The organism is Macrococcus brunensis, from assembly GCF_004359615.1.
Taxonomy (GTDB): Bacteria; Bacillota; Bacilli; order Staphylococcales; family Staphylococcaceae; genus Macrococcus; species Macrococcus brunensis.
In genome coordinates, this window is sequence record NZ_SCWA01000001.1 from 115343 (window position 1) to 173013 (window position 57671).

Below are 57671 nucleotides of genomic sequence, written 5' to 3' on the forward strand. Positions count from 1 at the left end.
CGAGTGACTGCACACGTTCTGGATAACGGTCAGCCAGAGACTGCGAAACGATAGTTCCAAGACTCATACCGATAACATGCGTTCTCTCAATCCCCAAGTGGTCACAGACTTCTATCACTTCAGCTGCTAAATGACCGAATGTATCTCCTTTTTTCCACTTATCCTCTTTGGATTTACCATGTCCACGTAAATCCACAAGCAAGATATTAAAATCTTTTCTGAAGTAGCGAATCTGCTTAAACCAGATTGTCGAACTGCCGCCTGCACCATGAATAAAGGTGATCCAGGGCGCCTCCTTATCTTTTATATATGTTTTGTAGTATAACATGGGCTCATCCTTCTTTACTAAGTTAACTATAATGTTATAAAATTTACCCCTTTATTACAATATATAACGTCAGTTATTAAAAAACATCCGACATAAGTCGGATGCTTAAATTATTCCATTGCCATTTCAGCCTGAAGCTCTTCTTCAGTAAGTTTCGGTTTAATAAAACCATAAATTAATGCAGAGACCACTGTACCAATCAGAAGAGCCAGTAAAAACATCGGCCAGTGTGCTTTATCTAACCAGATAACGAACATACCGCCATGCGGTGCTGGTACTCGGCAGCCGAATGCCATCGCAAGTGCACCAGCTGTCGCGCTACCTGCTATCATAGAAGGAATGACGCGGAGTGGATCTGCCGCTGCAAATGGAATCGCACCTTCCGTGATAAATGAAGCACCCATGACCGCATTAGAGACAGTAGAACCACGCTGAACTTTAGTGAATTTACGTCTGAAGATAATCATCGCAAGCGCAATCGCAAGTGGTGGCACCATACCCCCGATCATCGCTGCAGTAATCGGTGCATAGTTACCTGCATCAATCGCTGCAATCCCAAATGCGTAGGCTGCTTTATTGAATGGACCACCCATATCGATAGCCATCATACCACCGAGTACGAGTCCGAGCAGGATGATATTCGTACCGCTCATGTCATTCAGTGTTGTTGTCAGTAAGTCATTCAACCATTTTGCCGGTGGATTGACTAAATAGAACATAATTAAACCAGTCAGACCGACACCGAGTACAGGATAAAGTAAAGTTGGCTTAATGCCTTCAAGTGCTTGTGGCAGACCACTGAACAATGCTTTTAAGCCTCTGACTAAGTAACCTGCAAGGAATCCGGCAACAAGTCCACCTAAGAACCCAGAACCGCCATGTACAGCCATCAGACCACCCACCATACCTGGAGCGAGACCTGGACGGTCAGCGATACTGTATGCGATGAAACCAGCGAGTATTGGAATCATCAGTCCGAATGCACCATTGCCGCCACCAATTGTATTAAGTGCAGCTGCAAATGCATTATATTCTTCACTTTTCGGATCCGCAGAGTGTATACCCCAGAAGAAACTGAGCGCAATAAGTATTCCCCCGGCAATAACGAACGGCAGCATGTTGGATACACCGCTCATCAGATGTTTATAGAATCCTTTTTTCTCACCTGACTCTGTTGTACGTGCTTTAGAAGTTGCGACAAATTTAGGTCGTGAATCATCCTGTGCCATGTTGATCAGTTCTTCCGGACGTTTAATCCCGTCTGCCACTGGCACCATGACCACATTTTTACCATCGAAGCGTGCTGTATCGACATTGACATCTGCTGCAACGATGATACCTTTTGCGCGTCTGATTTCATCATCTGTCAGCTTGTTTTTAACACCGCCAGAGCCATTGGTCTCGACTTTAATAGGAATACCCATTTTCGCAGCTTTATTTTTCAGAGAATCCGCTGCCATATAAGTATGCGCAATACCTGTCGGACAAGCTGTGACCGCTAAAATAAGATTATCATCAGCAGCTGGAGCTGAAGCAGCCACTTCCTCCACTTCTGCTTCACTTTCATCATTCTGATCGATAATAGCAAGTACTTCTTCTTTAGAAGTAGCGTTCAGTAACTGGGCTCTTACTTCTTCATTCATCAGAATACCGGATAATTTAGCCAGTGCATCCAGATGGGTCTGAGCGCCGCCTGCTGGTGCTGCAATCATGAAGAAAAGATGTGCCGGTGTTCCGTCCAGTGATTCATAATCCACACCTGGTTTTGATTTTCCGAACGCAATAGCCGGTACTTTAACTGCATCAGTCTTCGCATGTGGAATGGCAATGCCTTCTCCAATTCCTGTTGTACTTTGTGCTTCACGTGCATGAATGGCTTCACGGTAGGCTTCTTTATCATTCAGTTTGCCTGCCTGCCATAGTGTTTCAACGAGTTCATCTATCACTGTATTTTTAGTCGAAGCATTTAAATCCATCGCAATAGTAGACTGTGTCAGTAGTTCTGTAATTCTCATAGGTTTACCCTCCTTATTTTTAGACAATCGTCAATTTAATATCTGATAATACGTTATCTATCTGTTCTTTCGTTGCCAGGTCTTCTGTAAATGCAGTCGCTGTCCCAGAAGCAACAGCCAGCTTAAAGCTCTCTTCTAGAGACAGTCCTCTGGCGATACCCGCTATCATACCTGCTACTGTAGAGTCTCCTGAACCTACTGTATTGACCACTTTGCCGCTAGGTACTTCCGCCTTGTAGACAAGTGATTCACTCACAAATAAAGCACCTTCCCCGCCAAGTGAAACCATGACATTTTTGGCACCTTGCTTAATGAGTTCTCTTGCGCAGTCTTTAATTTCATCGACTGTCTCAAGCTTTCTATCAAAAATCTGTTCAAGCTCTGCTTTATTCGGCTTAATGAACTCAGGATGACTATCAAGTACCGATAACAGCAAATCTTTCTCTGCATCTACAACAAGTTTTCCAGGACACATCTGCGCTATTTTACGATAGATATCTGCATTCATTGAAGAAGGAATACTGCCCGCGAGCACCAGTGTATCTTCAGGAGATAATCTCCTAATCTGCTCAAGCAGCTGCTCTGTCTGTTCATTTGTCACTGCTGGACCAGGCGCATTGATTTCTGTTTCAGATGCACCTTTTAGTTTAATGTTGATTCGTGTATCCTCTGCTACTTCAATAAAGTCCGTCATAATATCTGCTTCCTGCAGACTGTTTTTGATGAACTCTCCAGGAAACCCGCCTGTAAAGCCGAGTGCTGTCGATTCAACACCATGTGATTTCAGAACACGCGATACATTAATACCTTTGCCGCCTGCAAACTTATAAGTTTGTCCTGCTCTGTTGAGTTCACCTAGTTTAATCGTATCAGTGAACACAATATAATCGACTGACGGATTTAAAGTCACGGTATAGATCATGCTATCCCACCTTTATATATTTATTATATTGATTGTTATAAGAATGATGATTGGTGATAATACTTCCTTCACTGAGGGGTGTAATCGTCGCAAATGTCACTTGGTCGAATTTCGATTCGTCAGCCAGATAATAGCTCTTGACGCTCTGGTTGATAGCGAGACGTTTAATCGCCGCTTCTTCCGGATCAGGGGTTGTCAACCCTTTATCAGCATCTACACCATTCACACCGATAAAAGCAAGATTAAAATTAAAAGTTTTCAGCATCTCTTCAGCAGAACAGCCGACATTAGCCATCGTATTCTGCTTGACAAAACCGCCGATCATAATCGTTTTAATCCCTCGTTCAACAAGTGCCGTCACATGAATCACGCTATTGGTGATGACTGTCAGATTCTGCTGGGTTAAATAAGGAATCATGGCAAGTGTCGAGCTGCCGGCATCAAGATAGATGCAGGCACCGTCATTAATCAGTGCAGCTGCCTGTTTCGCTATCTCATCTTTCTCACGCACAAATCTTGTCGTCTTGATTTCAAGTTGTGTATCCTGCAGATCTGCTACTTGTTTAGCACCCCCGTGGACTCGTATTAATTGACCCTTTTCTTCCAGTGCAGATAAGTCTCGTCTAATAGTAGATTCACTGCTGCCTATTGTATCTGTCAGTTGCTGTAAAGTGACAATGTCATGTTGACTGAGCATGTCACAGATGATCTCATGACGTTTTTCAGTAAGCATTATCTGACCCCCTTATCTCCCCTTTAGTATAATGTTACCGTTTACAGAAATCAATCAAAAACTACCAAAAACATTCAAAAACTTTCATCAATAATCAAAAAAAAGACAATCACCTGATTGTCTTAACTGAATTGCAGCTGATCCAGCTGATCCAATATTTTATTTTTGTCCAGCTGCTCACCGATTACAACAAGCTTAAGCGGTAGGTTCATGTCTTCAGCTTCATACTGCGGGATGCCGTATGAATATTGAAACAGGACGACCTGACCGGGATTCTCTCTGAACTTGATATAGCCTTTGATTCTTAGTAAGCTGTCCGGTAACTCTCTGAGCCAGTTGACAAATTGACGGCTATCGACAGGAGCAGAAAATGTATACACCATCGACTGGATGCCATGATGCAGATGCTGATGAGACTCACGCTTTTTCCCTTCTAATTCAAATACTGAATCCGGTACAGCTGAATAAGAAGTGACATATATGTCACCAGTCGAATTGAGCTGCTGAATCTGCTGTCTGACTAAATCTATCTCGTCTTCTGTCATCAGATCCTTTTTATTAATCATCACACTGTGCGCATAGCGGACTTGCTCCTCCATTAATTGAACAGTCGTCACACTGTATTTGGCCCGAGCAAGAAAACGGGGCCCGTCGACTAATGTCAATATGGACTGTATTTGAATGTAACTTGTTAAAGACGGTGCAAGGCATGCATCGTAAATTTCAACAGGATGCGCGACACCTGTTGCTTCAATAATGATGATATCCGGCTGATGTCGATGTCTGATATCATGTAGCTGCACTTCGACATCACTTTTTAAATCACAGCAGATACAGCCGTTCAGAAGCTCATTCATCGGTGTATCATCACCTAATATAGTAGAATCTACATTAAACTGTCCGAGCTCATTCATCAGAATTGCAACTTTCTGACCTTGCCACTGTGTTAACATCTGTTTCAGCAATGTGGTTTTACCACTGCCTAAAAAACCGCTAATAATGTAAAGTTTAATCTTATTCATAAATTCCTCCAGCATACAGTTTTTAATTACATTTACATGTTATTCAAATATTATTGCCTTGAATTAAAAACGTTTTTATAATAAGGTTATTAAGTATCATACTACCAAGAAAATATTTAAGGCGGGGAACTCAATGTCAGATAATTTTAAGCTCGACAAACAGCTGTGTTTCAGTCTCTATAACGCACAGCGTAAGATGAATCGCTTCTATACTAATAAAGTATTTAAACAATATAATCTTACTTATCCGCAGTACCTCGTTCTCTCCATACTCTGGCAGATTTCACCTGTCAATGTCAAGACACTCGTAGAGGAGCTGGCACTTGATACAGGTACTATCTCTCCTCTTCTCAAACGTATGGAAGCAAATGAACTGATTGTTCGCGAGCGCTCTGAACTTGATCAGCGGGAAGTATTCATCCATCTCACAGACAAAAGTCGTGCAATTCAGAAACCGCTCCAGAATTGCACTGACGTTCTACTAGATGCGGATATCCTTTCAGACAAAGAAATCGACGAACTGAAAGCATTGCTGGATAAAATGGTCGATAATATGAATAACAAAATAACCTGAGCAGATGCTCAGGTTATTTTAATTTTTAAGCCAGCCCACAGATACAGTACCATATCCCGTATGCACACTTGCGACTGCAACCATATAATCCTCATGAATAATAAGTTCCGGATAGTCTTTTTGTAATTGTTCTACATATTTCTGTGCTTCTTCTTGATCACCTGAATTCAATACACAGATTTCTTTAAGTTGTTCTTTCTCAATGGCTTCTTCCACTATTTCAATCATACGCTCAAATACTTTTTTGCGCGTTCTGACTTTTTCGTAAGGAATGATTTTTCCTTCTTCCAGGCTTAAAATTAGCTGAATACTGAGAAGACCTGCTAAAAAACTCTGGGAGGCACTGAGTCGACCGCTTCTTCTGACCTGCTGCAGATTTTTGGGCTGCAGATAGAGGACAGTGTCATTTACTCGTTTTTTAATATGATTGACTGCCGTCTCAAAAGATTCTCCGTTTTCAGTCAGTGCCATACCTTCCAGCACCATTTTCTTATAAGGATAAGAACCGGTACGCGAATCTATAACAGCTGACTTTATCTCTACTTCACTGCTCGCGGTCAGAGAATTTTGATAAGAACCTGTCAGTTCACTCGTCGGGTGGACAGCGATAACAGCGTCATATCCATCTTCTTTTATTTTGTGATACGTATCCAGCATCGCCTGAAAATTCGGCTGAGAGGATTTAGCACCTTCACCGTACTGTTTCAGAAGTTGATAAAACTCCTCTGATGACAGATTGACTTGGTCGATGTAACTGCGGTCATTTAAGATCAGACCCATCGGCACTACATACAGAGCATGTTCTGCAATTTCTTCTTTCGTAAATCCAGCCGCTGTATCGACTAACCATGCTATTTTTGTCATGTTGTCCTCCTAATTGATTCTCTGACGTTCCAATAAAACATTCTGATAGAAAATGCCTCGTCTCTCCATTAATGACTCGAAATGTCCAGACTCCATCAATTTTCCATCTTCCAATACATAAATCATATCAAAGTCCTGTAAGATTTCAAGTTCATGACTGATGACGACCACTGTATTTTGCTTGAGAATCTGTTCTATCATCAGCTGTCTGTTTACAACATCGATACCGTTGAACGGTTCGTCGAGCAGCCATAGAGGTCTATCTCTGAGCAATAATCTGATAAAGTGCAGTCGCTGGCGTTCACCACCCGATAAATTACGCCCAAATTCACTGATTGCGCTGTCTGCTGAAAAAGGTAAATGGAATGCTTCTAAATACTGATTAATCGCTTCAGTATTCTCACTGAAGAGATTATCCTGCACAGTGCCCTGGAAGAAATGATTCTTCTGCTGCATCACATTCAGTTCATTCATATAGCTTTCACGGTCGATGTCCTGCGTCGAGAGTCCGTCTGCCAGCATATCACTTGAGTAAAGTCCTGATAAAAGACTCATCAAAGTAGACTTACCTGAGCCGCTGCTGCCGACAATCGCTATCTTTTCGCCTTCACGAATAGTCATAGTCAAGTCATTTAATACCGGACGAACTTGTCCGGGATAAATAAAATGAAGATTTTTGAGTTCAATCGGCAGGACGTGTGCCGGCCGGATTTGGTCTTCCGGTGCAGAAAATGTCAGCAGATGTTCACTCGCCCGCTTCGTTTCCTGGTAATAGAAAGGAAAATTAGTCATTGGAATAGCCATCTCAAAGAGGGTGATAGTCACCATGACGATACTTGCATACATCAGTACAGTGCGGTCCAGCATGACATAGAGTACGCCCCAGATGGCCAGCATACTGAACAAATTGAGCAACCAGTCGTAGATTGCTATCAGCTGCTTTTCACGCAGAAGATTTTTTTCAAATTCATGTTGAGCTGTTAGAAGTCTCTGTGCATAATGGCCCTGCTGATCGAAGACGGCTAAATCTTCGCGGCCTAGGTTAAAGTCTGCGAGAGTATCCATAAAATCAGTCTGACTGCTTCTTGTCCGGTTTGTCAGTCCGCTGAGCATCCGGCTGAAAACCAGAGGCAGCACCCCTAATATGATGAGCATGACACCCGCGATGACACCGACTGCCTGCCAGTCATAAAAAGCATAGATGACGCAGACATTGAGTGCAGTCAGTAACACGACCACCGGCGGATAGATAACTCTCAGTAATACGTTCTGCAGTTTCTCGATATCATTGACTGTCCGCTGCAGCAGTTCTGATAGACGCCATTTCTGATGTAAATTGACAAAGTCCAGCATCAGCTGGTCAAATGCACTTACTCTGACTTCTTTCAGCATACGGAAGGTAGCATCGTGGCTGATCAGACGTTCAAAATATCTTGCAACTGCCCGCACCACTCCGAGCAGTTTGATGGAAGCTACAAGAATCATCAGTGAATAGAGTGGAACACCATATGCACTTTTAGACAACATCAGACCGCTCAAGCTGAACATACCGATAGCCGTTAAACCACCAATCACGCCTATTAGAATAGCAAGTGACAGCGAGCGATAAGTTTGTTTATCAATCCATTTAAACATTTTGCATCACCGCCTGATAGAATTCCTGATGACTGAAATCTGCACGTGTGCCATGTGACACTTTGCCTCCTTCAATATAAATCAGGTAGTCAGCTGACTGAATGGTCGCCCGCTGATGCGCAATCGTATAAAGCACCGACTGTTTACTGAGCTCTTTTAACGTTGCTCTTACAATTTCTGCTGTCTGTGCATCCAGCATCGCGGTCGGTTCATCAAAAATAATCATCGCCGCCGGATTTAATAGCGCCCGCATGAGCATCAGTCTATGGGTTTCTCCGCCAGACAGCTGCTCGCCGCCACTTCCGAGGACTGTATCAAACCCGTGAGGCAGAGCCTCGATTCGTTCCAGCATATCGACCTGTTTCGCAGCAGAATAAAGTGCCTCTTCAGAAATCGCATTAAACATCGTGACATTATGACGAAGTGTATCATTCATCACAAAAGGCTGCTGGGACATATAAATCAGGTTATTTTCAAGATAAGCAGGCAGTTCAATCTGGCCGTGGCCATGATTCTCTATTCCTGACAGCATTTTAGCGAAGGTTGACTTGCCTGCTCCGCTTGGACCGAATATTACAGCATGACGAATCGGTAATTCGTCATGAATCTGCATACTGAAGTTTGAATAGTTGAGCTGAGTATCCATTCTAATAGAATCACGGTCTGTATATGCATACTGAATACGCTCTGTGTCCTGTTCTTCAAGAAGTTCTGCATAGCCTTCTGCCTGTTTGCCTGTATGGAAGGCAGCACCTAAATCTTTGAGTGCATTATAAAACTCCGGTGCCAGCATCAGCACTACAATAGCCGTGTAGAAAGAAATCGTCTTAAAAACAATCAGGCCGAGTCCTATTTCCAGGGCGATGATCCCGATGGAGAGCATAGTGATAAATTCAATCATCAGTGTAGACAGAAATGCAGTCTTCAGAATAATCATCGTCTTCTCTCTGAACCCTTCAGATTTTTCTGCGATATCTTGTTTAACACGCTCTTCATTATTAAACAGTTTAATCGTCACGATGCCGCGTATAGCATCAAGAAAATAACTGGAAAACTGATTGAGTGCAGTCATCTGATCCGTCGCTTTTTTTGCTGTGTTGATACCGATGATGATATAAAATAACGGTACAAAAGGTGCCGTAATCATCATGATAAAAGCGGCATTCCGATGAAAGAACAGCAGAAAAATAATGATGACTAAAGGAATGATGGCCGAGCGGTAAACTTGCGGCAGATAATCTGCATAGAAACTATCTATGCCTTCTATTCCTTCAGTCGACAGGTTCAGTGTATCAGCAGCAGATTGTTTATCATTGATAAGCGAGCGGCGCAGCTGATGCTTAATCTTAGAACTGAGAACGACACCGAGCCACTTGATGAAAAAATGCAGCACACTTCTTCCTATTAATATAGCGAGAATAATTCCTAACAATTGATACGGAATATTTTGATGCAGCACACCGTCAATCAGCTGTCCGATATTTAAACTCTGCATAATAATAATAGAAGCAAGTAAAATAGAAGCTATAAACAATAAACCATGTATATAAAAATAACGTTTAGATAAACTTGTTAAATATTTCACAATTTCACATCCTCAGTTATATTATAATGATAAATACGCAAAACAAAAATAATACGCTTATAGTCAAACACCTGTTAAAAATATTCTTATTATATGCCGATGTGGTATACTGTCAAAGAAAAAAGATAAGATATAAGGTGGTTAAGAAATGGAATTTTTTATACTGTTAAAAGCGATTATTTTAGGGATTGTTGAAGGTCTGACCGAATTTGCGCCTGTCTCTTCTACAGGTCATCAGATTTTAGTGGATGATATGTGGCTGAATTCAGCACAAGTACTTGGATCAAAAGAATCTGCCAATACTTTTAAAATTGTTATTCAGCTTGGTTCAATACTAGCTGCGGCATGGATTTTCAGACATCGTTTCGTTGATATGCTCAGTTTTAAAGCAGAACGTTCGGAGCGTCGTCTTAAACTTTCTCACATCATCATCGGTTTATTGCCAGCAGGTATTGCCGGCCTATTATTTGATGATTTCATCGATGAACATTTATTCTCTGTTCCCACTGTTCTTGTAGGCCTCGCGCTCGGTGCTATTCTGATGATTGTTGCTGATATTTATGCGAAAAAAGTTCAGCATCCTCAGACAGTAGACAGTATCACTTATCGTCAGGCCTTCATTATCGGTCTCGTTCAGATCCTTGCTCTCTGGCCAGGATTCTCACGTTCTGGTTCTACCATTTCTGCAGGTGTACTGACAAAGCTTGATCATAAAGCAGCTTCTGATTTCACTTTTATGATGGCTGTTCCTATTATGGCTGCTGCCAGCGCTAAAAGTTTAATCAGTAATTATCAGTATATACATGCTGATCAGACATGGTTCTATATTTTAGGTTTTATTTTTGCATTTATCTTTGGGATTTTATCTATTAAACTTTTCCTCGACCTGATCAACCGTGTCAAACTGATTCCATTCGCCATTTACAGACTGGTACTTGTTGCAATCATTGCTGTATTGTACTTCGGTTTCGGTATCGGTAAAGGGATTTAATTTTTATCTTTAAGGAGTACCTATGAATAAATTATCTTCGCTTGACTATTATCTTTATCATGCGCAGCGTCAAATGATTAAATATTATAATCGCATACTGCTGAAACCTTATGACCTCAGTTATCAGCAGTATCTCGTTCTCATGGTATTGAATGAATCAGATGGCATGCCTGTGCTTAAACTGGGTGAAAGACTGGCATTTCAGTCCGGCACAATCACGCCCATTATTAAAAAGATGGAGATAGCTGATTTAGTGAGCAGAAGCCGTTCAAGTGAGGATGAACGAATCGTACTTGTCCATTTAGCATCTAAAGGTAAAGATCTGATAGAGCAAATCAATCAGATACCTGAGGAAATGCTCGTTCATTCCGGTATCACTTACGCAGATTACAAACACTTAATGTATTTAACTAATAAAATCGCGAACAATATTGAAGAGTAAATAGACGGTTGTCCTTGTGACAGCCGTTTATTTTAAACTTATTAAGGGTAAAATGAAGTTATTAATATGACCTTATGAAGGAGAGAATGATGATGAATGATAAAATCAAAACAGCTGTAAACCTAGGAGCTCTTATACTTGTACCTTTAATCAATGAACGCCACCGCTTAAAGGAAAACCCTGATTATGTAGCCGTTAAAAATAAAACGGTTCATACTGCTATCGCTACAAAAGATGTCGCTGTCAAAGCGAAAGACAAAACTGTTGATACAACTCAGAAAGTCGTTCAGACAACTAAAAATGTCAAAGATAAGACAGTAGCTGCTTCTCAATTTGTTGCGTCGACTGCACAGAACATCCAGGAAAACCGTGCAGAGAACAAAAAAGTTAAACAAACTAAACAGATGAACAAACAGCTTGAAAAAGAAATCAGTCAACGTCAGAAAGATGAAGACAAACGACTGAAAGAGCGCCAGAAGCAGATGAAAGAAGATCTGGTGAAAGCTGATAAAGAAGCAAAAAAGAAACATAAAACTGAATTTAAAGAAGCAAAGAAAAAAGAAGCAGGTAAATCTTCTATCCTCAGCGCTTTCACATCTTCACGTCAAACATCAAAAGTAGAGATACCAGAAACAGTTTACGATTTTGGTCATGATGAGGATTACTCTAATGCACCACTGTTCGAGAAACACCGTGAACAGATGGCTGCTCATATCGAGCGACGCGGCAAATACTAAATGACGATTCTCGTAGATGCTGATGCCTGTCCGGTCATTGCTGAAATTATTGAGCTGGCCGATAACCATCAGCTTAACGTCATATTAGTACGAAATTTTAATCATTTTACAAGTAAACACTATCCTGATTTTGTGTCTGTACAGTATGTCGATGACGGTGCAGACAGTGCGGACTATAAAATAGTCGCTTTGACTCGTCCCGGTGATATCGTTATTACTCAGGATTACGGTCTAGCGAGTCTACTTCTTAATAAAAAGGCCATCATTCTTCATCATAACGGTAAACTCTATACGAAAGATAATATAGACCAGTTGCTCACGATACGTCATACATCACTGCAGATGCGGCGAGCAGGTATCCGTACGAAAGGCCCTAAAGCCTTGTCCCCAGCTGATAAAGCCTATTTTAAAGAACAACTAGAAAAAACCATCCTTAATCAATGATTCTGGATGGTTTTTGATAATACTTTTAAGTTAAGTAACCCTTGACGGACGATTCGTTTACGGTCAATAAAACCTGTTTTAATAAACGCATAATAGCCATTATCATTTTTTACATTGACCATCAAATAGAGTTCTAACTTATTCAGACTTGCACAGTATTTTTCTATCGCTTTTAACGCCTGTCTGAAATAGCCTTTCCCTTGATGACTACTTGAGATAGATAAACCACGTAAATAGATGGCATCTGAGCCTGCACCCATGGTCTTCAGGATGCTGCCCGTTTCCAGTGCAAATACGCCGATCACTTCATTATCTTTTAATATGACAAAAGGTTGATAATCCGCTTTTTTTCGATTGATGATATACTTTGGATGGCCAGAAAATCTCATTTGACTGAGTGATAATGTATAACGTTCTAACGGAATCTCCATCCCAGGGCTTACTTTCATAATTCTGATCATACCGTCACCTCTTGCCATAATGATAACATATTTAGAAAGGATTTTTTCTATGAAATCAGTAGCAGTCTTCTGCGGTTCCCGACTAGGGGCAGATATTTATACAGAACAGGCAAAAAAATTAGGCACTTATCTCGCCGATCACAACATCCGTTTAGTATATGGCGGTGGCAACGTGGGGCTGATGGGTGTTATTGCTGACAGCGTACTCGCGAGTGGTGGTGAAGTCATAGGTGTTATTCCAGGTTTTCTGAGAGATAAAGAAGTCGCACATAACGGGCTGACTGAACTTCATATAGTCGACAATATGCATGAACGCAAAAAAATGATGGCAGACTACTCAGACGGCTTTATTATGATGCCCGGCGGTGCAGGTACATTGGAAGAATTTTTTGAAATCTTCACCTGGGCCCAGCTGGAACTTCATCACAAGCCCATTGGTATTTTCAATATAGACGGCTATTACCATACCCTTTATCAGATGCTGGTTGAAATGCATGACAGAGGCTTTTTAGACGAGCGCTATTTGTCGCTCGCAGTCCTTGAAGAAGAACCTGATGCATTAATCAAAGCAATGACCCTCAATTAGAGGGTCTTTTTCATTGATAACCTGAATGCCGTAACGTTTAAGAAGTGCTGAAGTCACACCTAGTCCCGCTTGTTTCGTGCCGTCAAACTGACCATTATAAATCATATGACTACCACAGCTCGGGCTATTTTCCTTTAAAATCACCATAGTTACCTGATGTTTCTGACATATTTCAAGCGTCTGAAGCGCACCCTGTTTGAACTGTTCTGTCACATCCTGACCGGAAACAGTCAAGACGCGACCGTCACCTTGCCAGACCGCTTCACCGTCTCCTCCCACTATTTCTGCAGGTTCTCTTGGGACTAGCAGCCCACCCATCACTTCTGGACAGACGGGCATTGCTTTACCATCCTCTACCCATTGTCTGAGCCGTAAATCAAGCTGATTGCGGCCATCATAGCGAACCGACTGTCCTACTAAACAGCTACTGATCAGTATCATATTTGATCCTTATAAAGGACATGTTTTTCAAGGGGATGGCCAGACGGAATCATCGGGTGATTAAACGTTCTATATTCAGAGAAGCCGATTTTCTGCATGACACGAATACTCGGCAGATTTCTGACACTGGTCAAACTGAATATAGGCAGGTCTGTCATCTTTCTTCCATAAGAAAGTACAGCTTTGGCGCCTTCAGTTGCGTAGCCCTTCCCCCACGCCTCTTTCCTGAGACGCCAGCCAATCTCATAAAAGGGCATCTCTTCAAGTGAGAACCACTTATTCTTCTCCAGTAGATGCATACCAATAAAACCAATGAACGCTCCAGTTACTTTTTCTTCTACTGCAAATAAGCCGAGATTGTTTTTTTCAATATCGCGCTGCATCTGCTGAAAAACGATTTCTGAACGTTTATAGCTGAGTCTGTCAGGAAAATAACGTCTGACTTCTGCATCAGCATTCATCTGCTGAAACAACGGCAGATCCTTCTGTTGCCAGTTTCTTAAAACCAACCGGTCCGTCTCTATATATTTCATCTCCTCACCTCGTCTCTATTATAGCAAATAAAAAATGCCACCGAAGTGGCATTTTTTTATTTATAGACGATGACTTTTCCGACTGATTTATCTTTAGATTCTGCGACTACCTTCACTTTTAGTCCATATTGCGGCAGGATTTTTCCTGCATGCGGCTGGGCTGGATTAGAGTAATCATTCTGATCATTGAAAAGCACACTTGATTTCAGGCTGTCATCAACAAGCGTTGATCCATCATCAAGTTTTAATTTGAGTGGATCCTGTGCAGTCATGCTGAACGCAGCATCGCGGACCTGGTACTGAGTCGATGCATATGATGCCGTTGCACCGTTCCATTTCAGTGGATTCTGGTCTGCATCGACAATTCCGATATAGCCGTATCCCGGATGTTTTGCGACATGATTGTCAGAATAGCTTTCATCAACATAATAGACGTTTAAGCCTTGATTGAAGCTCATTAAGTTACCTGCACGTTTAATATGTGCCAGTCCTTCATCAATCTTATGATGACTTCTCCATTGAAGCAGATAATAGTTTTTGCTGTACTTCTTACCATCAGAGACAGTGAAACCATTCAGTTCAAACTTAGAAGTGTTTTCTGCTCCATCTGCGAGCACTACTCCTCCATCAGCGTTTACTTTGATGTCATCAATATAGAGACCAGTGCCGATAGAACCTGCATCTGTGACATATAGATAGCGCAGCTGAACTTTCTTGCCTGCATAAGCTGACAGGTCGAACTTAGCATCTACCCAGCCGTCACTTGTACCATCAATACCGTTACCGGCATTGGCACCTGCACCTTCAGGATCATCATTATTTGTGATGTTACCAGCCAGATTAGTCCAGTTCTTACCATCTGTAGAGGCCTGTACATATGCATAGTCATAACCTTTTTCGATATCATATGATGCCTTAAATGATAAATCTGCTGATTGTTTTCCTGTTAAATCGACAGTTGTCGTCATAGATGTCAGAAGATTATTGTCTGCCCCACTGAAATAGGTTTTAGTGCCTTCAGCTGGTTTGACAACCTGTGTTTCTTTATCAGGTAATGTGATTTTAACAGCATCATCATTTGTCCCTTTGCTTGAAGCCTCATCTAATGTGAACGCCTGAGGAGTGGAAGTGACGTCTTTAACATCAATTTCACTACCAGTCTGCCAGTTACCACCGTGGTAGTTTTGAAGCAGTTCTTTCATATAAGCATCAAAACCAGTTGGTTCAGTACCTGGAATTTTACCTGCCCAGCTACCGCTTGACATAATAGACCAGAATGAGACAGGTTCACCTTTACCAGAATAAATCGTATCATATTCATCCGGGAGTCCTAAGTCATGGCCGAACTCATGAGCGAATACCCCGGTCGCACCGTCTTCTGGTTCAATTGTGTAGTCGATGACAGCAAGCTCGCCTCCAAATTGGTCCAGTCCTGATTTTGTACCTGGAATCGTATACGGTTCACCCTGTTCGTTGAAGTCCAGACTCCAGCGATGAGACCAGATAGCATCCGGACCAAGACGGCCACCACCTGCATCTTCACCCGGTCCAGCATGGATAATCATAACGTGGTCAACGATTCCATCTTTTTCATTCAGCACACCGTCTCCATCAAGGTCATAACGATCCCAGTGGTCATAGTCTGACAGATCAAGTGTTGGATCTTGCGCCGCTTTTTGAAGGGCTTCTTTTACAAGTTCCTTCGGACGGGCATCACTGCCATCTGCGTCCGGATAGTTGCCTCCATAATAAGCTGCCGGATGGTCAGCAGTGTACCAGCCATGGACATCTCCTTCGATATCATAACTGCCACCAGACTGATTCTGATAGAACTGCTTCATACTCAGCAGATTCTCACCATTCGGTCCTTTGAATCCTTTTTCACCGAACACCATCTGCTGGTAATGATCTACTGGGTAATCTTCATAGAACATATCACTTTCTTCTTTTGTGATTGTTGAGTTCTTGTAATCCGGGAAGTCGATAGCGAGAAGCAGCACTTTATCTGTTCGTTTTTCGCCGTTATACTCTTCTAATTGCACAGGCTTCAGAATATTTGCATGTCCTTTTTTCTGCCCTTTTCCTTTAATGAAACGATTGTCTTTTGCTTTGTTAGATTGATCCGTCACTTTCTTGAACTTTTTAACGAACTTGCCTTCGTTTTTAACTTTTTCAGTCGCTGCTTCCCCTTTGTTTTTCACATAAGCTTTGACTGCTTTTTCTGCTTCAGCACGCGATGCATTTTCTTTCAAGACACCTTCCTGCTTCAGCATCTCGATTAAACGGTCTTCATTTGCAATGACACTGTCAAAGCCCGTCCCCTTATAATAATCACTTGCAAATGCAGTACCAGATGAAATAATTCCCAGTGTTAAGACAGATGAAATCACTTTCTTTTTCAAATGATGGCCCCCTTTTGTTTGATTAAATACATTATGTCGGAATTCGAAGGAGTTGTAAATAATTATTTTAAATTTTCTGATATATTATTTTAAAAATTAAAATGCACATCTCTTATTGAAATGTGCATTTTAATTATTTATATATTTTTATTTTTGCTACTGTACCTTCTTTGTTCTGATCGACTACTCGCATTTTAATACCATATTGCGGCAGTACCCGACCCGCTTCAGGCAGCATAAGGTCATCCAGTTTCGCCTGTGTGTAATTACGGTCAGAAAAAATAGGGACTGGATCTGTGTTCTTTTTCTTAAAGAAATAATTTGAAAGCTTATTATAGTTACCATAACGCTTCGTGTTAAACGGGGCATCAAATATTTGAATATCAGTCGTCGGTGCATTGTCTGTTTTTGATATCAATGTTTTAGGAGATGCATCTACTACACCGACTAAACTTTTACCCGGATGGCTCGATAACGATGAGTTATTACGGTAATACTCATTGACGTACCACACCAGCATACCTTTACCATAATAGTTTCGGCCAAAGGGGTCGTAAATTTCACTAAGCCCTTGATCAATTCCTGTATGAGTTCGCCATTCTACCAGATAATATTGCTGGTAATTTCTATAGCGCCCGGATTTAAGTTTTTTCTTGATAGGAGGCAGCTCAATTCTGAGAATATCATTATTACGCCCCTTTCTGCTGGCCTGGTCGAGAAGGTACGTCTTACCTTTTGTCGTGATGTCAGTTGATTTGATGACAGAACCTCGGAGCCAGTTGCCGCCGTACATCATCTGCAGATCAGATTTGGCCAGTGGACTTAAGCCGACTGGTTTAGAACCGACGCGTTTACCAGCGTCCGCACCGTAGCTCATCAGTGACCAGTAACGTACAGGTTCGCCGGCGTGGCTATTAGCAGACCGGGATGTATCATATTCATCGATTAATCCGAGCATATGTCCGAACTCATGGGTAAATGTACCGACAGAGCTGTCTTCTGCCATCACCCCGTATTCGCCTATAGCGAGTCGATGACCCGGGAACTTGGAAGTCCGGCTATAGGTGTTTGGAATCATGTGAGGTTTTGAGCCTACTTCACTGACGTGTTCCCAGATTGAATTCTGACCGAGTGCACCGCCTCCTTCACTTTCTCCGATACCACTGAAGACGACTATAAACTTATCGATGATGCCGTCAGGTTCATTCACTTTCCCGTCCTGATCCCGGTCATAATAATCATAGCGATCGTATTTAGATAAATTGACGGATTTATCTTTAGCGACCCGGGCCGCTGCTTCCATGATCAGTTCATGTACGTGTGCATCATCATTCGAGTCCTCATTGACCCCGTAATAACTTAATGGTTTCTTCGCACGATACCAGCCAGTAACCTGGCCACCTAAAGTAAAGCTGCCTCCTGAAGAAATCTCATAATAGTTTTTTACTGAACGATAAGATTTGCCGTCAGGTCCTTTAAAACGATCTGCAAAAAATACATCTCTATAGTGCTCTTTAGTGTATTTCGGATAGTAGTTCCTGGAGACACTTGTGCCAGGCGTATAATGGCCCATTTCCGGTTTCAGCGTCGACTGTTTACTATCACTGAAATCCATCATGACAATGAGCACATTTTCTTTCATAACAGGTCCGCTATATTCTCTTGCTTTAAAAGCGGGCATACCAAAAGTAGGCAGGAAACTTCGTTTATGGACTATTTCAGAGTTCGTTTTCACTTTTTCAGCACCATCCACTATTATGGTCTGACTAGCGAGGATCAGTGCAGCAAGTGATGTGATCATTATTTTTTTCATATTTTATACCTCTATTGTTGTTGCTATTTCCCTAAATCATATCATGTCTCACTTTTCATTAATATAAAAAGCATCTGATTTTCATTAAAATCAGATGCCCTTATTTTATCTCGATTTGTAGGATAACAGACGAACCTTCACAGTATCCGTTTTAAAATCTATTTTTTCGTTACGCGGTGTTGTGACGGTCGCATCTACAATATCATCCGTCTCATTGAATTCATATGTGACAAGGAACGTCTCAAATTCATCATCAAAATTCGGTTTCTGAGCGACTATACGATTAATATCACCGAAGCTGTCAGTCACTGTATAGCCAGTAATCGCTTCCAGTTCACTTGCAAGCTCTCTTAAAGTCATTTCTTTATTTTCAATCAGAACAAACTTCTCTTCATGCATGGTCATCATCCTTTTTCTCTTATTCTTAACTTTTTCATTCCCCATCCCCAGTATCGAGAAACATCAACTATGATTATCGAGTAGAATCATCTCATCATAGTTCAATGATTGCCGCAACTCAATGGCAACTTCTGAAGATATTTTACCGCGTGAGGCCAGCTGCTGAACCACTTCACGCTCCATACCGATGACATTCAGCGCCATCAATGCTTCTGCATCCTCGAGCTTTTCATTTACAATATTACGCTTTAACTGCTCTACTCGGTTCAAGTAGATATCTGCTACAAGCGCTACTTCCATACGGTTATCACCATCTGTTTCTTCGAGTAGTGCCGAAAGCACTTCAGTATAGACCTTATTGGCGATGTTCTGCAGTTCAACTAGATGGCTTCTGAAAGTAAGTGGGCTCATTCCGCTGAAATGTGAGCCCAGCTTACGTCTGCTTTTCCGTACACGCAGTATAAAAAGTCCTCTCTTCAGAAAAGAAGTGTGCGCAAACAAGCGTGTCCGCTCGATATAAGCGATGTAGTTTTGATACGCACTCTCAGATATCGCTCCACTTTCCGTTAAGTCTTCAAGCACAGCAGCTTCGACATCAAGCGCTTTGTTCTGGAGCCTGATGATCTCCTTAGGATTTTCGTCGTGATCATGAATCCGCTTATAGAAGTTGATACGCATCGTGTTCTGACGAATCAGATTACCTGTAATCGCCGTGTTCTCTTCTGTCGTCTGCCTTTGCAGATATTCAATCGCTTTTTCAATCACGAAAATACGTGCTTCTTTAAATGAATATTTGGATGTATTCTCGATGATATCTTTTTCTACCAGCAGTGGCAGCAGCACCTGAGCCACTACTAAACTGATGACTACTACCCCTGCTGCTATAAATAGCAGGTCATCTCTATAGATGAAGTCCTGGTTCTTATAGATTTCATATGGCAATGTCAAAGCGATGGCCATTGAGATAGTCCCGTGAACACCACAGACTGCAGCAATCAGTGCATATTTAAAGCGTGATGGCCGCTCTTCCGGCACACCCGAGTCCTGATTGTTCAGTATTTTGATGAACGGGTTTTCAGGTATATAGAACATATCATAGAGTAGGAAGACCCATATAAATCTGAAGAGATAGACAAGCAGTGAAATAATGGCAGTCAGAATTAAAAGACCCACTAAATTCTGTCTTTCGTGCGTGATAATCTCAAGTGTGACTTCCGGAATAATATAGCCGAGAATGGTGAAGACCATCCCATTAAGTACAGTAGATAGTAATCCCCATGTATAGTTGTATCCCATCTGAAGTTTAGTCGTTGCCTGACTGAAGCGGTCTCGTTCTATCCCATGAACGATACCGCCTATCACTGCAGCGATTACACCTGACACGTGGAATGATTCTGCCACCATATAAATAACGAAAGGTGTCAGCAATTGTATAAGACTGAAGATATACTCTTCTTCGAACCCACTATCCAGCAGTCTGATTCTTATCTGGACGAAGAGAAGACCGATAATCAGTCCGACGATAACACCGCCTATTGAAGTCGTCAGAAACTGAATCGCAGCGCCTTGCACAGTAAAGACATGCGAAGTTAAGGCTACAACAGCAATATTGAAACTCAGGATCCCTGCTGCATCGTTCAAAAGTGACTCTCCTTCAAGAATCGTCATCAATCCTTTAGGAAGTTTTTTACCTTGTGCAATGGCCTGAACGGCCACTGCATCAGTCGGACAGATAATAGCTGCCAGTGCAAAACAGGTCGCAATCGGTATCAATGGCATCATGAAATGCGTGATATAGCCCAGACCGATGACTGTCGTAAAAACGAGACCGATCGCCATCAGAACGACAGGTTTGATGTATTTTAATAACTTAATCCGGGAGACATGGTTCCCTTCCAAAAAAAGCAGCGGTGCGATAATACCAATCAGAAACATCTCGGGTTCAAATTCCATGACAATAGGTACAGGTGTCAGGAAAATCAGCATGCCTAAAGATATTTGAATAAAAGCAAGAGGCAGTCGTGGAAACTTGTAGTGAATAACTGTTGATATAATAGTCGCAATAATAAAACTAGAAAGCATAATAAATATTTCCATCTGTTCAGTCCTTTCTATGGTTGATAGTCATTATAAAGGGAAATATGATGTTAAATAAAGGAGGTCATTTTATGAGACATACCATCTTACATGCACCCGTTTCCCCGTCAGCACCCAATCATATGGTGCTCCCTGTCATCATCTATCATGATATCAAAGAAGACCCGGTCGAACTATTTAAACGCAATGACTGGCATCAAGTCTGGACAAACGGTGTCTATGATTACCATCACTTTCATCCAAACTGTCATGAGGTGCTCGGTGTTAAAGAAGGTCAGGCAGAATTGATGATCGGAGGCGAGAAGGGTCAGAGAGTCACAGTTCAAAAAGGCGATGTACTACTGTTACCCGCTGGTTACGGTCATAAACGACTGAGTAAGTCAGAAGATTTAAAGATAGTCGGTGCTTACCCTACTGAAGAAGAAGTAAAGACTGAAACATCTTATGATGACTTGACTGCTATCAATAGAAGCATCAACAGCGTCAAACTGCCGGATTCCGATCCAGTAACAGGCAGTAACGGTCCGATGTTCAAAGAATGGCATAATATCTATTATTGCAACGCTGAATATTAAAAGAGGTCATGTTTCCAATGAAACATGACCTTTTTAAAACCAGTTTTTCTGCCTGAAGTAAACAATCATACCGAATGTGATGACAAGCATCACGACCCAGACACCTAAGCAGCCATATTTCCAGTGAAGTTCAGGCATCACGTCGAAGTTCATGCCGTAAATCCCGGCAAGTAACGTCAGCGGCATGAAGATAACAGAGTAAATCGTGAGAATCTTCATGATATTATTCATTTTGAATGAGTTAAGTGAGATGTAATTATCACGAATATCAGCGGTCATCTCACGCGACGATTCAATCATTTCCACTTGCTTGATCAGATGGTCATTAATATGATGCAGAAAGATTTTCTGTTTCTTGGATAACGGCATAATTCTGCCTTCCAGCAGTCTGTACACCAGATCCCTCATCGGTAGTACGGTTCGTCTGATCAGGAGCAGATCCTCTCTTAAATCAAAGGTCTCCTCTATCAGCACTTCTGTCGAAATATCCACTGAATGTCTGTCCTTAAAAGAGAAAACTTTATCTTCCAGTTCATAAACAAACGGAAAATAGTTATCGACAATCGCATCCAGCGTCAGAAACATTATTTCAGAAGTAGATGCTTTTGAGTTATCCTTCTTGTTGATCATCATATTCCAGACTTTATCTACTTCTTCTGAATGTTCCTTATGATAGGTCACGACTAATATATCATTAATGAAGACGTCTATTTCTTCAGGCTTCATGGTCTTCAGATCGATTGCATGAAAGACATAGAAGAGATAATCATCATATTCCTTATACTTCGGTCTTTGTCTCACTGAGACTGCATCTTCTATAGAAAGCGGATGGAAGTGAAAGAACTGGCTGAGCAGAAGGTTTTCGTGCATTGTCGGTTCAGACATGTCAACCCACAGAAGACGTGGCTCTGAAGTCATTTCATAAGGAGATTCACATGTCTTCAGCTCATTATTGATATCTATATATAATGTACGGATCATAAGTCACCTCTATAGTTCAAGTCTCATTTCTTTACCTTTCCAATTATAGCCTAATTTCTGATTGAGGGCGACCATGCTTCTATTAGCAGGATGAACGGTCCCTGTAATATAAGTCATTCCTTTTTCTTTACTTATTCTCTTTACTTCATTTTTAAGCTTGCTGGCGTAACCTTTTCCTCTTTGCCCAGGATTCACCCACAATGATTTTATATGCGTATAGTCAGTCATCGCGTACCAGATAAAGGCGACGAGCTCCTCTTCTACTACTGCAAGTATTCTGTCGCCACTGTACTGCATGAGCAACCGTATTGATTCTTCTCTTAAAATATACTCTAGTTCAGTCGGCCGCCAGTCTTTGTAGTCTGCAGGGATTGTTTCATGTAAACGCGCGATTGTTTTCAGTAAAGGGTCATCGTAATTAATATGTATTATCATAGTTTGATTTTAACATGATGAATAGAGTATGAAACAACGGGTAGATACCTGTTATAGATACAGATTTTATTTCTGCACATGTACTATTACAGCCAAGCACTTGATATGACTGGATTTCTAAAAAAACTTAAAAATATTATAAATAATGTGATTCCATTCACGTATGTGTTATAATTGTCTTGTGAAGTTAATCACATTATGTTTGGGAGGCATACATTATGTTAAAAAATGAACAAAAACAAACTACTGCATGGTCTGGATTCAAAACTGGTAAATGGGCAAAACGTATTGATGTCAGAGAATTCATCCAACTGAACTACACACTGTACGAAGGTAACGATGAATTCTTAGCACCTGCAACAGACGCAACGCAGAAACTCTGGGCACAAGTAATGGAACTGACTAAAGAAGAGCGTGACCGTGGCGGCATGTGGGATATGGATACGAAAGTCGTTTCTTCTATCACTTCTCACGATGCAGGTTACTTAGACAAAGATCTTGAAACAATCGTCGGCGTTCAGACAGAAAAACCATTCAAACGCTCTATGCAGCCTTACGGTGGTATTCGTATGGCAAAAGCTGCTTGTGAATCTTATGGTTATGAGTTAGATAAAGAAACAGAACATATCTTCACTGAATACCGTAAAACACATAACCAAGGTGTATTCGATGCTTATTCAAAAGAAATGCTTGCATGCCGTAAAGCAGGTATTATCACTGGTCTGCCAGATGCTTATGGTCGTGGACGTATTATCGGTGACTACCGTCGTGTTGCTTTATACGGTGTAGATTTCTTAATGGCTGAGAAAAAACGTGACTTCGATAACATCTCTACAACAATGTCTGAAGACGTTATCCGTTTACGTGAAGAAGTATCTGAACAGTACCGCGCATTAAATGAACTTAAACAGTTAGGTAAAATCTACGGATTTGATTTAAGCCGTCCAGCTGAAAACTTCAAAGAAGCTGTACAATGGACTTACCTCGGCTACCTTGCAGCAATTAAAGAACAGAACGGTGCTGCGATGAGTTTAGGTCGTACTTCTACATTCCTTGATATCTATGCAGAACGCGATATCAAAAATGGCGTATTAACTGAAGAAGAAGCACAGGAAATCGTTGACCACTTCATCATGAAATTACGCTTAGTGAAATTTGCTCGTACACCTGACTACAACGAATTATTCTCTGGTGACCCAACTTGGGTAACTGAATCAATCGGTGGTGTCGGCATGGATGGCCGCGCGCTTGTCACTAAAAACTCATTCCGTTTCTTACATTCTTTAGACAACTTAGGTCCGGCACCAGAACCAAACTTAACAGTACTCTGGTCTACTCGCTTACCTGAGAACTTCAAAAAATACTGTGCGAAGATGAGTATTCAGACTTCATCTATCCAGTATGAAAATGATGATCTGATGCGTGAAAGCTACGGCGACGACTACGGTATCGCCTGCTGTGTATCTGCAATGAGAATCGGTAAACAAATGCAGTTCTTCGGCGCTCGTGCGAACTTAGCAAAAACGTTATTATATGCAATCAATGGTGGTAAAGACGAAAAATCTGGCGCTCAAGTCGGTCCGGCTCTTGCACCCATCACATCTGAATACCTTGATTACGACGAAGTTATGGTCCGTTTCAATGATATGATGGAATGGTTAGCAGGCGTTTACATCAATTCATTAAACGTCATCCACTACATGCACGATAAATACAGCTATGAAAGAATTGAAATGGCTTTACATGACACTGAAATTATTCGTACAATGGCTACAGGTATTGCCGGTCTTTCAGTTGCCGCTGACTCATTATCAGCAATCAAACATGCTAAAGTTAAACCAATCCGCAATGAAGAAGGTTTAGTGGTTGACTTTGAAACTGAAGGTGAATTCCCACAATACGGTAACAACGATGCACGTGTTGATGATATCGCTGTTAAATTAGTAGAAGAATTCATGACAAAATTACGCAAACACAAAACCTACCGTGATTCAGAACACACAATGTCAGTGTTAACTATCACTTCTAACGTGGTATATGGTAAGAAAACAGGTAATACACCAGATGGCCGTAAAGCAGGCGAACCATTTGCACCAGGTGCGAACCCAATGCATGGACGCGATCAAAAAGGTGCTTTAGCTTCATTATCATCAGTTGCTAAATTACCATATGACTGCGCTAAAGATGGTATCTCTAACACATTCTCTATCGTACCTAAATCACTCGGTAAAGAAGACGATGCTCAGCAAAGTAACTTAGTCAGCGTATTAGATGGTTATGCAATGCAGCATGGTCACCACTTAAATATCAACGTATTTAACAGAGAAACTTTACTGGATGCAATGGAACATCCAGAAGAATATCCACAGCTGACAATCCGTGTATCTGGTTACGCTGTTAACTTCATCAAATTAACACGTGAACAACAGCTGGATGTTATCTCTAGAACATTCCACGAAAAAATGTAACTAATTGCTTAGGGGGACTTCAATTGATTAAAGGACACATTCATTCAGTCGAAAGTTTAGGAACAGTAGATGGACCTGGATTAAGATATATCTTATTTACACAAGGGTGCTTACTACGCTGCCTATTCTGTCACAATCCAGATACTTGGCAAATCGGTGAACCTTCACGCGAAGTGACGGCTGAGGAAATGGTTCAGGAGATACTCCCCTACAAGCCTTATTTCGATGCATCAGGTGGCGGTGTTACAGTGAGCGGTGGCGAACCGCTCCTGCAACTGCCATTCCTTGAAGAATTATTTAAACAGCTTAAAGCTGAAGGTATCTCAACATGTATCGATACATCAGCCGGCTGCTTTAATGAAACACCCGCTTTTATGAATCACTTTAATGAACTGCAGAAATATACTGATTTATTTTTGCTAGACATTAAACATATTGATAACGATAAACATTTAAAACTGACAAGTAAGCCCAATACCCATATCCTGAAATTTGCACGTTTATTATCTGACCGCAAACAACCTGTCTGGATCAGACACGTTCTTGTACCGGGGCTGACAGATAGCAGAGAAGATCTGATTAAGCTCGGTGAGTTTGTTAACTCTCTGGACAATGTAGTTAAGTTTGAAATCCTCCCCTATCACCAGCTGGGCGTCCATAAATGGGAGGCGCTCGGTATCCCTTATGAATTAACTGACGTCGAACCCCCTAGCGACGAAGAAGTCAAAATGGCTTATGATTTAGTCGGCTTTAAAGGATTGACCCCTCTTAATAGTTAAAAAAGATTCAGGCAGCTGCCTGAATCTTTTTTTATTTGTCATCTCTTGATGGGCCGTAGATAGAAGGGACATGAAGATCAGCCTGACGCATCAGCACAGTCATCTGACCACGATGATGCACCTGATGTAAGTTCGCTGCCTGAAGCAAAGCACCTTTTGGCATCTTTGTTCCAAACATATCTGCTTCGTCTAATAAATTTGCATCAGTTAAAGTCTGCTGATAAGAATCAAGTACGCTTTTGTATGTTTTTTCATAAATATCTGCAATCTCTTCCGCACTGTCAGGTGCTGAGTCAGGTGTAAAGCGCGCACCTTCAAATGTTTCGCCCGTAAGTGAAGCAAAGCCACCCGCGCTTTGCGTGATATGCCAGGCAATTTCACCTAAAGTACGATCATTTTCAGTGACTGCCTGCTGCAGTGATTCATCAGTCAGTTCTTTTAAACAATTCAGAGTCAGTTGTCCTTCGCGTTCATATTCCTGGATAAATGAATCTTTAGATGTGTACATGTGAATCCTCCTTTACTGTGATGGTTTAAGTGTAGAGGGTAAATCATCAAAGTGCAACAAATGCACTTTGTGCCCAGAATGGCATATTGACAATTTAAGGAACACACTTTACACTTAAGAAAAAGAAAGGACGTGAGGTCTATGGTAACGATAAATATTTTTCTGTCACCGAAGCCATGGACCACGTGCGCCCTTTAACGGACGTTTTTTCAGTGTACCCATGGCTCAGCCATGGGTATTTTTTATTAACTGAAAAAGGATGAGACAATTGACAACACTTACACAACTAGGCTTCACAGAGGAAGCACAAGGCCTGATCGGCCGTATATCAACACAAGCAAAAGGCATCTACCGAGCTGTTACTGAACAAGGAACGTATCTTGTTTCTTTGACCGGCAAGTATAAATATGAAGTGACGGATCTGGCAGCGATACCTGCTGTCGGGGATTTTGTTAAAATAGAATCTTTTCCGGGTGAAATGCGCGGTGTCATTACAGACCTCCTGCCGAGAAAGCAGGCTTTTATCAGACAGGCAGCAGGCACTGAGACTAAACCTCAAGTCATCTCTGCGAATGTTGACTATGCATTTCTGGCGATGAGCTGCAACGACAACTATAACCTTAACCGTATGGAGCGTTACCTGATTGCTGCGTGGGATTCAGGCGCAACGCCCATTATTCTGCTGACAAAAGCGGACCTCGTCAGCGAGCTTGATAAAGAAATTATGACAGCAGAACTATCTGGCATCGCGTTTGATGTGCCGATTTACTTCATGGATATGCATACGAATGATCATATTGATGAACTACGTGCCCTCCTGCAAGACAATAAAACGGCAACCATACTCGGTTCAAGTGGTATCGGTAAATCAACACTGATCAATAAACTGATGGGTCAGGAAGTCATGGTCACACAAAGCATCCGTGAATCTGACAGTAAAGGGAAACATACAACAACCCACCGAGAACTCCTCCTGCTTCCTACTGGTGGCATCATCATCGATACACCAGGCATGCGTGAATTCCAGCTGTGGTCCACCGGCGCAAACGCGGGACTCACCGCTGAATTTGAAGACGTAGAAGATTTGATTGCAAACTGCCGCTTCAATGACTGCAGCCACACTAATGAACCCGGCTGTGCTATCAATGCTGCACTGGAAGACGGTTCATTAAGTACAGAAAGATACCAAAGATATCAGAAATATCAGCGGGAACTCGCCTTCCAGGAACGACGCGGCAACGAAGCATTAGAACGTCAGGAACGCGACAAGTGGAAAAAGCTGACGCAAATGGGCCGTCAGAACAGGATGAAAAAAGGAAGATAACAACAAAGGACCTTCACTGCTGTGAAGGTCCTTTAATTTTTAAGAAATATTCATTTAAAGGTTAATAAAAACATCTATGATGAACCATACAATCATCACTATCAGCATAATGAGTTTGGCAAACGTACTTGCGAGAAAGCCTAGTAATGAACCTAAACTTGCATCCATTGCTTTCCTCATATCCTGTACCACCAAGAGCTCCACTATAAAAACAGCGATTAATGGAAACAGGATGATACCAAATGGCGGATAGACGAAGCTCCCGACTATCACACTGATAAGTGCGGTGATTTTACCAGCTTTACTGCCGCCGTAGCGTTTGACGAAATAACTGCCTGCGACGTAGTCACTGACGAGCATTAAAGCTGTAATGATGATCATGACAATCCAGAAGAACCAGGAGAGTGTTGTACTGTCTATAGCGAAATGATAGATCAGAAAACCAATCCACATCATGAGTACGCCTGGTATGATAGGTACGACTAAACTGACGAAAGCTAGTATAAATGAAACTATAACAAGTAACCAGAGCAAAGTGGTCATTCTACTATGTCCTCCATTCTGACGGGTTTTGTGAAGATGAGTAAGATAAAGGCAACAGCGATGAATGATGCAGAGACAAAAAACACGTTGCCGAGCCCGACGATATCACTCATGAAGCCGCCAAGTAAGTTTCCGACTAACTGACCGACAATCATTGCATTTGAAAACAGCGTTGAGGCATAACCCGGGAAATCCGGCAGTATATCCTGGAAATAACTGATGCCGAGTCCTAATAAAATAGCTAGGAAGAATGCGAGTCCAACCTGGCCAATCAGCATGGCAATGACATTGTCAAAGACACCAATTGAGAAATAATAACCGCCGCCAAGAACAGCACCAATCATTAAAAGCGTTCGTGTTTCCATTTTGGCTGACATAATACCAAGGATAATCATGAAGGGTACTTCCAGACCGGCGCAGAGGCTGGCTAAATAGCCGACATTGCCTTCTTTAGCATGCAGATATTCTGTGACAAAGAGCGGCATATTCAGTGTATACATCCACTGTCCGACATGCAGAAAGACAAATGCCAGAAAGGGAATCAATAGATACTTATCGCGCAGTAAGTTCGGCGTGATGGGCTCAATATACCCTTCTTCTCGTATGATTTCTTTCTTTTCAACATCCTTATAAAAGATGATAATCGTCAGTAATGCAGTTAAGTAGCAGAGTATCGTTCCACCGAAAAGGCCGGCATAGCCGAATTGTTTGAGAAGAACTGTTCCGACGAGCGGTCCGAACAGGAATCCGAAGCTGAACATTGAACGTAAGACTGTATTCGCAAAAGCCGCATGCTTGATAGATGCTGATTCATTGATGCTTTCTCGGGCAGAGGCATAAAGCTGCGGCATAGCCGGTGCGCCCATCCCTGCAAAAAAGACGTACATCATGATGAAGATAACAGGTGTCTGGACAAAGAAGTAACTGCTGAAGGCAATACAGGACATCGACAGACTAAAAAGAATCATATATTTGCGGTTAAAATTCGCTTTATCCGAAAAACGAGCAACGATGGTATTGACAAGAAACCCTGCTAACGCGAAAAGCGCCATCATGATGCCATACATACCCCGGGTCATACCGAGTTCCTGTGTCGCGTAAAGAATGAAGAATGGAACAGTAATCGCGAGCGCCATCCCGAGCAGCATCATATCGAGCAGGAAGAGCTTGTAGTTTTTTATTTTCATTAAATCTCGGAACATTTTCTCACGTACTTTCTTAATATATTGTATGATGGAATAAAACTTGAGGTGATCAGATGAAGTATGAAGTCATTAAAATATGTACAGGTAAAGTTAAAAAGCTGATGCTCGGCGGTAAACCTAAAAAGACTGCGGTCAACAAATATCCGATTACTGAACCGAATTATTTATCAAAGCTTGGCTTTGAAGGAGACGAGCATGAATATAAAGGTCATGGTGGGGTCAATAAAGCGGTCTGTCTTTATGACAAACTTGATTACGCGCTCTGGCAGGACTATATCACCGATATGCCGGACTATGCGATGTTCGGTGAGAATATTACGACAGTTGGTCTGACAAAAGATAAGATTGCGATTGGCGATACATTCAGACTCGGTGACGCGGTCATTCAAGTATCAGAAGGCCGTGGCCCGTGTAATACCATCGCTAAGAAGTACGAAGTGCCGACTCTTGTCAAAATGATGAGCGCGGCCCATGCGACCGGCTGCTATTTCCGTGTGCTTGAAGAAGGATACGTGCAGCCTGACAGTCAGCTTGAACTATTAGAGCGAGACCCTGAACAATTTACGCTGGATGAGTTCAATGCACTCCTTTACACAGATAAGAAAAACGTCAATCTTCTCAAGAAAGCTGTCAGTGTGAAGGCACTGAGCGAAGATCAACGTCAGACATTCATGCAGCGCCTAGAGCGTAATCAGTAGCGCTGCCTTATCATCATGTACTTTATAACGGGGATAGAGGCGTTTGTCTTTATCCTCTATTTCATATAGCATCATGTTGCGGAGAAACTGGTCTAAATCCCGGATTCCTTCTCTGACGAACTGTTCAAGTCCGACACCTTTAATATCGTAAAAACCATCAGTTGTCAGCAAGATGTGTGTCAGACATTCATAGCTCAGTGTCCCATGGTTATACGCTTCATTAAACAACAGGTCTCCGTTCATGACGCTATAACCAAACGGCTGGTTCGCCATCTTCTTTGCCTGATCCATCGCTTCAATCATTTCTTTAGGTCTGTCTTTCATGTTCGGGTACTTTTTCATCCATTCTGCCATTCTATCGCTTTCTTCTTTCTTACCGTAGCGTGGCACTACTTGTATCACTTCATCACCTATCGCATAGAGCACACAGTCTGCTGAACTCGTCCATTCGATATGGTCAGACAGCAGCTTAACAGCAGCATGACAGCACTGAAAGCGGTCTTTAGGATGATTGATTTCAAGTTCCATAGCCGTCATATCTGTTTGAATCGCCTGGTTGGCTGTTTCAGTGATGTCATTTAAGGATGCGTCACTTTCTGCCTGTTCAAAAGCTGCTTTTACTGCATCTGCCGCGCGTTTACCCGGGGTCACCCCTGCAAACATCCGGCCAGACAGTGAAGTCACTCCGTCTATTACACCGTACACTCGCGCCTGATCGTTAATAATAAGTGCATCTTCATTCATCAGACCTTCACCTTGCTGAATAACCGAGACAATCATGCTGACACTCCCTAATCAATCAGAATGGTATTACGGACTTTCGTCATTTTTTCATCTAACTGGCTTGATGCCTGTGCCACTTCAAACAACTCGTCTTTCATTTCCTGACTGAGTTCTTTTGTATTGTATTTATACTGCAGTTTATGTTCTGTAGAAGCAAAGAAATCCATGGCAAGTGTCCGTATCTGTATTTCTGCCGGCACCCATCTGATACCTTCAGAGAGAATCAGCTCTGTTTCGACGATGAGATGCAGACTTTTATAGCCGCTTGGTTTCGGATTTTTTATGTAATCTTTCACTCTTTTTATTTTAAGGTCATTGCGGCCTTTTAACAACTCATATATCTTATAAACATCATCTTCAAAACTCGTAACAATCCTCAGCCCGACAATATCAAAAATATTGTCACGAATCCCTTCAATTGTGAACGGCACACCTTTTCGTTCAATCTTTTTATGAAGTGACTGCGGCGTCTTCATCCGCGTCTTAATATGTTCAAAAGGTGAGTACTCGTAACGCGTCTGCCATTCCAGTTCTATTATTTCGATATCACTCTGCAGTTCAAGGAGCGCCATTTCATATAGTTTGATAAAATCATTGAATTCCTCAATAATCTGTCTGTAATCTTCACGTGCACCGAAGCTGTTAAATATCGTTCTTAAATCCATTTCGTCACCTTCTACTGATATTGTCTCATCAAGCTGATGAACGCTTCCACTTGTGGAAGACTTAATATATCATGGTCATAACTCATGTAAGTCTTACGTGTCATATGCGCCTGTCCTGCATCCAGCAGTTCAACAGCAAATAATTCCTGGTCGATATCTCCAATGACGATTTCCGGCAGAACTGTCATACCGACGCCACTGAGCAGCAGTTCTTTACATGTCGCAATCTGATCAGTACGTATTTGCGGTGCATATACCTGCCCAAACTGTTCTGTATACCATTCTTCAATTTCTTTGAGATAAGCAGCATCCGCCTGAAACTCTATAACCGGCAGCTGGTCCAGCTGATGCTGTTTCGCTTTAGGATAGATAAAATAATGCTTGTCTTCTAAAAAGAGCTCATTGGTCACATTCATTATTTCTGTACCGCGGATAATCGCCACATGGAAATCACGATGGTGCGCTGAAATCTGTGCACTTGAACCGACCTGGAGCTGAATTTTTACTTGCGGATAAAGCTCGACGTAACGCCCCAGTACTTTAGGTAGAATCGTCTGCCCGATCAGTGAAGATGCACCGATTGATAATTTACCGTTGATGACTCCTTCTGACGAGTGAATCAGTTCTTTTAGCGTTTCTTCTTCCTTCAGCATCTTACGCGCATGCTGAATGATACTTTCTCCGTGTGTCGTAACGATCAATTTTTTTTTCGTGCGAATGAAAATGGGCGTCCCCCACTCCTGTTCAATCGATTTCAGACGCTGACTGACAGCAGGCTGTGAGATATAAAGAAGTGCTGCCGCTTTTCTAAGCGTCTCCGCATCAGCTAGTGTTACAATCAATCGATAGTCATCTACTTTCATCATGCGCCTCCAAATGATAGAATGACCGCGTATTATGTCCCATTTGAATACTAACCTCATTACGCGTCATCTGTTTAATTACTGCAATCTCACCTATTATAGCAGATAGTTGGTTCTGAATGTCGCACTTGTCAAATCCTGTATGCGGCCATGGTCCGTCCGTCTCTATCATCAGCTGGTTAAGTGGCGTCAGCTCTACTACTCGTCTTGTCTTCGCATTCCAAAGAACGTCTGGTGTGACACTGATAAAATGACCCGCTTCGATGACTTCATGGATTAATTCATCTTTCGCCTTGAACCAGTGAAAGTGCCCTCTGACGTTGTACTTACTAAGCAGCTGGAGTGCGATAGCGGCGTCTGCATATACTGCATGTAGTACGACCGGCAGTTTCAGTTCACTTGCAAGATGAATCAGCGTTTCAAGGATATGAATGTATGCGGCCTCGTCTTCTACTTTTCCTTCTCTTCTCAAATATTGCGGCAGTCCTATTTCACCGATAGCACAGAGCTCAGTCTGGTTCTGACGTATCCAGTCGACGAGTTTAATGAGTTCTGATTCTTTCAGCACGGCCTGCTCGGGATGAAAGCCTGCAGCGATATTGATATCATACTGTCTTTTTAAGTCGAGCAATCTTTTACTGCTGTCTAAATCTGTGGCGACAGCAATGACTCCCTCTATTTGAGAGAGCATAATATTCATTTCATCCTCATGATATTGATCTAAATGTATATGACTGTCGTACATGTCATACCTCTTTTCTCTAGTTTACATGTATATTGTGACGGTCTTACCGATAAATCTCAACTATCTGTGATAAATTGTACGCCATGTTTTACCAGTCTTTATAAAAGGTATAACTAAACAACACAAATTTAGGAGGCTCACTCATGGATAAATTTGAAAAGATCGATAAAGAAATTGAAGGTTATACGCAGGAAGGTCAGCCAGGTCGCGAACATGAAATGAATCCAAAACCAATCGCTGAAGATGAAGATTATCAGCCAGGCGGCAAACTGAAAGGTAAAGTCGCTTTAATTACAGGCGGTGATTCAGGTATTGGTCGTGCAGTTGCCATTCTTTATGCGAAAGAAGGTGCTGATGTTGCGATTGGTTATTATGACGAAAAACAGGATGCAGATGATACTGTGAAACGTCTGGAAGAATTAGGCGCTAAAGCAAAAGCCTATCCATTTGATTTAAAAGATGTAGAACAATGTAAGAAACTTGCATCTGACGTAATCACAGATTTCGGTAATATCAACGTTCTAGTTAATAACGGCGGCGTTCAGTACCCTCAGGAAGACTTCCTGGATATTACACCTGAACAGATCCACGAGACATTTGCGACGAACATCTTCGGCATGATGTATTTAACTCAAGCTGTTCTCCCTCATATGTCTAAAGGTGATTCAATCATCAATACAAGCAGTGTCACAGCTTATCGTGGTTCTGAAACATTGATTGATTACTCAGCGACTAAAGGTGCGATTACAGCCTTTACACGTTCACTATCTCAACAGCTGGCACCGAAAGGTATCCGCGTTAACAGCGTAGCGCCAGGACCTATTTATACACCGCTTATTCCAGCAACTTTCCCTGCTGAAAAAGTAGAAAAACATGGTCAGGAAACTGCAATGGAACGCCGTGGTCAACCGAGTGAGAATGCACCCGCTTACGTGTTCCTTGCTTCACAGGATTCAACTTATATTACAGGTCAGGCTATCCATATCAATGGTGGCGACTTTATCACAAGCTAATGACTAAAGCCTCTTTTATAGAGGCTTTTTTTAGTGCGTAGAATGAGAAGTTGTTATACGATAAACTTATTATCTGCGAAAAGAGTGATGTCATGAAACGTTTAAAACAATGGGCAAAACAAATGAAACAGCAGCTGACAGTTCTTTATTTTGCTGCACAGCACCCCGATATGCCACTGATGACTAAGCTATTTGCTGTCTTCATTGTCAGTTATGCCCTCAGTCCCATTGACCTGATTCCTGACTTCATTCCTGTTTTAGGCATTCTCGATGACTTAATTCTGTTACCGCTCGGCATATACCTGTGCTATAAAATGATACCTGAACAGGTACTGATTGAAGCTAAAAAACAAGCCGAGACAGAGCAAATTGACAAAAAACATACGTCATTCATTGTTGTTTTGATTGTACTATTCTGGATTGCCATTTTATGGACTGTTATTCAATATTTACTTCCTTATATCATTAAAAAATAGCCTCTACAATGTAGGGGCTATTTTTTGTCTGCAATATTCTACTTTTTCGGCAAAAGATACGAAGTCGCTGCTGATCCGCTTCATCAGCTCATGTGCTGTCTGATAGGCTGCATCGTACTGTTCCTGAGTGATCTCACCTTTATGAAGCGCACGTTTGATATCTGCTTCGTCCACGAGCTCATATTCACCCGTCGGCAATACAAGAATATCAAGAAACATATCAGCTGTTCTGGCCTCACCCATCTCCAGTATATTTCTTTCATTGATATCGATATAATACTGGACAGGTTTTCCTGCACGGTCGTACATAGCAGTGATGCTGTATTGTTTATCTTTAGGCAGTAATTGCAGCCATTGATAACCGACTTCTGCCACTGTGATGGTCGTCCCTACGACTTCAACTTGCAAAGGTGATTTTACTTTCTTCATCGTAACGAGTCCCACGATGCCATCAAATGTGTGGTCTTCTATTCTTAGTTCCTTATATTCTTTCTTCTGCAATCTGCGCCAGTAGCGTTTATCAATATATTTCGTTTTCAAATCGCACAACTCCTTACACATTATTATATAAAATTAACCATTGCAGAGATAGTATTTTTTACTTTGTCATTCATATGTAAGTCATTCTTTATACAAAAAAAGAGAAGCACAGGGCTTCTCTTTTATGCTTCATCTGAACGGTAATGGTCTTTACCTTTCAGGAAGAACGATAAGATAAATGCGAGGGCACTGAGAACAGTTGCCACCCAGAATGCATCATTGATACCATTGATTGTTGCCAGCTGCTGCATGCGGCCGAGCATCATCTGTGTACCTAATGCATCACTGCCCACTGCTTGTCCAGCCTGCTGAATCTGATTCATAACAGCAGGATTCGTTTTGTCGAGTGAGTTAGCAATGTCACCGATATGAGCAGAAGTCTGCTGCGTCATCACTGTTACTAAGATAGCAGTACCGATAGAACCCGCAAGCTGACGAATTGTGTTACTGAATGCATTACCGTGAGGAATTAATCTGCCTGGTAATGAGTTCATACCTGCTGTCATAATCGGCATCATGATGAATGCCATACCGAATGAACGCAGTATATAGATTCCTAATATATGACTATAAGGTGTATCCATATTCAGTTTAGTCAGTTCCCACGTTGCATAAGTCATGATGGCAAGACCAAAGATAGCTAGCGGTTTAATACCCACTTTATCAAATAATCGACCTGCGATAGGACCCATCAGACCCATCAAGAGTGAACCAGGTAATAATAACAACCCTGAATCAAGTGGTGAGAATCCTCTGATAGATTGAAGATAAATTGGCAGAAGAATCATCCCACCGAATAACGCCATCGTCACGATGATGTTGATCAATGTTGTAAACGAGAAACCTGAATATTTCAGTGTTGAAAGGTCCATCATTGGGTTCTTCATTGACAGTTCTCTATAGACGAATAAACCAACGAAAATGAGACCTATAATAATTGTAGAATCAACGACTGGTGAATCCCAGCCTTTGTTACCGGCTTCACTGAAGCCGTAAAGAATACTACCGAAACCGATTGTACTGAAAATAACACCTGGAATATCAAGTTTCGCATTATGTGTCGGCTGTGCAATTTTGAACCACACTGAACCGATGAGAAGTGCAATTGCACCAATAATGAACATACCATAGAACATCACGTTCCAGTGATAGTTCTGGATGACCCAGCCTGTTAATGTCGGACCAATGGCAGGTGCTAAGATAAATGCAATACCCATCATACCCATTGCCGCACCTCGTTTGTCGGGCGGGAAGATAGACATGAAGATATTTGTACCAAGTGGCATTAAGATACCGGCACCGACTGCCTGTGTTAAACGACCGACCATCATCATCGGGAAGTTTCCTGCGATGGCACAGATCAGTGATCCGACTGTGAAGAACATCATCGCCGTCATGAATAACTGACGATATGTGAAACGTTGAATCAGGAATGCACTGATGGGTACTAAAATACCATTGACCAGCATGAAACCTGTTGTTAACCACTGTGCTGTAGAAGTCGTGATACCAAAGTCATTGATTAAGACTGGTAACGCGACGTTGATTAACGTCTGGTTTAAGATTGCGATGAACATCCCGATCATTAATGCAGTAATGATTTTTGGAATCGTGATATTTTTGCCGAATGTTAAGTTCGGACCATGAGCATGAGCTGCTGCTTCTCTTGGTGATTCTTCAGTAGAAGCTGTTGCAGTTTCTACTTCTTCATGAGTGCGCGCTGCTTCACTATCATAGATCACTTCTTCTGAATATTCTGGTTCTATTTTTTCATGTGTACTGCGTGTCGAGCTGTTATAGATGACTTCTGGCTGTGCAGGTTCAACATGTGTTTTGATTGGCTGCTCATAAGTCACTTTTTCCGCTTGATGGTCATAAACAGGTGTTTCTTCAACAACCTGTTCTTTCGTGTCAACCGGTTTAACTTTCTTTCTTCTCAGGAAAAGGCGGTTGATAACAAAGAATACCGCCAGAGATAATAGGATATATGCAATGATAAATGAGGTCATACGATAACCTCCTTAGTTTTTATGAATGCGTACAGTTACATTCATCCCTGGTAAGATGTCTAATGATTTGTCTTTAGAAAGGCTGATTTTAACAGGCACTACTTGAGTGACTTTAGTGAAGTTCGCATTACCGTTTGATGATGGTAATAATGAGAAGCTAGAAGCTGTAGCAAAACCGATTTGTTCTACTTCACCTGTAAGTGTAGTATCTTTGTAACCATCAACGTATACGTCAACTTCTTGACCTTTTTTCACGCCATCAAGTTCTGTTTCTTTAATATTTGCTGTAACGAATAATTCGTTCATGTCGTAAGCGTAAGCGATTGGTGTGCCCGCGCCAACAAAACCATTTTCAGTTGCTTGTGTTTTTACGATAGTACCGTCTTGAGGCATTTTAAGGTCTACTTTAGATGGTTTGCCATCAGCACCTTGAGCCATTACTTCACCGACAGTGTCGTCTTTAGAGATTTCGTCGCCGACTTGTTTGTCAAATGTAGTCAGTTTACCTGCTGCAGGGCTAGCGATTGTTAATTGTGTGCCGTCTACTTTTGCGTTGTCAGTTTTAACGTAGTTGACTGACTCATCGTAGAAGTGGTATGCAGCGATACCAGCAGCGGCAAGGATGACTAAAGTTAAGATATTGATTAAGACTATTTTTCTCATGTGTATTCCTCCATATAATTTTTTCACATAAATAACATTATAGTGAGTTTCATCACACTATCAACCAACAATATTCAACAAAGTGTTGGATTTCGCGTCGTTATTTACATCGCAAACGATTACATTTACAAATAATCAATATGAAATTCGCAAAGCGTACGTATAATGAGAGTGAGGTGAAAAATGACAACGAGAGATAAATGTCTTAATTAAACTTGATAAAGATGGCGGAGGGGAAATATATAACTTAATGAGTGACGTATTATTATAGAAGAAACTCGATAATGATGGCGGGTAAATCCATAAAAAAACACCCCGCTATAAAAACGAGGTGCTCACTCTACTATTTCACATCTTCTTCTACTTGTTTAATCTCATCTGCTGATAACTTATGAACAACTTCGCCGCCATTTGAGTTTTTCTTAATCGCTTCAGCTACTTCTGGTGTCTGATAGTATTCAACGATTTTTTTGTATTCTTCTTTATCTTTATTTTCTGTTTTTGCTGCGATGACATTGATGTAAGGTTTTGCGTTATCAACATTCGCATTTTCCAGATATATCGGGTCGTTCTTTGTATCAAATCCTGCTTTACCCGCTACACCGTTATTGATGATACTTGCCGCAACGTCCGGTAATACACGTGGTGTCTGCTGTGCATCGATTGCTTTAATTTTAATGCCTAAGTCGTTCTCTTTTACTTTTGATGGGTCGCCTAATAGTCCGAAATCATCATCTAATTTAATGATTCCCGCCGTTTCAAGCAAACGAAGTGCGCGCGCCTGGTTAGTCGGATCATTCGGAATCGCGACTGTGTCACCTTTCTTCAGTTCCTTGATGTCTTTAATTTTCTCTGAATAAATACCCATCGGTGCAAATACAGTTGTTCCGATTGGCGTAATGTCTAAGTTATGTGCTTTCTTGAATTCTTCTAAAAACGCAAAATGCTGGAATGCGTTTAAATCAATTTCCCCTTCATTCAGTGCATTATTAGGAATCGTGTAATCCTGAAATTCAACGAGTTCTACTTTAATGCCATCTTTTTCCGCCTTTTCTTTAATAATATTCCAGACAGTTTTATCTTCGCCTGTCACACCTATTTTAACCGTTTTCTCGTCCTTACCTCCACATGCTGCTAAAAAGACAATCACACTTAAGACAACCCAAATTAATTTTTTCATCATTTTCTCTCCTTATAATCGACTTGTATATATATTTGCAATCTTATTGCCAATGAATTGTACGATCTGAACAAGAATAATCAGTATCAGAACCGTGATGAACATGACTGCGACGTCAAATCGCTGATAGCCATATGTAAATGCGAGATAACCAATGCCGCCAGCACCCACTAGTCCGGCAACAGCAGAGAATTCAATCAATGAGACAGTCGTAAATGTCAGACCGAGTATCAATGCACCTGCTGCTTCAGGGACAAGCACTTTAAACAGAATATCGAACTTAGTAGACCCCATCGCTTCTGCTGCTTCAATGACCCCTTTATCAACAGAGATGATATTATTTTCCACCACCCGGGCGATAGAGAGCGAGGCAGCGAGCGTCATCGGGAAGATAGCCGCCCATATACCAATGGATGTCCCGACTAAAAATCGGGTGATCGGTATCAGGGCCACCAGAAAGATAATGAAAGGTATCGGTCTGATTGTGTTAATCAGAAAGTTTAAAGTGACGTTGACCGCGCGATTTTCAAGCACATTGCCTCGACCTGTTGCATAAAGTAAAATCCCGAGCGGAATACCAATGAGCGCCGCAAGTACTAATGTGATGCCCACCATGATCAATGTGTTCACAAGCTCCTGCAGAATAATCGGATAAAATTCAGATAAATCAGCTTTCAAAACCTTCTACCTCCTTGATTTCAATACCATGCTGTTTCAGTTCAAGCAGTGCAAACTGGACTTTGTAATCTGGACCGACTGCTTCAATCAGTAAATTACCGAATAAACGATCGGTTAACTCAGTTATACTGCCATACAAAATATTGAAATCGACTTCATACTTACGTCCAATCTGACTCAGCACGGGTTCCAGTATCTGCTGATGGTTAAAAATAAACCGATAAAGTTTGCGTGAACGTTCTACGCCTTTTGGTACGTGGTCATTCAGAACAGAGTGAACAAAACGTTTTGTCGTCGGATGCAGTGGATTCGTGAATAGCTCAAATACTTTGTTCTGTTCGACAATCCGACCTTGTTCCATGACCGCCACTTCATCACAGATAGCCTTGACAACTTCCATCTCATGGGTGATCAGTACGATTGTGATGTTCAGTTCCTGGTTGATGCGTTTCAGAAGACGTAGGATTTCGTCTGTTGTCTCAGGATCAAGAGCAGATGTTGCCTCATCACAAAGCAGGATCTCTGGATTTGTGGCTAAGGCACGCGCGATACCAATACGCTGTTTCTGCCCCCCTGACAACTGGGCCGGATAGTCGTATTTTTTATCTAATAAACCGACGAAATTAAGTAACTCATCTACTCGCTGATCCAGTTCTTCTTTCGAATACTTCTTCGAAAGTTTCAAAGGATATTTGATATTCTCTGCCACTGTCTTTGCCTTAAAAAGATTGAACTGCTGAAAAATCATTCCGATATTCTGCCGTCTTTTTCTGAGCAGCTGTGGCTTTAAAGTGGTTATATTCTCACCATCAACAATTATTCGCCCGCTTGTCGGTTTCTCAAGCTTGTTGATCAACCGGATTAAAGTCGATTTACCTGCACCGGAATACCCCACTATGCCGAATATCTGTCCTCTCTCTATATTCAGCGTGACGTCTTGCAGTGCCGTCACTGTTCCTTTCTTCGTCTGAAACTGTTTTGATACTTCGTCAATCTCGATAATCGCCATGATAGCCTCCTTAAAAAATAAAAAAAGACCTTTTAGCTAGAAGCTAAAAAGTCTTAAACGTCCTTTTATCTGCCAAGCTAAGCTTGATGGATTTAGCACAGTGCTCGTAAACGAGTCCGCTGCTGAGATGTCATCGGGCCATATCCCTCAATCTCTCTTGATAAGTTTTATGAAGTTATACTCATAGTACATGTACATTTATAAGGTGTCAACTTGTTTTTTTAATTTTCTCAATCTTGAATTCATGATAAAATAAATGATTATAACAGATATAAGAAGTAGGTACTTATGACAGATAAACAAATACTGATAGAAAAACAATTTTTAAAACTATTAGAAGAACATCGTTTCCGTGAAATTACGATTAAAATGATCTGCGAAGAAGCGCATATCAACCGATCCACTTTTTATACATACTATCTTGATAAATATGATTTGCTGGATAGACTAATAGAGCACCATCTTTCAGAACTCAATTTGATCGGCAAACAGTTTGCAGATGCCAGCATAATAGACCGTGATGCGCTTCGCACCTTGTCGCTTCTTTATTTAGATAATTTATTTTCATATATTTATAACAATCAGAAGTTCTTTCGGACATTGATGACTGTTCATCCCGCTCAGAACTTTACTCAGAAATTTCTCAATGTATTAAAAGACAATTATATGCATATCATTAAAAATCATCATCTTCAGGATCCCGAATATTTCGTTAACTATACATTAGGCGGACAGTTCGGCATCATCTATTTCTGGCTGAAGAATAACTGCGAAGAATCACCAGATAAGGTCGCAGATATCGTTTATCGTAACATTCTAAAGACAAATCGTTAATTTATTGTAAAGCTCAGCCATTGATTAATCGTATACTGTATAATAAATTCACTAAGCTTTCGGAGGTCCTGAATGAAATACATTAAACGCACACTTGCAATGACGATGCTTTCTTCTGTTATTTTTTCTGCTTACGCTCAAGCGGATTCGTTAAGAATGGGTCATATTAAAGATACTAACTCTATTATCATCACCAGTATGAATGCCATGACTAAAAAGGTCGCAGGTGATTATGTCAATTATACGCTTTACGTTAATGATCAAGTGATGATCAATCAAAAACCTTATTACCGTGTTCAAGTGACACCTGACATCAATGATGCCATCGGTTACGTTGCAGCTGAGGACCTCACTATCCGTCCCGTTAAGGATACAGCTAAACCTGATACGACACTCGTACTTTCTGCAAGCACAAAGGTTTACAGCGTACCTGAAGGAACAGAGAGACAAATCATTGATCGTGCACCTAAAAATGAAAGTGTGACAGTGAATCAGTCGCTGCAGGTCGGTGGTAAAGTCTATCATGAAATCACTCGTCCTACTGGTTTAACAGGCTGGATTAAAGCAAACAGCCATACAAAAGCGCAAAAACCTCAAGTCAGACAAGCTGTCAATAAAGTGAAAAAGATTGTGAAACCTGCTCAATCTGTCATTAAGAAACCTGTCGTTAAAACAGAAATCAAAGCAACTCCTATTGCAGGTGCCCGAATGGTAGCAACAAGTCTTGAAGATGCCTATAAAGCTCAGATGAGACTGACGCCGAGACCTCAGACCTCTAACGGTATTAAGTGGTATAACGCACCTAAATCAGCTATTCTTGCTGCCATGGATACAGGTAAACTGGCAGCTGACAGCGTGAATCGTTATCAGTTCCTGAATTTAACAGAACCTCAAGGCCTGTCAGTGGCGCAGCTCAATTACTTACTTCAAGGTAAAGGTATTTTAGAAGGACGAGGACAGGCATTCAAGACCGCAAGTGAACGTTATGGTATTAATGAGATCTATTTAATCTCGCATGCTTTTCTTGAAACAGGTGAAGGAACGAGTGAACTCGCGCAAGGTAAGAAAGTCAAAGGCGCTGATAAAAAGAAAAAATATTACAACATGTTTGGAATCGGTGCGTTTGATAAACATGCTGTGAAATATGGTGCACAGTATGCAGCCAATGTCGGCTGGGATACGCCTGATAAAGCCATCATCGGTGGCGCTAAGTTTATTTCAACAGGTTATTTAAGCGAATCACAGAATACCCTTTACAAAATGCGCTGGAATCCGGATGCACCTGGACAGACCCAATATGCAACTGATATTCACTGGGCACATGCAAATGCAAGGTACTTAGTCCAGTTCTATCAGCAGCTCGGTCTTGAAGGCACTCACTTCGATTTCGTTCAGTACAGTAAATAGAAATAGACGTTCAGCAATACTGCTGAACGTCTATTTTTTTAGAAACTGGAGAGTCCTGTCAACTCCTGCAGTCGGTAAAGTACAGTCTTCCAGAACGAAGCTTCTTTCTTAACATCATAGCTATCTGTCACATGCGCATATTCGTTGTTCCATTTAGCATCAAAATCTGTATCCAGTTCCTTAAAGACAGGAAGACTTGACTTACCCGACAGAATGACGTCAGTCTCCATATTATAATCTGCTATATTTCGACGCGTTAAGTTCGCACTGCCGACAAACAAAGTTGAAGTCTGTTGCTGATCATCTTCGATCAGCACATATTTGTTATGGAACTGCTCTCCATGTGAGACAGCCCATTTCACCTGAATACGGTCATCGCTTCTTGAGACTAGTTCATGGGCGACCGGTTTATTCGGTATACCCGGTTTCTCTTTGCCGAATGCCTCTTTATTGACGTCAAGTATCAACTTTATATTGACCCCGCGATCGGCTGCTCTAAGGAGTGCATCAATCACGTCGCGGTCTGATAAATAAAACATCCCTATTTTCATCGTGTCATTATCATTCGTTTTTTCAATATATTCAAGCATTGCTTCTTTAATCTTGCCTTCAGTCACAAGCGTTGTTTCATAATCCATCATATTATCAAAGGCCCGGTTCTGAATGGTAAAATCTTCTCTTTCCAGGCTGCCGCCACTCATATTGATGGCCGCAACCTCACTTCTGATCAAGTCTTCCTGAATACGACCCGACATTTTGAGCGCGATATTCTGATGATGGCCGCTTGGATTATGCGGATTACTGCTCGCGATAATAGCGGACTTTTCAGTCACAAGCGTTTTACGATGATTCGCCTTGAAATTAAGAAGCTCCGCCATTCCTCTTACCGTAACATCAGGCGCCTTCTTCGAGAAGATATTCGTAATATGCCCGTTCTCACTATTGCCTAAAAAATAAAAAGTGGAACGCCAAAAACCGGAATAAAGCGGGTTAGAGTCCCGTAGTTTCGTCAGATCCGTCTCATATACAAAAATATCATGTGCGCGCATCTGCTTATAATGAGCGGGTGTATAACTGCCATAAACAGAATTAATCGGATCAGTCAGTACATAAATACGAATATTCGGGTTCTCCTCTTTCTTCTTGATTAAATGTCTTGTCAGCTCACCTGTTAAGTCAGGAAATTTTTCATTACCATCATAGGCATCGTTAAATAAAAACATATCCAGGATAATGAAATCATCTGCCTCATCTATCGTCTGAAAGACAGTATTGAAGATTTCATGATCATATTTATGACCATATGTATTATCAAGCAAGAGCTTCACATTATTGGTTCTGCTCGGTTCAAAACGTTTAGACAGGCCTACTGGCATCGGCTTCAGAACATTAAAGACCGCGACAGCAGTGACGATTAAAAATAAGCTTCCTACTATCCATTTACCCAGCGATTTTTTCTTTTTAGATTTCGGTTTTCTTTTAACCGCTGCGGCCTTTCGGTTTTTTGGGATTGTCTTTTTGGCTGTCGTTTTCTTTGCTGCTACCTTTTTAGCAGCTGGTTTTTTGGCTGTTGTTTTTTTCTCTGCCATGGCATCCTCCATTTCCCGGGTTATAAGTAAATAAGAAGATGCAGGCATCTTCTTATTTCACTTCTTTATTCATATTAATTATAGCAAATATATCATCACTACCTACAGCATATATATAATTACCATCAACATCAGCAGAACCATCGTTCATTGCTTGATTGAATGCTTTCTCACTTACTTTAGTTTTCTTTAATTTTTTAAGTTCTCTTTTTTCAAAAATGGTCTGACCTTTAAAATGATCCGGTTTAACATTTAAACGATAATATTCATCTGCATTAAAAATATCACTTGGCTGTTTAATCATTTTTTCATCAATCATGTACTGAATTAAGTGCGGATGATAAGGAGATATATTGAAGTCAACAAAACTGCCATCTAATTGTTCAAGCGTTACATAGACTGGGCTGGACGAGATACGAACCGGCGAATATTCAGTGTTTGCTTCTGCCATATCTGCTTTAAATGCTTTTAGAAATTTTGAATTATCTTCAGGTTCAATCGTTCGAATATCATCTTCACCATACTGGATATTAACAGAGTATCGTTTCAAGTCATCCCAGTCATAACCTTCTGTGATTGCTTTACTGTAAGTTTTATCATCTGTTAATCGTGATGCTTTCTTAAACTGTTCTTCTGACAGATCGGTATATGATCGGTGTTGAAGTGTCCCATCTTTCATCTTATATGTGACCGAGAAGCTGCCGTATGAATCATTGGCATTATGATTGATAATATCATGATGCATCGCCACCACTTCTTTTATATATGCGGGATCCTTTACATAACTTTCTAAATGCGGTCTTCCCTCTTCAGCCATTTCGGTCTCCATATTCACTGAAGCTACTTTATCTGTATCAGGTACGTACCCTTCCTGCCATTTACCAAATGCATATGTCGTTGCAAGTATAAGTGCGACCACCAGAAACGTCAGCCCCATAGACCGGAAGTTCAGTCTAACACGCGGACTTCTCTGATTGACTGCCTGCGCAAGCAGATAGATAATCAGGAATGACAGAATATAAATAACAGCAATCACGAATAAATTCTGAATGCCCGAAGTGAAAATAGTTCCGGCAACCATCACACCTAAAAGCACGACCAGCGTGATAAATGACCACTCAAGCCAAGAACGCTGGAAAGAATGAACAATACGCTCATTGCGACGTCGTTCATATAGGAAATATGTCGCAGCGAGCAGTATGCAAGCTACAATCATCGCTATCCCGAAATACAGCCAGTCTATGTGATCAACGATATGATTCACCATGCCAATCGGGAATGTCAGGTTCTCTGATAATGTATAGACTTTTTCCTGTCCTGGATCAAAATCCAGTACTGTCGCTCCGCGAAATAAGTTATTGTATATTCCCGTCGCGAGACTATGGAAGATAACGGGCAGCATTAACAGTAAACCTGTCAGAACGAGATGACCAAAATAATGATTGATCAGCTGTCCTACAAAGAGTGTAAATATGAATGCAAACAGTGAAATGATTAAAGTAAGAATCACCCAGTCAAAGATTTTACCAGCCGTGATGTCCTTAAAATGGAATGAAAACAAACCAAGAATAATACCGTTAATCATTAAGTTCATGGCTACTGTCGCTGTAAAAGCAGCCAGCATATGTGCCAGTATCTGATTCCTTTTAAACGGCAGACTATGCATAAAGTCAGACGCCTCTTCATTCTTCAGGAAATAAGTCATACCAAGCCCGCTAAGCACACCGTAAAATAATGTACCGACAAAGAAGGTTGAAAGGACAGCAGAATCAAAACCTAGCAGATGATTATCAGCTCCGTACAAATGACTTTCTCCGCTGTAAGTCATAAGAATATAGCCAAATGGCAGCAGGAAAAATGTACAGATGATATTGATCGCCATAAAGATTAAATTGTTGAAAAAGAAATGCTGAAATAACCCTTTATTCAACGATAATGTTTTCGATAGCATAACCATGCCCTCCCATCTCATAAGTAAAGATCTCTTCTAATGTCAGCGGCAGAATATCATACATGAGCGGATGATACTTCGTGATGATTTCTTCTATATGGCTGTCACTACCTGCAGTGATACATGTCACAACACGCCCCTTTATTTTACGGTCGAGTGCCTTTAAGTCTCTATAGAACGATTCAGGCGGTAACGTTTCAAATGCAGCCTGAACTTTACAGTGATCACGTTTCAGACTATCGAGCTCACGATTGATTAGCATCGTACCTTCATGCATGATAGAGATGCTGTCACAGAAGTCTTCCATCTCACGTAGATTATGACTCGAAACTAAAATAGACATTTGATGATTCGACACATCCTGGATCAGCAGATTCTTGATGGTATGTCTCACTACTGGATCCAGACCATCAAAAGGTTCATCCAGCAGGAGTACCTGCGGATGACAGGATAGTGACAGAATGAAGGCCGCCTGACGTTTCATCCCTTTTGACATACGGTTGAAGCGCTGTTTTGGATTCAGCTTGAGTAGTTTAACGAGCTGATGAAACCGGCTGTCGCTGAACCCTGGATACGACTCTTTATAGAATCCGGCCATTTCAATCAAATTGGAATAGTTAAAGAAATATGGAATGTCCGGCATAAAAAGCATCGCTTCTTTTACGGCAGTGTTTTCATAAACCTCTCTTTTGTCATAGAGAATCTGACCGCTGTCAGCCCGGTATATACCGGCCAGCAATTTCAGGAAAGTCGTCTTACCGGCCCCGTTAGAACCGAGCAGACCATGGATAGTACCTGGTTCGAGTTCTAAAGTTGCTTCTCTGACTGCCTGATAACGGTCAAATGACTTAGTAACCTCAATTGCCTTGACGTTCATGCTGTTCACCTCCTGCGATAAGCTCAATTTTCTGCTGTAGTTCTTCTTTGGTCAGACCGAGGAATAAAAGTTCCTGTATGATACGTTCCAGTTCAGTTGTCAATTCATCCACACGCTCCTTATTAATATCTGTTTCTATTTTTTGAACAAAGCTGCCTCGGCCTGGAATAGAATAAGTGAAGCCTTCCCGTTCAAGCTCTCGGTAAGCTTTTTGAATTGTATTGGGATTGATGGTCAGTTCCTGGGCCAGTTGTCTGACAGATGGAAGCTGTTCATCAGGTTTCATGACACCTCTAATGATCTGCAATTTGATGTTTTCCATCAATTGCTCATATAAAGGCGTACGGCTGCGGTTATCAATTGAAATCAATAGATGACCTCCTTTTAAATATTGTACTAACTGTATTAATTAATATAATACAGTTAGTACGGTGTAAGAGCAAGTATTATTTTAAATATTTCTTATGACATGCAAATAACCGTATATCTTCAGGATATACGGTTTACGAATAGTATTTTATTTAGCGTTATGAGCAATATTCACTGTTTATCGCTCATCACTCACTTTTCACATTAATCACTCTCGATAATCTACAACGCTGCGCCACTGCCACCATCGATATTAACTGCTGTTCCAGTTACATAGCTTGCAGCATCAGAAACAAGGAAAGAGATCACATTTGCCGCTTCTCTCGTGTCACCGATTCGTCCAAGCGGTATATTAAACTTTGGATCTCTTGCATATTCTTCCCACGATTTTTCAGGGGCTTCCTGCTGCCAGCGTTTCTCAATCTGACCACTGCGTATCAGTCCGATACAGACCGCATTGACACGAATATTGTAAGGTGCGAGATCCTTGCTAAGGGTATTGGTCAGTGCAAGTCCTGCTGCACGCGAAACAGATGTCGGTGATGAGTTAGCGGGCGGTGTTTTGCCAGCGACTGCTGTCAGATTAAGGATGGCACCGCCTTGTTTCTTGAGTTCAGGCAATGCCGCATGAATCATATGCAACCAGCCGAAGAGCTTGAGATTTAAATCATTCTGCCAGTCACTCAGTTCAACATTCTCGAAGTTTTCAGCGAATGCAGAACCTGCGTTATTAATCAGAATATCTAAACGGCCATAAGTTTCCACTGCATGCGCAATAATTTTCTTTGCATCTTCTTCTTTTGTCACATCGGCCGCTACGTAACTCAGAGTCTGGCCGGTTTTCTCCTTAATAGTCTGTACAGCTTCTTGTAAACCTTCTTCATTACGCGCAACCAATATCACTTTTGCGCCTTCTTCAGTCAGCAGTGCTGCTGTTTCTTTGCCAATTCCTTTGCTTGAACCTGTAATCACTGCTACTTTATCCTTTAATCCTAAATCCATGCTATTCACTCCTTAAGTCTTCATGATATGTTCTTCTAAAGCCATAAAAGGGTCTGAACCTGGGTGCATAGTACTCTTTAGAACTAGCTGTTGCAAGCAGTTCCATTCGTGTAGATGGATAGATATCATGCACAAAATTCAGCAAGTCTCGCCCATATCCCTTACCTCGAACGTCTTCTCTGACAATTAACTCACAGACATATAAAGAGACATAGCCATCCGTCAGTGCGCGGATACAACCGACTATCTCATTTTCAATCTCCATGACATATGCGATGCTATGCTGCCAACTGTTCAGGGTCTGTTCGTGACGAGCGACCAGGTTATCCCAGCCTTCTGCTTTATTCATTGCCTGAATCTGATCCATGTCAGCTGTTTTAAATTCTCGAATCATCGCATCATCTCCTTATTCATATTGTAATGAAATTAATCTTTATTTACGAAAAAAACGTTCATCCACTAAGATGAACGTTTCTCTTTTACTTTTTCAAGCAAAGGCATTAAGTCTTTCTCTATATAGGGACTCAACGTCTCCATATAAGATTTTGAGATATGTCCTTTATCAACATATGCCATAACATTCCCAATAACCGGCTTACATACTTCTTCATTACAGAAGAAATCAGTGTAATCAAAAACATGCATGTTTTCAGGCGGGTTCTTTAATTTAGACCAGTCAGAAGGTTCAGGGAACAGTTCTTCTCGCTTAGTCTGACATCTCGGGCTATCGGCACCGTAGTGATTGACACAAGTCGGCACATCTTTACGGAAATACGGCGTATCACGTACTCCGAAAACTTCAATTCCTTTTTTATTCAGTGCCTCAAACTGCTCAATATAACCCTTCTCCACTTCATGAACGTTCCAGTAACCAATATCAGCATTCGCAAAGACCATGTCTGGTTTCTCAGCAGCGATTTTGTTAACAACATTCTTATTCCAGACGATACATGATGGGTCTTTTGCTTTGTAAGTTGATAAGCGACAGCCACTCTTCGTAATATTAAGAACACGTATTTTATTTTTCTCTGCCATTTTTACAAGCGCAGGCTGCCAGTGCGTCGCATGAGAACTTCCTACTAAAGCGACAGTATAATCATAATCTTCTGTCACACCGTATTCGCAAACCTTAACAACCGGGTCACCCGCAGCTACGTGACAGCCATCTGTATAAGGTGCTGCTTTATCATTTTTAATGGCTTCTGCTTCCGGCAGGTAATCCTTTTTCGGCACACTGTCCATTTCAACTACACGTGCACCAGGATAATCATCTGAACCTATCAGTTTCTGGTCAGCTGCCTGATCACTATTCATCTGGTATAGCCAGAACGCATTGCTACCCGCTACAATCGCCAGTAAGCTGCCGAGCAGTAATGCTGTGCGCACACTTTTATTCGGAAACTTCACTTTTCGTAACGGCTGTTCGACAAATCGCGTCGTCAGCCATGACAGAAGAAGGGATCCTGCAATAATCAATAGGCCGTCTGTAAGTGGAACATGCTTCACTTCTTTAAGTACATGATAGAACGTCAGTACTACCCAGTGCCATAAATAAAATCCATATGACAATGCGCCAAGCTTAACCATCCAGGATGTACCGAGCAGTTTCTCCACCCCAAACTTCGAAGGGTTCTCACCTGAAATCAGAATGAAGACTGCTGCCAGCGTCGGCCATAATGCCACATAGCCAGGGAACAGTGATGATACATTCAGCAGCAGGCCACACGATATCAGCATCAGTAAACCCAGCCAGCCGAGTATGCCAGCAAGTATATGCGGCAGCTTACTACGAGTCAGAAGCAGACAAATTAAACCGCCAAGCGCAAACTCCCAGACCCGTGTGCGTGTATCAAAGTAGGCCCACGGCTGATTGATAGCAGTCAGATAAACTGAAAACACAAACGAAACAGCAAATAGAATTAAAAACAGAATGAAAAGCGGTTTTTTCACCGATGTTTTCATCCATTTGGCACACCAGATAGCAAGCCAGATCATCAAGAACCAGATGATGTAGAATTGGCCCTGGATACTCATTGCCCAGTAATGTTGAACCGGACTTTTGGCATTGGTATGATCGAGATAATCAGTAGCTGTAAAAGCCAGCTGCCAGTTTTCATAGTAAAATGCTGACGCAAAGATTTCTTTGATCGTCTGCGTCCACTGCACCTCCGGCAAGAAGAAGTAACTGAGTATAATGACTGTAAACAGAACAAAAAATGCAGCAGGCACTAATCTTCTCAGTAGTCCAAAGATAAAGTCAAAGAAATTAACAGTACCCGTTCTTCTGACTTTCGATAACAGACTCGTCGTAATCAGAAAGCCTGATACAACGAAGAAGACATCTACTCCTCCTGACACCTTCCCTAACCAGATGTGGTAGACCGCGACTAACAGGGCAGCTACGACACGTAGTCCTTCAATCTCAGGACGAAATTTTTTATTTTGTTTTACCGCTTCCACTAGTCTCTGATCTCCTTCAGTGCATATTTTACGATGAGCTCGTCATGTTCAGGATACATTGCCATCAGTTCATGCTGAGTGAAGAGTTCGAACGTTTCGAATTTAAAGCCAGGCGAAACCATACAACCGACCAGACTCCACTCATTCTCCTCCTCAACGGTTGACGCAAAAATGGTGTTTTTGGGCACTAGATACTGCGGGACTTCACCATTTATCACATCAAGGCCCAGCTTTACAGATTGATAAGTCCCGTCCTCCATAATCATATGTAATGTCAGTGCATCACCCCCGTGAAAATACCAGAGTTCGTCGGCATCAATACGGTGGAAATGTGAGATGTTTCCTGTTTCTAGTAAAAAATAAATGCTCGAATATAGTTCGCGTCCTTCAGTAGTTATGTCCGAACGATATGTCTCACTGAAATAGCCACCTTCCGGATGTGGTGTCATATTGAGCTGTCTGATCAGCTGCTCTTTCTGTCTATTCTTCATAGTTCCCCCTATAAAAAAAGCCAAGAAAAGTCTTGGCTTACATTTCCACGTTATGATAGACGTTCTGTACGTCCTCTAAATCTTCTATCGCATCAACCAGTTTCTCAAATGTTGCAAGGTCTTCTTCTGATAATTCCAGCTCATTCTGTGCAAGCATTGAAAGTTCTGCAACCGTAAATTCTGTGATACCTGCATTATTCAGTGCATTCTGAACTGCTGCGAACTGATCAGGTTCAGCATAGACAATGGTCTGTCCTTCTTCTTCCATCACATCACGTACGTCGATATCTTCTTCCATCAGAAGTTCGAGCGTCTCGTCAGCTGATTTACCTTCAAAACCAAAGACGGCTGTATTGTCGAACATATAGGCAACAGAACCGGATACACCCATGTTTCCGCCATTCTTACCAAATGCCGCTCGTACGTCACTCGCAGTACGATTGACGTTGTTTGTCAGCGCATCAACAATCAGCATAGAACCCGCTGGTCCAAAACCTTCATAACGGAGCTCATCGTAGTTTTCTTCTCCGCCGCCCTTAGCTTTCTCAATTGCACGGTCAATGATATGTTTAGGTACTGAGTAAGTTTTAGCACGCTCCAGTACGAATTTCAGATTCTGATTTGATTCTGGGTCCGGTTCGCCAGACTTCGCAGCCACATAGATTTCACGTCCGAATTTTGCGTAGATTCGACTCGTGTTTTTGTCTTTTGCTGCTTTTTTATCCTTGATATTATTCCATTTACGACCCATAAAAGCCATCTCTCTTTCGATTTAATATAAACTTATTATACACTATTTCACACAAAAAAAAGAGTGACTTCATGTCACTCTTAATCTCTCAGTATACTGGCCAGTCTCAGCACATCCATAATGATGTTCAATAAATTCATAAATAAGTTGAACCCCATTTCACGCGGAGAGAATGCCCCTCGTTTCATACGGTTAAAATCATAGATGGTATAGCCGAGGAAAATAGTCAGTCCAAAAATAGTAATCACGAGATGGAACATAGGAATATGAATAAAAAATCCGAGAATACTCGCAAATATAAGGGCAATCAGAGCGGGGAAGAGCAAACGACCTAAGCTCGACGCATCACCGATCACAAAATAACCCAGAAATCCAAACATAAAGAATGCAGCAACTGCAAGTCCAATATTCTGATAGAAAGCAACCGTACCCAAATCATTCAGAAAATACATAAATGACGCATAGCTGACAACCCCTATCAGAAAAGCAAGCACGTTTGCAATCAGTGCACTGAATTTACGCGATGACTTCACAAATAATGAAATCAGCACGATAGCCATAATCAGAATCGAAACTGACATTCTAAGCGCAGGAGGAACGAACTGGCCTGCAAATGTACCGACTGCAAAAATAAGCCAGTAATACATAAAATACAGCCATGCCTGACGAATCTGACCGGACCGTGAAATAGAAACATTTTGATAGTTCATAGACATTACCTCTTTAATTAATTAGTAGCATTCATTTTACATGGCTACGCGTGATTTCACAAAGAATTATGCTTGCGCTGAAAATCTGCTATACGTGTATATTGCTCAGTCAGTGATTGAGCGATGTCGATGTAGATAGGCAATATTTCCCGGTAAATCAGAACATGCTCGCTGTTAGGGATATGCTTGAATGAATGACCGACCCAGCCTGAAACATGTGAGAAATCCTGCTTCTCGCCTGTCGCTAGCTGCCCCAGTACCACAGCGCCCAGACATGAACTTTCATAGCTTTCTGGAACAATCAGATTTTCATCGAATATATCTGCCATCATCTGACGCCACAGATTGCTGCGTGCAAAACCGCCTGTCGCTTTGATTGATGTCACAGATTCATCCATCAGTACAGTCAAAGCAATGAACACCGTATAGAGATTATAAAGAACACCTTCTAATGCTGCACGTATCATATGTTCTTTTTGATGGGCGAGTGTAAGACCGATATAGGACCCTCTGACGTCCGAATTCCATAAAGGCGCACGTTCACCTGACAGATATGGATGAAAGATTAGTCCGTTGCTGCCAGCAGGTACCTGCTCTGCAATACGCATCAGAACATCATAACTATCAATCCCCAGTCGTCTGGCTGTCTCAATTTCACTTGCGGCAAACTCATCACGTATCCAGCGTAGAACAACGCCCCCATTATTGACAGGACCGCCGATTACCCACTTGTCTTTCGTGAGCGCATAACAGAAGAGCCGGCCTTCATGATCAGTACGAGGTGCATCTACAACAGTCCGGATAGCACCACTTGTTCCGATTGTTACCGCTACTTCACCGGGTCTAAAGGCATCGACGCCGAGATTACTGAGTACACCGTCAGATGCACCAATGACAACCGGGGTCATAGAGTCCAGTCCCATTCTCTCTGCAAAAGTCTCGTTCAGGCCTTTCAGAATATAAGTCGTATCTACCGCTTGAGATAGCTGATATTCTTCTATCTCTAATTCTTTTAAGATACCTTCATCAAATCTCATTTCATGAATATTAAACAGGCCTGTAGCAGAGGCAATCGAATAATCTATGACATACTGGCCGAAGAAACGCTGAAAGACGTATTCTTTAATACCAATAAATCTGGCTGCACGCTGATAGATTCCGGGATCTTCATGTTTTAGCCAGAACAGCTTGCAGAGCGGACTCATCGCGTGTATCGGTGTACCTGTCTTTTCATATATTTCCTGACCTCTATCACTCAGCTTCAGTTCTTTCGCATAGGCCTGACTCCGGTTATCAGCCCATGTGATGCTGTTGGTCAGAGGCCGGTGTTCTTCGTCCATTACAATCAGACTATGCATAGCGCTTGAAAAACTGACGAATCGAATCGGATCCGCACTTTTAAGACTGACCTGTTTAATCGTTTCAATAACCGCTTCTAAAATATCGTCCGGTCGCTGTTCAGCAATATCCGGTGCAGGTGTCAGAAGCGGATATTCCACATGATGCTTAGCTTTTACAGCACCTGACTGATCAAACAGCACCGCTTTTGTACTTGTCGTCCCGATATCTACACCTATATACATCATCAATCTCCTTAAGATTCTAAAATCGGCAGCAAGTCTTCTATACCTTGATGAAATTCGTGTCTGCCTTCTGTTTTCGTAATTGTGTTCACTCTTTTAAAGTGTTCCCGCCAGCAGTCCTGATGTCTGATATCGACGCGGTCATCATCTTCAGATTGGATATGATACAGAATAATTTTGCTGTCTAATGTATCTTCTGCATTTTCTTTCAACTTGTTCTCTGAAGCACTGAATTTGTCATCACATCCGAAGAAAGGTGAGCCAATCAGCACGACTTTAGAGATATGATGTGCATCTTGATTTTCTGTCAGATATTTCATGACGACTGTCCCGCCGAATGAATGACCTATTATCATCAGCTCGTCCTCATCAGGTATATCCTTAAGACTATCTGTCAGTACTTTGACCCAGTTCATATAGACTTGCCCATCTTCTCGCGGGAAAGACGGTGTATGCCATTCAATTCCCTGCAGCTGGCTTTTTAAATAACGAATCAGCGGATTGCTGCCACTGTCATAATGCTGTTCACTTGCGCTATGGACAAAAAGTACATGTTTCATGTTCATTCCTCCCATATAAAAAAGGTAAACTCATGATAAGTTTACCCTTTTTTAAACTTCTATAAAAATAATTGCAATATAAAATAAACAAGTGCAGCGATAAGAGATGATATCGGTAATGTAATAACCCATGTCACGACCATACGCTGTGCAGTCGTCCACTTTACACCTTTAATACGATGAGAAGAACCTACACCCAGTATAGAAGATGATACGACGTGTGTAGTAGAAACTGGCAGATGAATATGCGTCGCACCGAAGATGATAAGCGCTGAACTGAGATCAGCTGCCACACCATTAGCCGGACGAATTTTCATGATGTTTCCACCGACTGTCTTAATAATCTTCCAGCCACCTACGGCTGTCCCTAACCCCATTGCTGTCGCACAGGCTACTTGAACCCAGCGCTGAATCTCCGTACCTGTCTGCATGTTGGCAGCAATGAGAGCCATTGTAATAATCCCCATCGCTTTTTGAGCATCATTAGTTCCATGAGAAAAAGCCTGAAGTCCCGCTGTGAAGATCTGGAAAAATCGGAAATTACGATTCGTCCGGGTCAGATTACTGTTCTTAAAGACGACTTTAAAAACTGAATAAACAATATAACCGACTCCGAATGCCAATAACGGAGAAATAATCAGTGCCGTAATGATTTTGACGAAGCCGCTATAATGCAGTACACCAAATCCTGCTGAGGCGATTGCTGCACCTGCTACAGAACCGATCAATGCATGCGATGAAGAACTCGGAATGCCGTAATACCAGGTAACCAAGTTCCAGATAATAGCAGATAACAAAGCTGCCAAAATCACAACCGATCCATTCATTAAGGTGAAAGGATCTACTATATCCTTCGTCACTGTTTTCGCAACACCTGTAGAATATAATGCACCGACAAAATTTAAGAGGGCCGCCATCAAAATGGCATGTCTTGGTTTTAAAGCTTTAGTTGAGACCGCTGTTGCAATCGCATTTGCTGTATCGTGAAAGCCATTGATAAAGTCAAAGACCAGTGCAAAGACAGCGATGGCTATAGTGATAATTAATAAATGATCCATCATGAAACTCCTAACTATTTTTCATAATGATTGACTCAAGATTATTTGCGACTGTCTGACACTTGTTCGCAATATTTTCAAGTGCCTGGTAGATATCTTTAATTTTCATGATAGTGACGGGTTCTGTTTCGACAGAAAGAATGTGTTTAATGGATTGACGTAAAATGTTATCACAGATGGTTTCATGATCTTTGATATTCATCGAATGGACACGGATATGCGAGAATTTCTTTGAACCGATTAAATCAACGGCCATTTTTATTTCATCTGCACAGGCCTGAATATTTTTAACGAACTCACTCATGAAGTCGTCAGAATACTCTATTGCATACATTTCGAACATAGCAGACGTCTCTTCCATTCCGTCCATGACATCATCTATCGCATTACCTAAGGCCAGAATATCTTCGCGTTCAATCGGTGTGATAAATGTCTGGTTAAGATCTGAAATCATCTGCTGCATTAAATCATCACCATTTTTTTCGTATGACTTAATATTATCGGCATACTTCTTGAGGTCAAATGCGTTATGAAAAGACATATCGCCAAACACAACAGATGCACGTTTCAGATTTTCAGCCATATCTTCCAGCTGTACTATAAATTTGTCTTTCTTCTTCGTAAACATGAAAATCCTCCTAGAATTATGTGGAATAATCTCACAACATCTATTAGTGTAAAACAAAATAAAATGAAACGATACCTTTTTTGTAAACTTTAAGTAAAGTTTGTAGTGATAATATTAATTTTTTTGATATATTGCTAAATTAATGCGTGAAAGAAACAAAAAATCTATTCTGATACTTTCAGAATAGATTTTTATATCATTTATTTTCAGTATGACCTTTACGCTGTTCCTCGTTGA

The 57671-nt window shown here is 41.5% G+C and carries 60 protein-coding genes and 1 riboswitch (2 of these 61 running past the window's edge); of the genes, 15 read left to right on the forward strand and 45 right to left on the reverse strand.

Annotated features, from left to right (window positions below; genetic code table 11):
• The 5 genes from ERX27_RS00620 to ERX27_RS00640 all read right to left on the reverse strand — a co-directional run.
• Window positions 1-328, reverse strand: the 5' portion of a protein-coding gene (locus ERX27_RS00620; protein ID WP_133430872.1) for an alpha/beta fold hydrolase. The gene continues 446 nt to the left of window position 1, outside the view; 328 of the gene's 774 nt are visible here — the first part of the coding sequence; its start codon is at window positions 326-328; its stop codon lies off the left edge, out of view.
• A 110-nt stretch (window positions 329-438) separates the two neighbouring features.
• Window positions 439-2343, reverse strand: a complete 1905-nt coding sequence (locus tag ERX27_RS00625; RefSeq protein WP_133430873.1) for a PTS fructose transporter subunit IIABC — start codon at window positions 2341-2343, stop codon at window positions 439-441.
• Between the two features lie 19 nt (window positions 2344-2362).
• Window positions 2363-3265: a 1-phosphofructokinase gene (gene pfkB, locus ERX27_RS00630; RefSeq protein ID WP_133430874.1), complete on the reverse strand. Its 903-nt coding sequence runs from the start codon at window positions 3263-3265 to the stop codon at window positions 2363-2365.
• Window position 3266: 1 nt separating this feature from the next.
• A complete protein-coding gene (locus ERX27_RS00635) occupies window positions 3267-3998 on the reverse strand; it encodes a DeoR/GlpR family DNA-binding transcription regulator (RefSeq protein ID WP_133430875.1) in 732 nt (243 codons plus the stop codon).
• A 122-nt stretch (window positions 3999-4120) separates the two neighbouring features.
• Window positions 4121-5020: a CobW family GTP-binding protein gene (locus ERX27_RS00640; protein ID WP_243715849.1), complete on the reverse strand. Its 900-nt coding sequence runs from the start codon at window positions 5018-5020 to the stop codon at window positions 4121-4123.
• A 133-nt stretch (window positions 5021-5153) separates the two neighbouring features.
• On the opposite strand from ERX27_RS00640, the gene ERX27_RS00645 reads away from it, so the two are divergent.
• Complete coding sequence (locus ERX27_RS00645; protein WP_133430877.1) at window positions 5154-5594, forward strand: MarR family winged helix-turn-helix transcriptional regulator; 441 nt, start codon at window positions 5154-5156, stop codon at window positions 5592-5594.
• An 18-nt stretch (window positions 5595-5612) separates the two neighbouring features.
• Here ERX27_RS00645 and ERX27_RS00650 read toward each other — a convergent pair whose 3' ends face one another.
• Genes ERX27_RS00650 through ERX27_RS00660 form a run of 3 tightly spaced genes read right to left on the reverse strand, consistent with a single transcriptional unit; the run spans window position 5613 to window position 9678 of the window.
• Window positions 5613-6458 (reverse strand): DegV family protein, encoded by an 846-nt coding sequence (locus tag ERX27_RS00650; RefSeq protein ID WP_133430878.1) that lies wholly within the window; start codon window positions 6456-6458, stop codon window positions 5613-5615.
• 9 nt (window positions 6459-6467) lie between these two features.
• The gene (locus ERX27_RS00655; protein WP_133430879.1) at window positions 6468-8093 is read right to left on the reverse strand and encodes an amino acid ABC transporter ATP-binding/permease protein; all 1626 of its coding nucleotides are present in this window, start codon (window positions 8091-8093) and stop codon (window positions 6468-6470) included.
• Window positions 8086-9678: an ABC transporter ATP-binding protein/permease gene (locus tag ERX27_RS00660; RefSeq protein ID WP_133430880.1), complete on the reverse strand. Its 1593-nt coding sequence runs from the start codon at window positions 9676-9678 to the stop codon at window positions 8086-8088. The genes ERX27_RS00655 and ERX27_RS00660 overlap by 8 nt, the downstream gene beginning before the upstream one ends.
• A gap of 148 nt (window positions 9679-9826) precedes the next feature.
• Here ERX27_RS00660 and ERX27_RS00665 point away from each other — a divergent pair, with 148 nt between their 5' ends.
• From ERX27_RS00665 to ERX27_RS00680, 4 genes are all read left to right on the forward strand, one after another.
• On the forward strand, window positions 9827-10669 hold the full coding sequence (locus tag ERX27_RS00665; protein WP_133430881.1) for an undecaprenyl-diphosphate phosphatase: 843 nt from the start codon (window positions 9827-9829) through the stop codon (window positions 10667-10669).
• Window positions 10670-10691: 22 nt separating this feature from the next.
• On the forward strand, window positions 10692-11111 hold the full coding sequence (locus ERX27_RS00670) for a MarR family winged helix-turn-helix transcriptional regulator (protein ID WP_133430882.1): 420 nt from the start codon (window positions 10692-10694) through the stop codon (window positions 11109-11111).
• Between the two features lie 92 nt (window positions 11112-11203).
• Window positions 11204-11848: a hypothetical protein gene (locus ERX27_RS00675; RefSeq protein WP_133430883.1), complete on the forward strand. Its 645-nt coding sequence runs from the start codon at window positions 11204-11206 to the stop codon at window positions 11846-11848.
• Complete coding sequence (locus ERX27_RS00680; RefSeq protein ID WP_133430884.1) at window positions 11849-12292, forward strand: YaiI/YqxD family protein; 444 nt, start codon at window positions 11849-11851, stop codon at window positions 12290-12292.
• Here ERX27_RS00680 and ERX27_RS00685 read toward each other — a convergent pair.
• Entirely contained in the window at window positions 12286-12753 is a 468-nt protein-coding gene (locus ERX27_RS00685) for a GNAT family N-acetyltransferase (RefSeq protein WP_165983031.1), read from the reverse strand. The two genes, ERX27_RS00680 and ERX27_RS00685, sit on opposite strands and share 7 nt — an antisense overlap.
• 49 nt (window positions 12754-12802) lie before the next feature.
• Between ERX27_RS00685 and ERX27_RS00690 the strand changes: the two genes are divergently transcribed.
• Complete coding sequence (locus tag ERX27_RS00690; RefSeq protein WP_133430886.1) at window positions 12803-13339, forward strand: LOG family protein; 537 nt, start codon at window positions 12803-12805, stop codon at window positions 13337-13339.
• On the opposite strand, the gene ERX27_RS00695 is transcribed toward ERX27_RS00690, so the two are convergent.
• The 6 genes from ERX27_RS00695 to ERX27_RS00720 form a co-directional block, all read right to left on the reverse strand.
• Window positions 13313-13780 carry a 2-thiouracil desulfurase family protein gene (locus tag ERX27_RS00695; protein ID WP_133430887.1) on the reverse strand — a complete coding sequence of 156 codons (468 nt, stop codon included), beginning with the start codon at window positions 13778-13780 and terminating at the stop codon, window positions 13313-13315. The genes ERX27_RS00690 and ERX27_RS00695 overlap by 27 nt on opposite strands.
• Window positions 13777-14313, reverse strand: a complete 537-nt coding sequence (locus tag ERX27_RS00700) for a GNAT family N-acetyltransferase (RefSeq protein WP_133430888.1) — start codon at window positions 14311-14313, stop codon at window positions 13777-13779. Before ERX27_RS00700 ends, ERX27_RS00695 begins: the two co-directional genes overlap by 4 nt.
• 56 nt (window positions 14314-14369) lie before the next feature.
• Entirely contained in the window at window positions 14370-16715 is a 2346-nt protein-coding gene (locus tag ERX27_RS00705; RefSeq protein ID WP_133430889.1) for an immune inhibitor A domain-containing protein, read from the reverse strand.
• A 133-nt stretch (window positions 16716-16848) separates the two neighbouring features.
• Window positions 16849-18528: an immune inhibitor A domain-containing protein gene (locus ERX27_RS00710; protein ID WP_133430890.1), complete on the reverse strand. Its 1680-nt coding sequence runs from the start codon at window positions 18526-18528 to the stop codon at window positions 16849-16851.
• Between the two features lie 105 nt (window positions 18529-18633).
• Entirely contained in the window at window positions 18634-18936 is a 303-nt protein-coding gene (locus ERX27_RS00715; RefSeq protein ID WP_133430891.1) for a hypothetical protein, read from the reverse strand.
• 54 nt (window positions 18937-18990) lie between these two features.
• Complete coding sequence (locus tag ERX27_RS00720) at window positions 18991-21024, reverse strand: cation:proton antiporter (protein ID WP_133430892.1); 2034 nt, start codon at window positions 21022-21024, stop codon at window positions 18991-18993.
• A gap of 71 nt (window positions 21025-21095) precedes the next feature.
• Between ERX27_RS00720 and ERX27_RS00725 the strand changes: the two genes are divergently transcribed.
• Window positions 21096-21599, forward strand: a complete 504-nt coding sequence (locus ERX27_RS00725; protein WP_133430893.1) for a cupin domain-containing protein — start codon at window positions 21096-21098, stop codon at window positions 21597-21599.
• 33 nt (window positions 21600-21632) lie between these two features.
• Here ERX27_RS00725 and corA read toward each other — a convergent pair whose 3' ends face one another.
• Entirely contained in the window at window positions 21633-22580 is a 948-nt protein-coding gene (gene corA / locus ERX27_RS00730; protein WP_133430894.1) for a magnesium/cobalt transporter CorA, read from the reverse strand.
• A gap of 9 nt (window positions 22581-22589) precedes the next feature.
• Window positions 22590-23015, reverse strand: coding sequence for a GNAT family N-acetyltransferase (locus ERX27_RS00735; protein WP_133430895.1), 426 nt, complete (start codon window positions 23013-23015; stop codon window positions 22590-22592).
• A 218-nt stretch (window positions 23016-23233) separates the two neighbouring features.
• Here ERX27_RS00735 and pflB point away from each other — a divergent pair, with 218 nt between their 5' ends.
• Together pflB and pflA are read left to right on the forward strand one after the other, a co-directional pair.
• The gene (pflB, locus tag ERX27_RS00740) at window positions 23234-25483 is read left to right on the forward strand and encodes a formate C-acetyltransferase (RefSeq protein ID WP_133430896.1); all 2250 of its coding nucleotides are present in this window, start codon (window positions 23234-23236) and stop codon (window positions 25481-25483) included.
• A 23-nt stretch (window positions 25484-25506) separates the two neighbouring features.
• On the forward strand, window positions 25507-26262 hold the full coding sequence (pflA, locus tag ERX27_RS00745) for a pyruvate formate-lyase-activating protein (RefSeq protein WP_133430897.1): 756 nt from the start codon (window positions 25507-25509) through the stop codon (window positions 26260-26262).
• Between the two features lie 31 nt (window positions 26263-26293).
• On the opposite strand, the gene ERX27_RS00750 is transcribed toward pflA, so the two are convergent.
• Window positions 26294-26770, reverse strand: coding sequence for a DinB family protein (locus ERX27_RS00750; protein WP_133430898.1), 477 nt, complete (start codon window positions 26768-26770; stop codon window positions 26294-26296).
• A 268-nt stretch (window positions 26771-27038) separates the two neighbouring features.
• On the opposite strand from ERX27_RS00750, the gene rsgA reads away from it, so the two are divergent.
• Window positions 27039-28094 carry a ribosome small subunit-dependent GTPase A gene (rsgA, locus tag ERX27_RS00755; protein WP_165983032.1) on the forward strand — a complete coding sequence of 352 codons (1056 nt, stop codon included), beginning with the start codon at window positions 27039-27041 and terminating at the stop codon, window positions 28092-28094.
• Window positions 28095-28148: 54 nt separating this feature from the next.
• Here rsgA and ERX27_RS00760 read toward each other — a convergent pair whose 3' ends face one another.
• Entirely contained in the window at window positions 28149-28637 is a 489-nt protein-coding gene (locus ERX27_RS00760; protein WP_133430900.1) for a DUF456 domain-containing protein, read from the reverse strand.
• Window positions 28634-29839: a sugar efflux transporter gene (locus ERX27_RS00765; RefSeq protein WP_133430901.1), complete on the reverse strand. Its 1206-nt coding sequence runs from the start codon at window positions 29837-29839 to the stop codon at window positions 28634-28636. The genes ERX27_RS00760 and ERX27_RS00765 overlap by 4 nt, the downstream gene beginning before the upstream one ends.
• Window positions 29840-29895: 56 nt before the next feature.
• Between ERX27_RS00765 and ERX27_RS00770 the strand changes: the two genes are divergently transcribed.
• Complete coding sequence (locus ERX27_RS00770; protein WP_133430902.1) at window positions 29896-30540, forward strand: MOSC domain-containing protein; 645 nt, start codon at window positions 29896-29898, stop codon at window positions 30538-30540.
• Here the strand turns inward: ERX27_RS00770 and ERX27_RS00775 are convergent.
• The 4 genes from ERX27_RS00775 to ERX27_RS00790 are packed head-to-tail and all read right to left on the reverse strand — an operon-like array spanning window position 30523 to window position 33596.
• On the reverse strand, window positions 30523-31320 hold the full coding sequence (locus ERX27_RS00775) for a hypothetical protein (RefSeq protein WP_133430903.1): 798 nt from the start codon (window positions 31318-31320) through the stop codon (window positions 30523-30525). The two genes, ERX27_RS00770 and ERX27_RS00775, sit on opposite strands and share 18 nt — an antisense overlap.
• A gap of 11 nt (window positions 31321-31331) precedes the next feature.
• Window positions 31332-31988: a GTP pyrophosphokinase gene (locus ERX27_RS00780; RefSeq protein ID WP_133430904.1), complete on the reverse strand. Its 657-nt coding sequence runs from the start codon at window positions 31986-31988 to the stop codon at window positions 31332-31334.
• An 11-nt stretch (window positions 31989-31999) separates the two neighbouring features.
• Window positions 32000-32851 (reverse strand): LysR family transcriptional regulator, encoded by an 852-nt coding sequence (locus ERX27_RS00785; protein ID WP_133430905.1) that lies wholly within the window; start codon window positions 32849-32851, stop codon window positions 32000-32002.
• Complete coding sequence (locus tag ERX27_RS00790) at window positions 32838-33596, reverse strand: TatD family hydrolase (protein ID WP_133430906.1); 759 nt, start codon at window positions 33594-33596, stop codon at window positions 32838-32840. The genes ERX27_RS00785 and ERX27_RS00790 overlap by 14 nt, the downstream gene beginning before the upstream one ends.
• Before the next feature lie 143 nt (window positions 33597-33739).
• Here ERX27_RS00790 and ERX27_RS00795 point away from each other — a divergent pair, with 143 nt between their 5' ends.
• Together ERX27_RS00795 and ERX27_RS00800 are read left to right on the forward strand one after the other, a co-directional pair.
• The gene (locus ERX27_RS00795) at window positions 33740-34609 is read left to right on the forward strand and encodes an SDR family oxidoreductase (RefSeq protein ID WP_133430907.1); all 870 of its coding nucleotides are present in this window, start codon (window positions 33740-33742) and stop codon (window positions 34607-34609) included.
• Window positions 34610-34701: 92 nt separating this feature from the next.
• Complete coding sequence (locus ERX27_RS00800) at window positions 34702-35085, forward strand: YkvA family protein (RefSeq protein ID WP_133430908.1); 384 nt, start codon at window positions 34702-34704, stop codon at window positions 35083-35085.
• Between the two features lie 3 nt (window positions 35086-35088).
• On the opposite strand, the gene ERX27_RS00805 is transcribed toward ERX27_RS00800, so the two are convergent.
• From ERX27_RS00805 to ERX27_RS00830, 6 genes are all read right to left on the reverse strand, one after another.
• Entirely contained in the window at window positions 35089-35625 is a 537-nt protein-coding gene (locus ERX27_RS00805) for a ribonuclease FAU-1 family protein (protein WP_133430909.1), read from the reverse strand.
• Between the two features lie 122 nt (window positions 35626-35747).
• A complete protein-coding gene (locus ERX27_RS00810) occupies window positions 35748-37634 on the reverse strand; it encodes a DHA2 family efflux MFS transporter permease subunit (protein WP_133430910.1) in 1887 nt (628 codons plus the stop codon).
• 12 nt (window positions 37635-37646) lie between these two features.
• Window positions 37647-38297: an HlyD family secretion protein gene (locus ERX27_RS00815; protein WP_133430911.1), complete on the reverse strand. Its 651-nt coding sequence runs from the start codon at window positions 38295-38297 to the stop codon at window positions 37647-37649.
• Between the two features lie 343 nt (window positions 38298-38640).
• On the reverse strand, window positions 38641-39477 hold the full coding sequence (locus ERX27_RS00820; protein WP_133430912.1) for a MetQ/NlpA family ABC transporter substrate-binding protein: 837 nt from the start codon (window positions 39475-39477) through the stop codon (window positions 38641-38643).
• Window positions 39478-39489: 12 nt separating this feature from the next.
• Complete coding sequence (locus tag ERX27_RS00825) at window positions 39490-40155, reverse strand: methionine ABC transporter permease (RefSeq protein ID WP_133430913.1); 666 nt, start codon at window positions 40153-40155, stop codon at window positions 39490-39492.
• Window positions 40145-41158: a methionine ABC transporter ATP-binding protein gene (locus ERX27_RS00830; protein ID WP_133430960.1), complete on the reverse strand. Its 1014-nt coding sequence runs from the start codon at window positions 41156-41158 to the stop codon at window positions 40145-40147. Before ERX27_RS00830 ends, ERX27_RS00825 begins: the two co-directional genes overlap by 11 nt.
• 68 nt (window positions 41159-41226) lie before the next feature.
• Window positions 41227-41331, reverse strand: a riboswitch (SAM riboswitch).
• Window positions 41332-41452: 121 nt separating this feature from the next.
• Here ERX27_RS00830 and ERX27_RS00835 point away from each other — a divergent pair.
• Window positions 41453-41998 carry a TetR/AcrR family transcriptional regulator C-terminal domain-containing protein gene (locus ERX27_RS00835; protein ID WP_133430914.1) on the forward strand — a complete coding sequence of 182 codons (546 nt, stop codon included), beginning with the start codon at window positions 41453-41455 and terminating at the stop codon, window positions 41996-41998.
• A 72-nt stretch (window positions 41999-42070) separates the two neighbouring features.
• Entirely contained in the window at window positions 42071-43405 is a 1335-nt protein-coding gene (locus ERX27_RS00840) for an N-acetylglucosaminidase (protein WP_133430915.1), read from the forward strand.
• A gap of 38 nt (window positions 43406-43443) precedes the next feature.
• Here ERX27_RS00840 and ERX27_RS00845 read toward each other — a convergent pair whose 3' ends face one another.
• The 15 genes from ERX27_RS00845 to ERX27_RS00915 form a co-directional block, all read right to left on the reverse strand.
• Window positions 43444-44994, reverse strand: coding sequence for a phospholipase D family protein (locus tag ERX27_RS00845; protein ID WP_133430916.1), 1551 nt, complete (start codon window positions 44992-44994; stop codon window positions 43444-43446).
• A 52-nt stretch (window positions 44995-45046) separates the two neighbouring features.
• Window positions 45047-46945: a hypothetical protein gene (locus ERX27_RS00850; protein ID WP_133430917.1), complete on the reverse strand. Its 1899-nt coding sequence runs from the start codon at window positions 46943-46945 to the stop codon at window positions 45047-45049.
• Window positions 46917-47822 carry an ABC transporter ATP-binding protein gene (locus ERX27_RS00855; RefSeq protein WP_133430918.1) on the reverse strand — a complete coding sequence of 302 codons (906 nt, stop codon included), beginning with the start codon at window positions 47820-47822 and terminating at the stop codon, window positions 46917-46919. Before ERX27_RS00855 ends, ERX27_RS00850 begins: the two co-directional genes overlap by 29 nt.
• The gene (locus ERX27_RS00860; protein WP_133430919.1) at window positions 47803-48192 is read right to left on the reverse strand and encodes a GntR family transcriptional regulator; all 390 of its coding nucleotides are present in this window, start codon (window positions 48190-48192) and stop codon (window positions 47803-47805) included. The genes ERX27_RS00855 and ERX27_RS00860 overlap by 20 nt, the downstream gene beginning before the upstream one ends.
• Before the next feature lie 221 nt (window positions 48193-48413).
• Entirely contained in the window at window positions 48414-49193 is a 780-nt protein-coding gene (locus tag ERX27_RS00865) for an SDR family NAD(P)-dependent oxidoreductase (protein WP_133430920.1), read from the reverse strand.
• Window position 49194: 1 nt separating this feature from the next.
• A complete protein-coding gene (locus ERX27_RS00870) occupies window positions 49195-49587 on the reverse strand; it encodes a GNAT family N-acetyltransferase (protein WP_133430921.1) in 393 nt (130 codons plus the stop codon).
• A 65-nt stretch (window positions 49588-49652) separates the two neighbouring features.
• Window positions 49653-51653, reverse strand: coding sequence for an acyltransferase family protein (locus tag ERX27_RS00875; RefSeq protein ID WP_165983033.1), 2001 nt, complete (start codon window positions 51651-51653; stop codon window positions 49653-49655).
• The gene (locus tag ERX27_RS00880) at window positions 51653-52144 is read right to left on the reverse strand and encodes a cupin domain-containing protein (RefSeq protein WP_133430923.1); all 492 of its coding nucleotides are present in this window, start codon (window positions 52142-52144) and stop codon (window positions 51653-51655) included. The genes ERX27_RS00875 and ERX27_RS00880 overlap by 1 nt, the downstream gene beginning before the upstream one ends.
• 37 nt (window positions 52145-52181) lie before the next feature.
• Complete coding sequence (locus tag ERX27_RS00885) at window positions 52182-52895, reverse strand: YebC/PmpR family DNA-binding transcriptional regulator (protein ID WP_133430924.1); 714 nt, start codon at window positions 52893-52895, stop codon at window positions 52182-52184.
• A gap of 80 nt (window positions 52896-52975) precedes the next feature.
• Entirely contained in the window at window positions 52976-53605 is a 630-nt protein-coding gene (locus ERX27_RS00890) for a Bax inhibitor-1/YccA family protein (protein WP_243715850.1), read from the reverse strand.
• Between the two features lie 56 nt (window positions 53606-53661).
• A complete protein-coding gene (gene gntK, locus ERX27_RS00895) occupies window positions 53662-55191 on the reverse strand; it encodes a gluconokinase (protein WP_133430926.1) in 1530 nt (509 codons plus the stop codon).
• A gap of 8 nt (window positions 55192-55199) precedes the next feature.
• Window positions 55200-55748, reverse strand: a complete 549-nt coding sequence (locus ERX27_RS00900; protein ID WP_165983034.1) for an esterase/lipase family protein — start codon at window positions 55746-55748, stop codon at window positions 55200-55202.
• Between the two features lie 59 nt (window positions 55749-55807).
• Window positions 55808-56806 (reverse strand): inorganic phosphate transporter, encoded by a 999-nt coding sequence (locus tag ERX27_RS00905; RefSeq protein ID WP_133430928.1) that lies wholly within the window; start codon window positions 56804-56806, stop codon window positions 55808-55810.
• Window positions 56807-56816: 10 nt separating this feature from the next.
• Window positions 56817-57434, reverse strand: a complete 618-nt coding sequence (locus ERX27_RS00910; protein ID WP_133430929.1) for a DUF47 domain-containing protein — start codon at window positions 57432-57434, stop codon at window positions 56817-56819.
• Window positions 57435-57630: 196 nt separating this feature from the next.
• Window positions 57631-57671, reverse strand: partial view of an NAD-dependent epimerase/dehydratase family protein gene (locus ERX27_RS00915; protein ID WP_165983035.1) — the end only. 859 nt of this gene lie beyond the right edge of the window; only the last 41 of its 900 coding nucleotides appear in the window; its start codon lies beyond the right edge, outside the window — the gene reads right to left on this strand; it ends in the stop codon at window positions 57631-57633.

Bases quoted from the DNA above. Each gene is read 5' to 3' on its own strand.
- ERX27_RS00625 (WP_133430873.1), bottom strand. From the start codon at position 2,343: ATGAGAATTACAGAACTACTGACACAGTCTACTATTGCGATGGATTTA.
- pfkB (WP_133430874.1), bottom strand. From the start codon at position 3,265: ATGATCTATACCGTGACTTTAAATCCGTCAGTCGATTATATTGTGTTC.
- ERX27_RS00635 (WP_133430875.1), bottom strand. From the start codon at position 3,998: ATGCTTACTGAAAAACGTCATGAGATCATCTGTGACATGCTCAGTCAA.
- ERX27_RS00640 (WP_243715849.1), bottom strand. From the start codon at position 5,020: ATGAATAAGATTAAACTTTACATTATTAGCGGTTTTTTAGGCAGTGGT.
- ERX27_RS00645 (WP_133430877.1), top strand. From the start codon at position 5,154: ATGTCAGATAATTTTAAGCTCGACAAACAGCTGTGTTTCAGTCTCTAT.
- ERX27_RS00650 (WP_133430878.1), bottom strand. From the start codon at position 6,458: ATGACAAAAATAGCATGGTTAGTCGATACAGCGGCTGGATTTACGAAA.
- ERX27_RS00655 (WP_133430879.1), bottom strand. From the start codon at position 8,093: ATGTTTAAATGGATTGATAAACAAACTTATCGCTCGCTGTCACTTGCT.
- ERX27_RS00665 (WP_133430881.1), top strand. From the start codon at position 9,827: ATGGAATTTTTTATACTGTTAAAAGCGATTATTTTAGGGATTGTTGAA.
- ERX27_RS00670 (WP_133430882.1), top strand. From the start codon at position 10,692: ATGAATAAATTATCTTCGCTTGACTATTATCTTTATCATGCGCAGCGT.
- ERX27_RS00675 (WP_133430883.1), top strand. From the start codon at position 11,204: ATGAATGATAAAATCAAAACAGCTGTAAACCTAGGAGCTCTTATACTT.
- ERX27_RS00680 (WP_133430884.1), top strand. From the start codon at position 11,849: ATGACGATTCTCGTAGATGCTGATGCCTGTCCGGTCATTGCTGAAATT.
- ERX27_RS00685 (WP_165983031.1), bottom strand. From the start codon at position 12,753: ATGATCAGAATTATGAAAGTAAGCCCTGGGATGGAGATTCCGTTAGAA.
- ERX27_RS00690 (WP_133430886.1), top strand. From the start codon at position 12,803: ATGAAATCAGTAGCAGTCTTCTGCGGTTCCCGACTAGGGGCAGATATT.
- ERX27_RS00695 (WP_133430887.1), bottom strand. From the start codon at position 13,780: ATGATACTGATCAGTAGCTGTTTAGTAGGACAGTCGGTTCGCTATGAT.
- ERX27_RS00700 (WP_133430888.1), bottom strand. From the start codon at position 14,313: ATGAAATATATAGAGACGGACCGGTTGGTTTTAAGAAACTGGCAACAG.
- ERX27_RS00710 (WP_133430890.1), bottom strand. From the start codon at position 18,528: ATGAAAAAAATAATGATCACATCACTTGCTGCACTGATCCTCGCTAGT.
- ERX27_RS00715 (WP_133430891.1), bottom strand. From the start codon at position 18,936: ATGATGACCATGCATGAAGAGAAGTTTGTTCTGATTGAAAATAAAGAA.
- ERX27_RS00720 (WP_133430892.1), bottom strand. From the start codon at position 21,024: ATGGAAATATTTATTATGCTTTCTAGTTTTATTATTGCGACTATTATA.
- ERX27_RS00725 (WP_133430893.1), top strand. From the start codon at position 21,096: ATGAGACATACCATCTTACATGCACCCGTTTCCCCGTCAGCACCCAAT.
- corA (WP_133430894.1), bottom strand. From the start codon at position 22,580: ATGATCCGTACATTATATATAGATATCAATAATGAGCTGAAGACATGT.
- ERX27_RS00735 (WP_133430895.1), bottom strand. From the start codon at position 23,015: ATGATAATACATATTAATTACGATGACCCTTTACTGAAAACAATCGCG.
- pflB (WP_133430896.1), top strand. From the start codon at position 23,234: ATGTTAAAAAATGAACAAAAACAAACTACTGCATGGTCTGGATTCAAA.
- ERX27_RS00750 (WP_133430898.1), bottom strand. From the start codon at position 26,770: ATGTACACATCTAAAGATTCATTTATCCAGGAATATGAACGCGAAGGA.
- ERX27_RS00760 (WP_133430900.1), bottom strand. From the start codon at position 28,637: ATGACCACTTTGCTCTGGTTACTTGTTATAGTTTCATTTATACTAGCT.
- ERX27_RS00765 (WP_133430901.1), bottom strand. From the start codon at position 29,839: ATGTTCCGAGATTTAATGAAAATAAAAAACTACAAGCTCTTCCTGCTC.
- ERX27_RS00770 (WP_133430902.1), top strand. From the start codon at position 29,896: ATGAAGTATGAAGTCATTAAAATATGTACAGGTAAAGTTAAAAAGCTG.
- ERX27_RS00775 (WP_133430903.1), bottom strand. From the start codon at position 31,320: ATGATTGTCTCGGTTATTCAGCAAGGTGAAGGTCTGATGAATGAAGAT.
- ERX27_RS00780 (WP_133430904.1), bottom strand. From the start codon at position 31,988: ATGGATTTAAGAACGATATTTAACAGCTTCGGTGCACGTGAAGATTAC.
- ERX27_RS00785 (WP_133430905.1), bottom strand. From the start codon at position 32,851: ATGAAAGTAGATGACTATCGATTGATTGTAACACTAGCTGATGCGGAG.
- ERX27_RS00790 (WP_133430906.1), bottom strand. From the start codon at position 33,596: ATGTACGACAGTCATATACATTTAGATCAATATCATGAGGATGAAATG.
- ERX27_RS00795 (WP_133430907.1), top strand. From the start codon at position 33,740: ATGGATAAATTTGAAAAGATCGATAAAGAAATTGAAGGTTATACGCAG.
- ERX27_RS00800 (WP_133430908.1), top strand. From the start codon at position 34,702: ATGAAACGTTTAAAACAATGGGCAAAACAAATGAAACAGCAGCTGACA.
- ERX27_RS00810 (WP_133430910.1), bottom strand. From the start codon at position 37,634: ATGACCTCATTTATCATTGCATATATCCTATTATCTCTGGCGGTATTC.
- ERX27_RS00815 (WP_133430911.1), bottom strand. From the start codon at position 38,297: ATGAGAAAAATAGTCTTAATCAATATCTTAACTTTAGTCATCCTTGCC.
- ERX27_RS00820 (WP_133430912.1), bottom strand. From the start codon at position 39,477: ATGAAAAAATTAATTTGGGTTGTCTTAAGTGTGATTGTCTTTTTAGCA.
- ERX27_RS00835 (WP_133430914.1), top strand. From the start codon at position 41,453: ATGACAGATAAACAAATACTGATAGAAAAACAATTTTTAAAACTATTA.
- ERX27_RS00840 (WP_133430915.1), top strand. From the start codon at position 42,071: ATGAAATACATTAAACGCACACTTGCAATGACGATGCTTTCTTCTGTT.
- ERX27_RS00845 (WP_133430916.1), bottom strand. From the start codon at position 44,994: ATGGCAGAGAAAAAAACAACAGCCAAAAAACCAGCTGCTAAAAAGGTA.
- ERX27_RS00850 (WP_133430917.1), bottom strand. From the start codon at position 46,945: ATGCTATCGAAAACATTATCGTTGAATAAAGGGTTATTTCAGCATTTC.
- ERX27_RS00855 (WP_133430918.1), bottom strand. From the start codon at position 47,822: ATGAACGTCAAGGCAATTGAGGTTACTAAGTCATTTGACCGTTATCAG.
- ERX27_RS00865 (WP_133430920.1), bottom strand. From the start codon at position 49,193: ATGGATTTAGGATTAAAGGATAAAGTAGCAGTGATTACAGGTTCAAGC.
- ERX27_RS00870 (WP_133430921.1), bottom strand. From the start codon at position 49,587: ATGATTCGAGAATTTAAAACAGCTGACATGGATCAGATTCAGGCAATG.
- ERX27_RS00880 (WP_133430923.1), bottom strand. From the start codon at position 52,144: ATGAAGAATAGACAGAAAGAGCAGCTGATCAGACAGCTCAATATGACA.
- ERX27_RS00885 (WP_133430924.1), bottom strand. From the start codon at position 52,895: ATGGGTCGTAAATGGAATAATATCAAGGATAAAAAAGCAGCAAAAGAC.
- ERX27_RS00890 (WP_243715850.1), bottom strand. From the start codon at position 53,605: ATGAACTATCAAAATGTTTCTATTTCACGGTCCGGTCAGATTCGTCAG.
- gntK (WP_133430926.1), bottom strand. From the start codon at position 55,191: ATGATGTATATAGGTGTAGATATCGGGACGACAAGTACAAAAGCGGTG.
- ERX27_RS00900 (WP_165983034.1), bottom strand. From the start codon at position 55,748: ATGAAACATGTACTTTTTGTCCATAGCGCAAGTGAACAGCATTATGAC.
- ERX27_RS00905 (WP_133430928.1), bottom strand. From the start codon at position 56,806: ATGGATCATTTATTAATTATCACTATAGCCATCGCTGTCTTTGCACTG.
- ERX27_RS00910 (WP_133430929.1), bottom strand. From the start codon at position 57,434: ATGTTTACGAAGAAGAAAGACAAATTTATAGTACAGCTGGAAGATATG.